A 56,553-nucleotide genomic window follows, 5' to 3' on the forward strand; every position below is an offset into this window, starting at 1 on the left:
ACGCGGCGTTGCTGCGTCAGGCTTTCGCCCATTGCGCAATATTCCCCACTGCTGCCTCCCGTAGGAGTCTGGACCGTGTCTCAGTTCCAGTGTGGCTGATCATCCTCTCAGACCAGCTAACCATCTTCGCCTTGGTAGGCCGTTACCCTACCAACTAGCTAATGGTCCGCAGGCCCATCTCCAAGCGATAGCTTGCAAGCAGAGGCTACCTTTGACCTCTGTTTCCGGAGAAACCGTGGTCTCATCCGGTATTAGCCCGTCTTTCGACAGGTTATCCCAGTCTTGGAGGCAGGTTACCTACGTGTTACTCACCCGTGCGCCACTTTACTCAGGACCGAAGTCCCTTTCTCGTTCGACTTGCATGTGTTAGGCACGCCGCCAGCGTTCGTTCTGAGCCAGGATCAAACTCTCCAGTTAAATCCTTCAACCCGCCTTTAGGCGGAGATTGACTGTGAGTACGATAGCTGCGCTCAAACGGCTTACGGAAACCCTAAACCGTCACTGCTTTTCAGGGCAGTTGCTACTATTTAGTTTTCAAAGACCGGAAAGGTTGCTCGAAACGAGCAAAATGTCTTTATAAGGAACGGCTTGACGTTTGTCAAGGCCGCTGGAAGCCCGCCCCTCGCCCGCCTAACAGGCGACTGTACTATGTCAAGAGACCGGACCCCCTTCGATTAAACGCGAAACAAAGTTTACCCACAATGGCTGAACTGTCAAGGAGGTCATTTCACGACCTGTGCGATCCGGTTCTTTCCCACCTCGACAATCTCGTGCCGATCGCTCTGGAATCGAAAATTGAAATCCCTGATGACCTGCCCGTCGACTTTCACCGCGCCCTGGGTGATCAGCCGGCGCGCTTCGCTTCCGGATTTGGCGAACTCGAGGTCGACGAGCAGCCGGCAGATCCACACCGGGTCGGGAGCGGTGAACTTCTTCCGGATCTCCCGCGGCCGCTCTTTCCTCTGGTAGCGCATGGCGAAATACTCGGCCGCTGCTTGCGCTGCCGCGGCACCGTGAAAGCGCCGCACCAGCTCTTCGGCGAGCGCCTTCTTGACCGCCATCGGATGCAGATCGCCGCGCTCGACCTTCTCTCGCAGAGCCTCGAGCTCGGCGAGCGGGGTGTCGCTCAAGAGCTCGTAGTAGCGCCACATGAGCGGGTCGGAGATCGACATGATCTTGCCGAACATCTCCTCCGGCGGCTCGCTGATCCCGATATAGTTGCCCAGCGACTTGCTCATTTTCTGGACTCCGTCGGTCCCTTCGAGCAGGGGCATGGTCAGCACGACCTGAGGCTCCTGGCCGTACTCTCTCTGCAGCTCTCGCCCGATCAGCAGATTGAAGCGCTGATCGGTTCCGCCCAGCTCCACATCGGCCTTCAGCACCACCGAGTCGTACCCCTGCATGAGCGGATAGAGAAACTCGTGAATGCCGATCGGCTGCTGCCGGAGGTAGCGCTGCTTGAAGTCTTCGCGCTCGAGCATGCGCGCCACGGTATACTTGGCGGCGAGCTCGATCACGCCGGCGGCGTCGAGCTTTTCCATCCACCGGTGATTGAACTCGATCACGGTTTTCGCCGGATCCAGGATCTTGAAGATCTGTTCCTCGTAGGTGCGGGCGTTTTTTTCGACCTCGGCCCGGGTAAGCTGTTTGCGCGTCTCGGATTTCCCGGACGGGTCGCCGATCATCCCGGTGAAGTCGCCGATGAGAAAGATCACCTCGTGACCCAGCTCCTGGAACTGCTTCATCTTCTGGATGAGCACGGTGTGACCGAGGTGCAGGTCGGGCGCGGTCGGATCGAAGCCGGCCTTCACCCGTAGCGGCCGGCCTTTCTTCAGCTTGGCCACGAGCTCGTCCTCGGGAATCACCTCGACCGCGCCGCGCTTGATGATCTCGAGCTGGGCCTCGACCGTGCGCGCGCTCACGACGACCCCTCCCAGCGCAGCTGCAGCCGCTGCACCGACCGCGCCTTGCCGCTCTCCTCGTCGACCTCGGCGATGATGCCCTGGAGCACGACGTTGTCGCGCGCGACCTCGAACCGCCGCGGGAGCTGGGTCAAGAACCCTTCAATCACGATTTCGCGCTCGATCCCGATGACGGAATCGAACGGCCCGCACATTCCCACATCGGTGATGTAGGCGGTACCGCCCGGAAGGATCCGCTCGTCGGCGGTCTGGACGTGGGTGTGTGTCCCGAAAACCACCGAAGCCCGGCCGTCGAGATACCAGCCGATCGCGTTTTTCTCCGACGTCGCCTCGGCATGAACGTCGACGACCACCACGCGCGAGTGCCCGCCGTGCTCGCGCAAGACGGCATCGACGCTGCGGAACGGATCGTCTACGTGCTGGGGCATGAAAACCCGGCCCTGGACGTTCACGACGAGAGCGCGCAGCCCCTTACCGTTGTCCCAGGCGCACCACCCCCTGCCGGGAGCGCCTGCGGGAAAATTGGCCGGCCGCAGCAGATTGGCGGTTTCCTCCAGGTACGGGAAGATCTCCTTCTTCTTCCAGATGTGGTTTCCGGACGTGAGCACGTGGGCTCCGGCGGCGAACAGCTCCTCGGCGCTCTTGACGTCGACCCCCATGCCGCCCGCCGCGTTTTCGGCGTTCGCGACGACCAGATCGATCGCCTCTTTTCGCGCCAGCTCTGGAACCATCCCACGAAACGCCCGGCGCGCCGCCCGGCCCACCACGTCTCCCAAGATCAAAATGCGCATGAATACCGTGCCCGCCGCTCCTGCTCGCGGCTCGCGATCGTCCTCGGATCCCTTCGAGCACGATTCACGAGCACGCACATGCTTTTCATCTCGCGTAGTCCACTGCCCGCACCTCGCGGATGACCGTCACCTTGATCTGGCCGGGATAGGTCATCTCGTTCTCGATTTTCTTGGCGATCTCCCGGGCCATCCGCGCCGCATCGTCGTCGGAAACCAGCTCGTGCTGCACCATGACCCGAATCTCCCGTCCGGCCTGGACCGCATAGGACTTTTCGACGCCCCGGAACGCGTTGACGATGCGCTCCAGTTCCTCCAGCCGCCGAACGTAGCTCTCCATCATCTCGCGGCGGGCGCCCGGTCGCGCCCCGGAAAGAGCATCGGCTGCGTCGACCAGCGGAGCGAGGATGGTTTCCGCCTTCACGTCTTCGTGGTGCGCCGCGATCGCGTTGACGATCTTCGGCGATTCCCCGTACTTGCGCGCGAGCTCCGCGCCGATGATGGCGTGCGAGCCTTCGACCTCATGGTCGACCGCCTTGCCGATGTCGTGGAGCAGCGCCGCTCGGCGCGCCTGCTTCTCGTTCAGCCCCAGCTCGGCGGCCATCATGCCACAGATGTAGGCGGCCTCGATCGAATGCAGCAGCACGTTCTGGGCATAGCTGTAGCGGTACTTCAGCCGGCCCAGAAGCTTGACCAGCTCGGGATGGATCCCGTGGACGCCGACGTCGAAGACCGCCTTCTGGCCCGCCTCCCGGATCGCCTCCTCCAGTTCCTGCTCCGACTTACGCACGACTTCCTCGATGCGGCCCGGATGGATGCGCCCGTCAGAGACCAGCTTTTCCAGCGAGAGCCGGGCGATTTCACGACGGATGGGGTTGTGGCCGGAGATCACGACGGTTTCCGGCGTGTCGTCCACGATCAGATCGATGCCGGTAGCCGCCTCGAGCGCCCTGATGTTGCGGCCCTCTCGGCCGATGATCTTTCCCTTGAGCTCGTCGTTCGGCAGCGGAAAAACCGTCACCGAACGCTCGGCGACGAAGTCTCCCGCCAACCTTTCGATCGCCAGCGCGATGATCTTCTGGCTCTTGCGCACCGCCTCGGCCTTGGCCTCCTCTTCGATGACGCGAATCCGCTTGGCCGACTCGTGCTTGGCCTCCTCGATCATTTCCTCCATGAGGCTTTTCTTGGCTTCCTCCCGGGTCAACCCAGCCACCTGCTCCAGCTGGCGTCGCGCCTCCTCGATACGACGGTCGCACTCTACGGCTTTTTCCTCGAGCGACTTTTCTTTCGACTTAAGAGCGGCCTCGCGACGGCCGATCTCGGTTTCCCGGCTGTCCAAGGCCTCCGCCCGCTTTTCCAGCCCCTCTTCCTTGCTCAACAACCTCTTTTCGAGCGCCTGAAGTTCTCTCCGGGTCTCTCGCACCTCCTTCTCGAAATCCATCTGCTCCTTGAGAACGCTGTCACGAGCCTGTATTTCCGCCTCTTTCTTGATCGCATTGGCGTCCTTCTTGGCTTCCTCGATGATGCGCGCCGCCGTCGTGCGCGCGAGCTCGACCTGCATCTGCCGCTGCCGTTTACGCAGCCAGGAGGCCGCCAGCACGGAAACGGCTCCCACGATCAGCCCTGCGATGCCGGACAACAAACCTGGGTCCAATAAAAACACCCCCTTTACTTTAGAGTGTCAGGAAAGAGAAAGCTGCTGGCGCCGATCGCGGCAGCAGATCAGTCTGCTTTCGGTGACGATAAAATCGACTCTCTGGTCCCACGTTTCCGTCGGGACCTCATCGACGATCTGGAACTCGTAAGCCAGCCCCACTACCGTGGCTTGCGAGCCCAAGGCCGCGAGAAAACGATCGTACCCCCCCTTTCCACGGCCGAGTCGGCCTCCTCGCACGTCGAACGCCACGCCCGGCACGAACACCACAAACCGGTCGGGAGCGGCGGTCAAGCGGACGCTGCCCGTCGGCTCGGGAACGCCACCCCATCCGACCGTCCACGGCTCGTCCGCCTCCACGCGAACGAATTCCAGGGTTCCCTCCCGAGCCGTTCTTGGATAGAAAACCTGTTTTCCCGTCGCCATGGCGTGTTCCCGAAGAGTATCGGTGGCAACCTCGTTCTGCACAGCACGATAGAGGGCGACGGCGGCACAATCCCGGTAGCGGGGCCACTGCACCGCGCGTTCTTGGATCTGCCGGCTCAGCCGGCAGCTTTCTGACGGGGAAAGAGAAGCACGCCGCGACAAGGCCACGGCGCGAAGCTCACGTTTCCTCTCTACCATCCAGCGTCCCCCTGACGGGACCACGGGGATAGGGCAGAGAGATGAAACAAGAGGGGGGAAGATGCAAACCTAAAAATCTGAACGGCGGGCGACCCGGGTGGGCGCTCTCGAGAGCTTTGCGCCGGCTTGTGAAACAGCCGGCGCCCAAACCGCCGTGCCTGTCGGTATCACTGCAAAATCCGCCGAAAACTCAACGACTTTTCGTTGCACGCCTACGTCGCGCAGGATTGCAATCACCCGGCAAATCAGATCTTTGATGAACGCTTCTCCCCAAGTCCTCATCTTTCTCCGCCACCCCGCTGACCCGGCGCCCCCGGCTGCCGGCCTGGCACGGCCGTCCCGGAAACGCCTTGAACCGATCAACCCTCCTCGGCCAGTGTTACTGAGACTCGTTTCGACAACTGATGGACCTTGTTCAGAACCTCGTCGTGCGCTTCTCTCAACCGATGGTACTCGTCCGCGATGTTCAGCGCGGCCAGCATGGCGAGATTGGACTTGGCGGCGGTTTTGGACGCCCGGGACAATTCCTGCATTTTGCTGTCCACGTACTCCGCCACCATCCGCATGTAATCCTCGTCCGCCTCGCTGCTGATGGTGAACTTCTGTCCCAGAATCTCGACTTCGAGCGCTCGCTTCATGGCAGGATCCGCGCCTCAATCCGAAAGGTCCAGAGCCTCGAACTGTCCGAGTATCTTGTCGAGCTTGTCTCTCATCTCGACCCGCTCACGCTCGTACTGACGCAGCTGGCCCCTCAGGTGATGCCATTCGCTTTCCTTTTGCTGGAGCTTTTTCTCGATCAGCTCCTTCTCCTTTTTCACCCTTTCGTGCTTCTCGATCAATCGATTGATCTTCGCTTCGAGCTGTTCGATGTTGTCGAGAGCCATAGCCCGCCCCGCCAAACTTCATGTTCGAGTTTAGTTTTCTCCCACTGGCTTGTCAAGGCAATAAACGACTGGAAACGCGGCAAAATTTCAACGCGCTCTCTCCGGGGAGCCCGTGAGCAAGCCGCGGATGTCCCGCAGCAGGGCCCGAGGGTCCGGCGAGGCCCCGACGTAGGCGACCCGCATCACGCCGCTTGCGTCCACCAGGCAGCTCAACGGCGTATGATCGACCAGGCCGCGCCCCCTGCGCCGTACCCGGACCCCGAAGTTTTTCCAGACCCGGCTCAAGCCGCCGGCATCGCCGGTCAGGAAGGCCCAGTTCGTCAGATCGGCGCCGTAGCGGCCGGCGTAGGCCCGAAGTGTCTGTGGAGAATCGATCTCGGGATCGGTAGTGATCGTGAGAAGCTGGACCGCGCCGCGCTCCGCCGGAGCAAGCTCGGTCTGCACCGCGCGCGCCGCAGCGGTGATGAGCGGGCAGACATCCGGGCAGCTCGTGTAGACGAAGGTGACCAGCACCACCTTGCCGTGCATTCGGCCGAAGGCGAAGCTGCGCCCGTGCTGGTCGGTCAGCACGAAGTCCTCGATCGGGATCCGGACCTCCCGGCGCTCGGCAGGGGCGGTCGCCGCGTGCGCCCGCGGCTCCCCGAGCCGCCACGCCGGAAACAAAAGAACCCCGGTCCAAAGGATGATCATCGCTTGGAGATGTCCGCTCATCAAGGTTGCTCCCTCTCGGACGGGGGCTCGGTGCCGAAAACGTACTCCCATGGCACGCTGCAGTGGGCAGCGACGAGCATGTCGAACCTCTCCCACCACCGCACCTCCCGCCCCTCGCGGCTTAAAAAGCGCACCATCTTGACCATGTCCGTGATCTCGGACTGCCTCAACGCGGGGCTGAAGGCCGGCATCGTGCCGCGCCCCTCGGCGATCGAGCGGCGAATCTCGAAGGGGCTCTTCCGCTCCACGGTCTCGCGAAAATCGGGCACGGGACGGGGAAGCGACGCCGCCAGAGGACCGTCGCCCCTCCCCAGGGGACCGTGGCAGTTGAGGCAGCGCTCCGCGTAGAGCGCGTCGATGCGCTCGTTGCGACCGCAGCCGAGGCACGACAGGCAAAAAACCGCCACCGCGACCAGGCGCAGAGAAGCTTCCCTCCCCATACAGCTCGCATAATAGCAGAGGCGGGGGGCGAGCTCGACCGCGGCCGCCCGACCTTTCCGGTTTGACGCGGTTTCGGCGTATGTGCTACCGACACACTCGGCCGGCATCGTTCAGGGCCGCCGCCGGGCAGGGAGAGGTCGGTCGAAGGTTCGCCGGGAAGGCCGTCGCGAAGAACGCCCCGAGCGCAGATAAAGCGACCGGGAACATGCCATACGGGCGCCTGGTCGGAGGACGAGTTCCCCGCCGATTCCCGCCGCAGACGCATGCGGCGCAGGTCTCCAGCCTTCATTTTGACGCGGCCATTTGCACGGGCTTGTGAGTCAGGTGGGTAACCGCATTGTCGGCATCGGGACCGGATGAAACCGAAAATCGTACTGTTGCAATCCGCGCTCGTCGCCTTCGTCTCGCTGGTCCGGCCCGAAACCGGCCACGGCGGGCGCCCCCTGGTCGTCGACGATGCGGCTCCCGTGGCGCCGGGTGGACTGGAGGTGGAGCTCGGCCTTTATCATGGCCGTCCGGACGGCGGCGGACGCGATCGCCGCTGGCCGACTGTCGCGGTCGCGTACGGGCTCGTCGAAGGCTTGGAAATTGGCCTCGGTCTTCAACGGGTAAGCCAGGATATGTCCGGGGCTTCGCCGGTCGACGGCTTCGAAGACCTTCGCCTCGCTGCCAAGTACAGAATCGCCGAAAGCCGGGGAAGGCTGCCGTCGATCGCCGCCGCCGTCGACGTTAAATTACCGACCGCCAGCCGGTCCCGCGGGCTCTCGTCGGGAAAAAGCGACCAAACGCTCCTGGCCATTGCGACGCAACCCTTTGGCGCCTTCGCCGTCCACGCCAATATCGGCTACACAATCGTCGGCAGGGTGCACGGAAAAACCTTGATGAACCGCATCCACGGCGGAGCCGCCGTCGAACATGCCCTCGATTCCCGCTGGTTGATCGTCGGGGAGATATTCGGTTTTTCGCGCCCCTCCAGCGCCACGCCGAACGAGGCGGAGTTTCAGGTCGGCGTCCGCTACGCTCTGCACCCGAGCTTGGTTCTGGACGCCGCGGCAGGACGAAGCCTCCGGCCGCGCGGGACCATGGCGCAGGCGACGTTCGGCCTTACGTGGACGTTCGACCTGTCGGGAAAGCGGGGACCGTGAGGGGTTCTGGGCCGCGCAATCGTGCCCGAGCAGTCGCGCAGAGACACGAAACCAAGCTCGATGCTGGCGACGAGGTCCGTTTTGTGGTTAAGTAAATCGACACGTGGAATAGCGGCATTCGCCGAAGGGGAGGAGGCCAACAGCATATGATGAAAGGGTTCGAAAGGAGGTCGATCGGTGGATGGCTGGCGGCCGTGGCGTTGGCCTTTTGCGTTACCGCCACTGCTCTCGGTGTTGCGCCTTCCGCCGCGGCGGCCGAGGACGGTCTCGATAAGAAAATCGTTCCGTTCGTTCCCACTCCTCAGGAGGTGGTCGACCGGATGATCGAGCTGGCGGGCGTCGGCAAGGGCGACGTGGTCTATGACCTGGGCTCCGGCGACGGGCGGATCGTGATCGCCGCGGCGAAAAAGGGAGCGCGCGCCGTCGGCTTCGACATCGATCCCGACCTGATCAAGGAATCGCGCGAGAACATCCGCAAGGCCGGTGTGCAAAAGCTCGCCGAGATCCGTCAGCAAGATATCCTGACCGTGGATGTGTCCGGCGCCTCCGTCGTCACGCTGTACCTGCTGCCGGACGTCAACCTCAAGCTCAAGCCGAAGCTCCTGAGCCAGCTCAAGCCCGGCTCGCGCGTGGTCTCGCACGCCTTCGACATGGGCGACTGGAAACCCGACAAGGTGGAGCGCATCGACGGTCGCACGATCTATCTGTGGACGATTCCAGCCAAGGGGCGTTGAGGAAAGCAATGAGCCTGCGGGCGGGGCTGCTCGCGCTGGCGGCGGCATTGCTGCTGTCGCTGCCGCCGGTCTGGCTCTCCGGCCAGGATCGCCGGAGCGGCGACGAGCCGGCGCGCATTCTCGACCGTTACCTGAGGGCGCTCTACGCGCGTGATTTCCGCCAGGCCTACCGCTTCATCGCTTCCGCCGACCGCAAGCTCAAGACCGAGCAGGCCTATGTCCGTGAGCGCGGCCCGTTCAGCGGCTTCGCCGCCGAGCTGGCCCGCCGGCTGGCCGCGCGGATCCGGCTCAAACCTGTCCGCGTCGAGCAGCGAGGGGATCGGCTCCTGTTCACCGCCGCGATGCAGCTTCCGGACGCCGGCGCGCTCGCTCCGCTCGTACTGGACTGGGACGAGGAGCGCTTGAACGCGCTGCCGCCGCACGAGCGAGGCAGGATCCTCGCCGCCATCGAGCAGCTGGAACGAAGCGGCGGCCTCAAGACGATCGAGGGCGAACAGGAGTTCGCCCTTGTCCGTGAAAGCGGCGGATGGCGCGTGTTTCTCGACTGGGCCTCGGGCGTCCGAGTCAGCTTCGCCGCCTCCACGCCCGGCGGCGGCGCCCTTGAAGCCGAGCCGCTCACGCCCGACACGCTCGCGCGCCCCGGCGAACCCTTTACAGTTTCCTACCGGGTGCGGAACCGCAGCAACCGCGACCTCTACGCCCGCATCGTCCACCGCATCGAGCCCGAGTCCCTGGCAGCGAATCTGGACATCCTCGAGTGCGCCCTTCTCCTTCCGGTCAGGCTCTCACCGGGAGAGACTCAGGAATACGCCAGCACCTACGTGATTCACGGCGACGTTCCGCAGGAGGCTCGCCAGCTCGAGATCCGCTATGAGTTCAACCTGGAGCGTTAGCCGGCGTCTTGGCCTTGTGCTCGCGCTCGCCGCCGCCCAATCTCTCGCCTCGCCCGCCGGCGCTCACGTTCCGATCGTGCCGAAAAAAGACGGGCCGGCCCGCAGGATCGTCCACGTACCGGTGCCGGATCTCGAGCTGGTCGATCAGGACGGCAAGCCTTTCCGATTCGCGTCGCTTCGCGGCAAGATCGTTGTGGTCTCCTTTATTTTCGCCACCTGCCCCGACGTCTGCCCGTTGCTGACCGCCAAGCTCGCGGGGATTCAGCGGGCGCTCGGCTCCTCTGGCGGCGACGCCGTTCGCCTGTTGAGCATCACCACCGACCCCGAGCGCGACACCCCCGAGCTGCTCAAGGCCTACGGGGCCAATTACCGCGCCGACTTCGAGCGCTGGCGCTTTCTCACCGGAAACCGCGCCCAGCTGGCGGCGACGTGGAAAGCGTTCGGCGTCACGGTTACCCGGTCCGCGGGCGGCCAGATTCGCCACACGGCGATCACCAGCCTGATCGACGAGCGCGGCATTCGCCGCGTCGACTACTACACGGACCGGTGGCGAGAGAAGGACGTTCTCGGCGATATCTCGTGGCTCCGGTCGCACCGCAGCCGGTGATGTTTCTACGGCGCCATCTCTGGCTTCTGCTCTTGTCGGTATGGCTGCAGACCGGTACCGCCTACGGCCAGCCCGTGCTCGAGGTTCGCGTCAAGGACCATCGCGACGCCATCGGCGACTTCGTCCGGCTGATGCTGTCGATCGAGCAGCTGCGGGTCAGCCCGAGGAGCGGAATCAGGCTGTGGCGCCAGGAATGGCGGGATCTTTCCCCGGTTCGGGAATCGCTGGACCTGACCCAATACGTCGGCAGGAGGAGCGCGGCGATTTTTCGCGGCGAGGTCGCCGCCGGAGCTTACGACGGCGTTCACCTCAAGGTCAAAACGGTCACCGGAGTGCTGAAGAACGGGCGGCCGGTTCCGGTAAAAAGTCTTCTCGGGCCGGTCAAGCTCGCTTTCGAGGCGCGCGACAAGAGCGAAACGGTGGTGATCCTCGATCTCACGGTGCTGGATATGTCGGACCACCCGCCGCGAGGCTACGAGCTCGGCCTGAAGGGCTACGAAGTCTACACAAACGGTAAATTAGTGGATAGAATTCCTCCCGCGTGAGTCTTCCGCCGGTGAACCTTTCCAGAACGCGCCTGCTGCTTCTGGCGCTTTGCGTTTTGACCCTCGGCGTCGCTTCGGGGACGGCGCTCTGGATCAAGCTCGGACCTCTCCCCGGCGCCGCCCGCTCCCGTTCGGCCCCCCTGGAGGGCCTGAACGACTACGGAGCAGTTCCCGACTTCCGGCTCACCGAGCGCAGCGGCCGAGCCGTCGGGCTCGGGGACCTTCGCGGCGCCGTTTGGGTTGCCGATTTCATCTATACAAGCTGCACCGATACCTGCCCCTTGCAGACCGCCCAGATGGCCAGGTTGCAGCGGGAGCTCAGGGATTTCCCGGGCGTCAGGCTGGTTTCCATTTCCGTCGACCCCGAAAAGGATAGTCCGGCGGTTCTCTCGGCCTACGCCGACCGCTACCGGGCCGACGCCAGCCGATGGTTGTTTCTCACCGGTGAGAGAAGCGAGATCGTCCGCCTCGTGCAGAACGGCTTTCGTCTGAGCGCCGTAGCCGCCGCGGACGACGGCGTCATTCTTCACAGTCCGCGCTTCGTCCTTGTGGACAGAGAGGCGCGAATTCGGGGATACTACGACAGCCGGGATCCCGAGGCCCTCAAACGCCTGCTGAACGATCTTGGCAGGCTGGCCGGGGCTTGAGCGAAAAAAGGAGCGACCCTATGGCGAAGACGGTGAGAAATGGAAAAGCGCGAAAACCCGTTTCTTCCGCCGGGGCGCAGCGCGGCCCGAACTGGCCGGTGTTCGTCCTGGCCCTCATCGGGATGGCCCTGACGTCGTATCTCACCTACGCCGCATGGCAGCGGACGCTCGTCGCCGGATGCACGCCGGGAAGCGCCTGCGACGTCGTGCTCAACAGCCGCTGGTCGAGGTTATTCGGCATGCCCGTCTCGTTCTGGGGGCTGCTCACCTACGGGGCCCTGGCGGCCGTTGCGTGGAACCGGCAGACCGCCGACCAGTGGAAAATCGCCTGGACCATCTCCCTGGCGGGTCTCGTCTACAGCATCTACCTCACGACCGTCGCGTTCTTCGTTCTCGACGCGGCCTGCCCGTACTGTCTCACCTCCCTGGGCCTGATGGCCGCAATCTTTGGCGTGGTGCTTTACCAGCGGCCCGCCGATCTCCCCGCCTTTTCCTGGGGCCCATGGATCGCCAAGACCGGCGGCGCCGGCTTGGCGCTCACCCTGGTCCTGCACCTGTTTCAAGCGGGTTACCTCGGAAAGGCCCCGGCTCCCGAAGATCCGTGGATCCGCGGGCTGGCCGACCACCTGAGGAGAACCAACGCGAAGTTCTACGGTGCCTACTGGTGCCCCCACTGTCAGGAGCAGAAGGCCGCTTTCGGCAGCTCGGCGGATCGACTGCCTTACATCGAGTGCAGCCCCGCCGGACGGCGCGGTCCTGTCGCGACGGCCTGCGTCCAGGCCGGGATCGAGAGCTATCCCACCTGGATCATCAATGGCCAGCGCTACCTCGGAACCCTGAGCCTGGACAACCTGGCGCGCTACAGTCAATACAGTTACAGCGCCGCCGACAGCGGAGCGAAGCCGTGAGCGGGGCGCTGCAGATACGCCTCGGGCTGGCGCTTTGCCTGGCCTTTGCTCTTCTCTCTCAAAGCGCTCGAGCCGAGCCTGGAAGGTACCCGGAGTTCGCAGGCCAGCCGCCCCCCGCAAGCGTCTCGTTCATTTCCGTCGAGGAGCTGGCCGAAGAAATTCATGCAGGGAAAAGGCCCCTCATCATCGACGTTCGCACTGCGGAGGAGTACCACGAGGCCCACATCCTCGGGGCGCTTTCGGCTCCGTTGAGCGAATTCCGGTTGTATCTGAGCAGCATCCCGCGCGACCGGTTGGTGGTCTTGTATTGAGCTTGCCCGCACCACCTGGCCAGTTTGGCCTACGGAATACTCTACGAGAACGGCTACCGCAACATGAAGGTCCTCGACGAGGGCATCGCCGGCTGGCATGAAAAGCGCTATCCGATGGAAGGGACCCGAATCCACTGAGGGCCGAGATGGCTAGCAAACCGGCCGTCGTGCTCTTGAGCGGCGGCGTGGATTCCGCCACGGCCGCCGCCATAGCGAAGCAGCAGGGCTTCGATCTGCACGCGCTCACCGTCGACTACGGCCAGCGCCACCGCAGAGAGCTGGAATCGGCTGCCCGGGTGGCCGCGTGGCTGGGCGCGCGAAGACACCTGGTGATCGATCTCGACCTGCGGGCCATCGGCGGCTCGGCGCTCACCGACCCCGCGATCGAGGTTCCGAAAGGGCGCCAGACGCAGGCCATGGCGGCCTCGATACCCGTAACCTACGTGCCCGCGCGCAATACGATTTTCCTGGCGCTGGCGCTGGCGCTGGCGGAAACGGTCGATTCCGAAGACATCTTCTTCGGCGCCAATCAGCTCGACTACAGCGGCTATCCGGATTGCCGCGAGGCTTTCATCCGCGCCTTCGAGGCGGCGGCGAACCTCGGCACGAGGGCCGGTGTGGAACGGGGAAAGCGCATCACCGTCCACACGCCGTTGATCGCGATGACCAAAGCGGAGATCATCAAAACCGGGCTCCGGCTCGGACTCGACTACGGGCAGACCTGGAGCTGCTACGATCCCGCGCCGGACCGCCCGTGCGGCGCCTGCGATAGCTGCCGGCTCCGGGCGAAAGGATTCGAAGAGGCCGGGCTCGTCGACCCCTTGCTCCATCGCTAGCATGCTTCCGGAACCCTTCACGCCGCAGTTTCTCGCGCAGCTCGAAACCCTGAGGCTTCGCACCCGGAAGGAATTTCTCGGATCGCACACCGGAAGCTACTCCTCTCCCCGGCGCGGCACGAGCCTCGAGTTTGCCGATTACCGTCGCTATGCGCCGGGCGACGACCTCCGTTATCTCGACTGGGGGATCTACGCGCGCAGCGACCGGCTCTACGTCAAGCTTTTTCGCGAGGAAGTGGATCTGTTCGCGTACCTGTTCGTGGACGCCAGCGGCTCGATGAGCTTCCCGTCCGTGGAGGAGAAATTCGCTCCCGCAGCCCATATCGCGCTGGCGCTCGCGTACGTGGTCCTCGCCAATCACGACCGCGTCAAGCTTCACCTGCTGCAGCAGGGCGGAGGCCCGACCACGCCCTTTTACAGAGGTCGCCGCCGACTGGCCGATTGCGCCGAGCTCACTCGTTCGGCTGCGCCCGCGGGGCCGCTCGATCTCGCTCACGCTCTCGGGGAGCATCTCCGGCGCATTCGCCGTCCGGGAAAGGCGATTCTCGTTTCCGATTTCCTCATGCCGACCGCCGAATACCAGCAGGGGCTCAACCTGCTCCGGGCGTTCAACCTGGACATCGCCGCAATCCAGGTTTTGACGCGGATGGAAGTCGACCCTCCCTTCGCCCGGGGCGGTCTCCGCTTGATCGACAGCGAGAGCCGGGGCGAGATCGCGCTGCAGTGGGACCCCGGCCAGCGCCGTAAGTACCAGGCCAAGCTGGCGCAGCACAACCTCGAGCTGCGCAGCTTCTGCCATCAAAGCGGCATTCACTACTCGCTCTACGTCACCGACCGCGACCTCGGCGACTTCGTCTTCGCGACGCTGCCGGCGATCGGACTTTTCAAATAGCATGGAATTTCTCAATCCCGGTGCGCTCCTCGGTTTCCTGGCGCTTCCCCTGCTCCTGGTTCCCTATCTGGTGCGCCGAAAACCGCAATCGTTCGTCTTTTCGAGCCTGCTGCTTTTCGAGGAAATCGACCCGCGTTCCCGCCCGCGGCCGTGGGGCCGGCTGCGGTTACCCCCTATATTCTTTTTGCAGTTGCTGCTCCTCGTCCTGCTGATCCTGGCGCTCGGGGAACCGGTGTCGACGGCGCGGCCGAGCAAGGTGGCGCTGGTATTCGACAACTCGGCGAGCATGCAGGCTCTGGAAGGGTCCCGAACCCGGTTCGCGCTCGCCCAGGAAAAGGCCCGGGAGCTTCTCTCGGCTGCCGGCGCGCCGGCGGCCGTGGACCTGTACCTGTGGCTGCCGCGCCTGGAGCGCTGGAACGAGCGCTCCCTGACTGCGGCCGAAGCGCGCCGGGAGATCGGTCGTCTCCAGCCGTACGATCTTCCCGACCTTCCCGTCGATCACACCGAGACCTTCGACCGCCTCGCGCGCGAGCATGGCTATGACAGGATCTATTTTTTCACCGACCATCCATCCAGAAGCCAATCCGGGATCACGCGGGTGGTAAGCGTGGGCGAGCCGAAACCCAACCTTGCCGTGACCTCTTTCAGGCTTGCGCGCGCGTCGTTGGGCTCCCCCTCGCTCGAAGCGACCGTGGAGCTCACGAACCTCTCCGGAAGAGAGGCGCGAGTTTCCCTCGCAATCAAGAGCGGCTCCTCCACCCTCGCGAGCCGGGAGCTCAGGGTCGAGGCGGGAAGAGCAGCGCAGGTCGGGTTCGAGGGCCTGCCGCATCGGCCCTACTATCAGGCCGAGATAGTCACGAGCGATGCGCTCCCCCTGGACAACTCCCGTTTTGCGGTCCCGCCGCGGGGCAAGGCGATGCGGGTGCTTGCGGTTTCGCCGCGTCCGCAGGCACTGGCAAGCCTGCGTTCTATACCCGGGCTGGAGCTCGAAATCGTACCTCCTGAGCGTTACTTGCAAACCCCGCGCTCCGATTTCGCCGTCGAGATCTTTCACTTTGCCACGCCGGCCGGACTGCCTGACAATCCTGCTCTGTTTGTCCTGCCTCCGGAACACAATCCGCTGGCCTCCCTCGGGCAACCGCTTGGGCGCGTGGTTGTCTCGACCTGGCGGGACCCCCATCCGCTCACCCGTTACGTCAACTTTGCGTTGTTCCGCCCACCCTACGCCCGCCACGTTCGGCCTCGAATGCCCGCGGTAGCGGTGATCGAGAGCCCGGAGGGCCCCCTCGCCGTTGCTGCCGAGGCCCGTACCCTTCGTTATCTGGTTCTCGGCTTCGATCCATTTCCTTATCTGGGCCGTGACAATCTTCCGGTGTCGATCTTCACGTTGAACTTTCTCGATTGGCTTGCCGGCAGCTCCGGCTCTCCACAGGTCACGACCGGAGAAGGGCTCGTCTTTACTCCAGTGGAACAAGGTGATCGTCTGGTCTTGCCCGCGGGAGGGGAAATCGCCCTGGCTCGAGGAAGCAGCCGGTTTCAAGGAACTTTTTACCAGGGCATCTATCGGCTCCAGCGTGGCCACCAAGCAGAACTGACTCCGGTCAACTTCGACAGCGTTACCGAGTCGGATCTGCGCACTGCCCAGCCCATCGCCGTGGGACAGCAGACTGGAGGAGGGACGAACCCCTCCGTGCTCCGCTCTCTCTGGCCGTACCTGGCGTTCTTCTCTTTCGTATTGCTGATCGTCGAATGGTTTGTGAGCCCCGCCGGTGGCGGGACGTATCCCCCGGTCTCAGGGTCGCGCCCCTCGCTGAGGCGGATTTTCGGGTCCGCATGATCGAACAACTCCTCAACATCGATTTCGCGCGGCCGACCTTTCTCTGGTTTCTGGCAGCTCTTCCGTTGCTCTGGCTTCGGCTCCGACAGCGCTCTCTGGCGGTGATCGTCCTTCGGAGCGTGGTGGTGACGCTTTTGGTCCTTACGCTCGCGGACCCGCAAATCTCCCGTCAGCAGACCAAGGAGACCCGGGAGGAACGCATGTTCGCCTTCGACGTCTCCGCAAGCATTCCCGCCGAGATGCGAACCTGGATGGCACGCGAGGCTGCGGCGCGATTCCCGCCACGCTCCGGCGATCGGGTCTTTCTCTTCGGCGGGATGCCGGTCGAGGCGGACGACTGGGCCGAGCGGCTGCAAGCCCGGAACAGCGCCGGAGAGCCCACCCAGCCCGATAAAACCAACCTCCAAAGGCTCTTCGAGACGATTGTTTCGCTTCGCACCGGGCCGCGCGACCTCTACCTGTTCACCGACGGCTGGGAAACCGAGGGCGACGTAAGGCGGCTTCTGCCCCGTGTCGCGGCCGCCGGAGTGAGGGTTTTTCCCATCGTTCCGGTGACCTCGTTGGCGGTCTCCAACGTCGCCGTCTCGAGACTCATCGCACCGAGCCACGGCGAGAGCGGCGATAATGTGAGCCTGAAAGTCGTTCTGGAGAACCAGGGCAACGGCAACGTCGAGGGAACGTTGACGCTCTCCAGGAACGACCACACGATCAAGACCGAAAGGATCCAGCTCGGACCCGGCAGCCGCCTTTTCCGTTACGAGGTCGCATTGCCGGAAGGAGGCGCCTTGGCGACCTTTCGCGCAACATTCACACCGAGCCGCGGCGGCTCCGACGCCATTGCTTCCGATAACCAGGCCCACGCGCTTGTTGCCGTCCGCTCCAAGGCAAAGGTCCTTTTGCTCAACGGCCGACCGGGAGGGGGGCGCTACCTGGAAGAGCTCCTCAAGCGCCAGGGTTTCGAGGTGCACTCCCGTTCGGCGACCCAAGCTCCTCCCTCCCCTGAGGGTTACAACGTCGTCATCTTCAACAACGTCGAGCGCGAGCGATTCCCGGCGTCTTATCTCGCGGCCGTGGAACGCCACGTGGCCTCAGGCAACTCCTTCGTGATGCTCGGGAGCGAGTGGAGCTTTGGTCCGGGTGGATACCGGGGTACCCCGGTCGAGACCATCCTGCCGGTGGAGCTGAAAGAGCCCAAAAAGGAAGAGCACAACCGGGCCGTGGTTCTCGTGATCGACAAATCCGGGAGCATGCGCGAGGACAACCGGATCCTTTTCGCCCAGGAAGCCGCCAAGGCGGTGGCCAATCAGCTCAAGGACAACGATCTCCTGGGCGTCATCGGCTTCGATGTTTCTCCTTTCGTGGTTGTTCCGGTCGATGCCGTGGGGCGGCTGAGGGGCCGCTTCGCCGCGCAGGTCGACCGGCTCAAGCCCGGAGGCCAGACCTACTTTTTCCCGGCCCTGGTCGAGGCGAAGCGGCAGCTCGAGAAGCTCAACGCCGGCCGGAAGCACGTCATTCTCCTGAGCGACGGCGAGACCCGCGGCAGCCAGGGAGAGCTGATTGACCTGGTGAGCGTGATGAAATCGGAAATGAAAATAACCGTTTCGGCCATCGCTATTGGTCCGGAAGCCGACATCCGCATCATGAAGCGGATCAGCCAGTATGGCGGCGGCCTGTTCCACCATACGGCCGATCCGTCGTCCCTCCCGCGCATCGCCCTGCAGCAACTCCAGGAAAAGGGAGACGAAGAGCCGCCGGCGGAGCGCGACTGGATGCCCGTCCAGGAAAAAGGGTCGGAAATCCTCGCCGGGTTCTCCGGGGCCTATCCGCCGATCCGGGGCCAGATCGAAACCGAGCTCAAGAAAGGAGCCAGCCTGGACCTTTCCACGCCGCGCAACGGCCGCAAGCTGCCCCTCATGGCCTCGTGGCGCTACGGAAAAGGAAAGTCGGTAGCCCTCACGATGGACATGGAAGGGCGTTGGAGCCGGAACTGGATCCCATGGGGGGGCTTGACCGGGTTCTGGGGAAAAATCCTGGGGTGGTTGCAGCCGCCGGTAGAAACGGTACCGCCCCATGAAGCCAGGATCAATGTGGTCCAAGACCGCGCCGTTCTGGACCTTTACGTCTATGACGAGGCCAGCCTCGAGAGCCGGTTCAGCTTCGTTGTCAACGGAAAAGGAGTGAGAACCGACGGAAGCCTCAAAAGAGTGGCTCCAGGCCACTACCAGACCCAACTGCCTCTGCGGTCACGGGGAGATTATCGCATAGATATCGCCGAGGAGCGCCGAGGCATGCGGCGGATCTATCCGCCGATCGGGTACACGCTGCCCTACGATCTCCTTCACGAATTGCCTAGAAATCAGCCGAACTTACCCTTGCTCACCGAGCTTGCCGAGGCCACAGGCGGAGAACTCAACCCCTCCAAAGCTCCCCGCCGCGCCGAGGCCGCCGTAATCCACAGCTACCAGCCGCTGCGCTCACCGCTGATTGCCGCCGTATTCGCGCTGTTTCTGCTCGAGGTCGCCGTCCGGCGGCTAATCTACGCCGAAAACTGAGCGTTTTTCACAATCCCGCAGCCTCAGCCCGACGGCCATTTTCCGTTTGACAGCCGGCGCGAAACGGTTTATTGAGGGTAAGGTTTTTTGCTCATGGGGCGGCTTAGAAATCTCTACAGAATTGCCGAAAGCCGAAGCGGCAATATTACATTAACGCGTTTTTTCAATACCTTAGCTTGGCTATCGGTTTTCGTTCTGGCGCTGACTTTCAAGCCCAAGGAAGCTGAAGCCGTAAGGCAGAAAACCATCCAGAAGCAACCCGCCAAAGCAAAAAGCGGCGCCCCGAGCCGATCGCGAAAGGCGCTGAAGGCGTCCCCCGCCCCCGAGGCTGCTCCCGAGCCGGACGAGCCCTTGGAGCCAAGAGAGCACGTCACCTATCGGACCCGGCCGGGCGAAAACCTGATAAATGTTCTAAATCGTTTCCAGCTCTCCAAGGGTGAAAAGCTTACCTGGACGCGCTCGATCAAACGCGACCTCTCGACCAGACCTCTTCCCCCCGGGCGTGAGATTCATTTCTTTTTCGGCAGGCGAAAGGCCCCCTCGCAGCGGTCGGGCAACCTCTCCCTGAAGGCGCTGGAGCTCGATTACGACGATGCCTGGACCTTTACCTGGGAGAAAGACCCTAAGGGAATTCTTTTCCAAAAACGGGAAAAACCTTACGATGTCGAGGTCCACACCGCTTCGGCCGTAATCGACTCGACGCTTTACGATTCCGGCCAGCGGGCAGGCATCCAGCCGGCTCTGCTCTCGCAGCTCGCCGACATCTTTGCCTGGGACGTCAACCTTGAACGTGACATTGGTTACGGTGACAGCTTCAAGATTGTTTACGAGAAGCGAAGCCGCCGCGGACAGGAGACCGCGCCGTCCTTGCGTATCCTCGCGGCTGAGCTCATCAATGCCGGGCGGAAGCTGACAGCCATCTATTTTGAGCGGCAGAAAGGAATCGGGGGATACTTCAACGAGGAGGGCAGGAGCCTCGCGCGCGCCTTTCTCCGCTTTCCCCTGGAGTTCACCAGCATCACCTCTCATTTCACCGGCTCCCGATTTCATCCGGTTCTCAGAATCAATGCTCCGCATACCGGCGTCGATTTCGCCGCGCGCCGGGGCACCCCGGTGAGGGCCGTGGGAGACGGGGTTGTTACGGCGGCCAAACGTAACGGAGCCTACGGCAAGCTGGTCGAGATCCGGCATGAATCGGCCTACACCACGAGGTATGCCCACCTGGATCGCTTCGCCTACGGCATCCGGGACGGCGTCACGGTGAGAAAAGGCGACATCATCGGCTATGTCGGCTCGACCGGCCGGAGCACGGGTCCCCATTTGCATTTCGAGCTCTACAAGGACGGCCAGTACGTCGATCCGCTGAGCGTCGACTTTCCGGCCGACGATGCGATCGAGCCGGCCCTCCAGCGTCGCTTCGAGCAGCACAAGCAGCTTCTCCTGGTACAGCTCCCGAGCGACACGCCCTCCTGATCACGACCCCGCATCGCGGGGGGTGCTGAAGAGCTGCATTGCGGCTTTCGCAACCGGTGTCTCTCTGCTATTCTGAAGTCGGTCCACGGTTGCGCACGTTCGCGGGGCGGTTGCCCGGTGCGGGCGGCCGGTCACATGCCCACGAAAGCTGTTATCATCAGCAGCGGGGACGAGCTCACCACCGGGAGAGTCGTCGACACGAATTCCGCAGTCATTGCGGAGCGTCTCACCGCCGACGGATTCCAGATCGCTGCGGTCATCAAGGTCGGCGATAGCCGCGAGCAGCTGCTCTGGGCTTTGCAGCAGGCCCGCGCCATGGCCGATGTCGTGATCGGGACCGGAGGTCTTGGGCCGACCGCAGACGACCTCACCGCAGCGGTGGTCGCGGAGTTTATCGGCCGCGGCCTCTGGCGCGACGAAACCGTCGTCGACCAGCTCAAAGCCCGATTTGCCGCGCGCGGGCTCCCCTGGACCGAAAACAACCTCAAACAGGCCCTGTTCCCCGAGGGAGCGACGGTCATACCGAACCCGGTCGGCACGGCTCCCGGATTTCGCGTCGACCTCGCCCCCGGAAAACCGCTCGTCTGGCTGCCCGGCGTGCCGCACGAGATGACCGTGATGCTGGAGCAGTCGGTCCTTCCGTGGCTCCGGGAGCGTAGCGGAGCGCCCGGCCGGATCGAAAGTTGCACGTTCAAGCTTTACGGGCTCACGGAGTCTCGTCTCGACGATCTCGTCTCTCCCTTGCCGCTGGGCGAGAAGGCGACCTTGTCGTTTCGGGCCCACTTTCCGGACCTGTCTTTGAGGCTTACCGTGCGCGACGGGGCCAACGGCTTTTTCGAGCAGCTGCGCGACCGCATCCGCGAGCTGTTGCGCGACTACATCTACGCCGAAGGCGATCTTACGCTCGAGGAGGTCGTTGGCGGCCTGTTGCTTCGCCGGCGGGACACCCTGGCTCTTGCCGAGTCGTGTACGGGAGGTTTGATCAGCCATCGGATCACGCGTGTAGCCGGGAGCTCGGCATATTTTCGAGGCTCCGTGGTCGCTTATGCCAATGAGGCCAAGCACCGCTTTCTGGGGGTTCGCGCGCCCACGCTGGAAAAGTTCGGGGCCGTGAGCCGCGAAACCGCGCTGGAGATGTCGCAGGGAGCCCGTGAACGGTTCGGAGCGACGACCGCTCTCGGCGTCACCGGCATCGCCGGGCCGACCGGCGGAAGCGCGGAGAAGCCCGTCGGCACCGTCTGGATCGCCTTGTCCCACGCCGGCGGAGACGAAGCCCGGTGCTTTCAATTTCACGGCGGACGAGAGCGGATCGTCCAGGCTGCCTCGCAGGCAGCGCTCAACTGGCTCCGACTGGCGCTGCAGGCGCAAGCGAAAGAGCGACCGTGATTCGTGCTTTCGTGGGCATCAGGCTTGACGGCCGGGTGGTCCGAGCTATTGCCGCTGCGATCGAGGAGCTCAAACCTAAGCTGCACGGGATCCGTTGGGTCGCTCCTGAAGCTTTCCACTTGACTTTGAAATTCCTCGGTCCTATCAGCGAGGAGAAGATCGAGCCGATCTCATCGGCGCTCGGCCGCTCGGCAAAGCTCTTTTCGCGCTTCACCATAAATGCTAAAGGTCTAGGGGTATTTCCCGAGACCGGACGGCCGCGAGTGCTCTGGGTCGGGCTCGAAGCTCGCGGATTGGAGGCACTGGCCTCGCGAGTGGAAAGCGAGCTGGAGCCGTTGGGCTTCGACCGGGAGAAGCGGTCCTTCACGCCCCACCTCACGGTGGGCCGCTGGCGCCGTCCGGAAGGCGGGTTGGCAGCGCTGCGAACCGAGCTGGAGCGCTGGCGCAGCCGCGAGTTCGGCGTATCGACGGTCGAGGACATCGTTCTCTTTCAGAGCGTGCTCACTCGCAGCGGCGCAGTTTACACCCCGATCAGGATTTTCGAACTCAACGGCGAGGTCGAGTGACGCGACCTCATGGAGGCAGCTCATGGACGTGAACAGGGAAAAAGCCATCGATCTCGCGGTCAGCCAGATCGAACGGCAGTTCGGCAAAGGCGCCATCATGAAGCTCGGGGAGGCCGGCGCCCTGAAAGACATTCCGGTCATCCCGACGGGCTCGCTCGGCCTCGATATCGCCCTCGGTATCGGCGGCGTGCCGCGGGGCCGCGTGGTGGAGATCTACGGTCCGGAATCCTCGGGAAAGACCACGCTCGCCCTCCATATCGTCGCCGAAGCCCAGAAGCAGGGAGGCATGGGCGCCTACATCGACGCCGAGCATGCCCTTGACCTGGGTTACGCCAAGAAGCTCGGCGTCAAGACCGACGATCTCCTCATCTCCCAGCCCGACCACGGAGAGCAGGCCTTGGAGATCGCCGAAACCCTCGTGCGCAGCGGGGCGATCGACGTTCTGGTCATCGACTCGGTCGCCGCGCTGGTGCCCAAGGCCGAGATCGAGGGGGAGATGGGCGACGCACACATGGGCCTGCAGGCCCGGCTGATGTCGCAGGCGTTGAGGAAATTGACCGCGACGATCTCGCGCTCGCAGACAGTCGTCGTGTTCATCAACCAGATCCGGATGAAGATCGGCGTCATGTTCGGCAACCCGGAAACCACCACGGGAGGAAACGCCCTGAAGTTCTACGCCTCGGTGCGAATGGACATTCGCCGGACCGGTGCGCTCAAGGACGGTGACAACATCGTCGGCGGTCGTGCCCGGGTCAAGATCGTCAAGAACAAGGTCGCGCCGCCGTTCAAGGAGGCCGAATTCGACATCCTGTACGGGACGGGGATCTCCCGCGACGGCGAGATCATCGATCTCGGCAGCGAGATGGGAATCGTGGAGAAAAGCGGCGCCTGGTATTCCTTCGGCGGAGAGCGGATCGCCCAGGGGCGCGAGGCGGCCAGGCAGTTTCTTCGTGAGCATCCGCAGATCGCCGCGCAAATCGCCGGGAAGATCATGGAAAAGGCGGGGCTGAAGCGGGGGACCGCCGAGTCTCCCTCGACCGGGGACAAGAAGGAAAAAGCCAAGCCGCGATAACTTCAACCCTGAAGCCACCGACATTCAAGCCAAGACCCGCCGATCAGGCGCTCGATTCGGCGCTGCGCTACCTTGGTCGTCGATCGCGCAGCGAATCCGAAGTTCGGGCCGAGCTCCTGCGGAAGGGGTTCCGCGGGCGCATCGTCGACGCCGTACTGGAAAAGCTTCGCTCGTTGAATTACCTTAATGACAGGGAATTCGCGAGGGAATGGGCCCGGGCCCGGGCCGAAAGCCGGGGGCTCGGCCGCGGGCGAATCGAGGAGGAGCTGAGGGCCAAAGGGATCGACCCCGAGCTGATCTCGGAGGTGATGCGGGAGGTGTTCGCGCAAGCGGACGAGCACAGCCGGGCGAGGTCGTTGCTGGAAAAACGCTTCAAGACCCTCGACACCGCCGATCCCGGGATCGTGCGGCGCGCCGCCGCCTTTCTCAAGCGGCGAGGATACAGCGACAGCGTGATCTCGGATCTGCTGTCGCGCGGGATCGAGGGTTGCTGAAATTCATGATCACTGGAAACGAGGTACGCAAGTCCTTCCTGAGCCATTTTGCCAGGCTCGGCCACACCATCGTCCCGAGCGCGTCGCTCGTGCCGGAAAAGGACCCGACGCTGCTGTTCACCAACGCCGGGATGGTGCAGTTCAAGAACGTTTTTCTCGGCCTTGAGAAGCTGCCTTACGTGCGCGCCGCCAATTCCCAGAAGTGCCTGCGGATCAGCGGCAAGCACAACGACCTCGAGGCCGTAGGGCGCGACACCTATCACCATACGTTCTTCGAGATGCTCGGGAACTGGTCGTTCGGCGACTATTACAAACCGGAGGCGATCGAGTGGGCATGGCAGCTGCTCACCCGCGAATGGGGACTCCCGGTGGACCGGCTCTGGGCGACCGTCTATCTCGAGGACGACGAAGCCGAGAGGCTGTGGTTGCGGATCAGCGGCCTTCCGCCAGAGCGCGTACGCCGTTTCGGCGAAAAGGACAACTTCTGGGAGATGGGCGAAACCGGCCCTTGCGGCCCCTGCAGCGAGATCCACCTCGACCGCGGACCGGAAGCTTGCGATCGAAAGGAGCGGGCGGGCCATGTCTGCCAGCTCAACGGCGACTGCGCCCGCTACATAGAGCTCTGGAATCTCGTCTTCATTCAGTACAACCGCGGCGAGGACGGGCGCCTTTCCGAGCTCCCCGCCAAGCACGTCGATACCGGGATGGGCCTCGAACGGATCACGGCGGTCCTGCAGCACGTGCTGTCGAACTACGACGTCGACTTCCTGCGTGAGCTGATCGCCGCGGCGGAGCGCGTGTCCGGAAGGCGCTACGGCGTCGACCCCGTCGCCGACGTCTCCTTCCGCGTCATCGCCGATCACACGCGCGCCGTGAGCTTCCTGGTCGCCGACGGCGTCCTGCCGAGCAACGAGGGACGAGGGTACGTCCTGCGGCGGCTGCTGCGCCGGGCCGCGCGGCACGGCCGGCTCATCGGGCTCGACGAGCCGTTTCTCTACCGGATCGTTCCGAGTCTCGTCGAGGTCATGGGCGAGGCCTACCCCGAGCTTCGCTCCGAGCAGGCCCGCATCCAGGAGGTGCTCCGCAGCGAGGAGGAGCGCTTTGCCGAGACGCTGGAGAAGGGGCTCGCCCTGCTCGACGAAGCGGTCGCGGCACTCAAACGGGACAACCGAAAGACGCTGCCGGGGGAGGTCGCGTTCCGGCTCTACGATACGTACGGCTTTCCGCTCGATCTTACCGAGGACATCCTGCGGGCCGAACAGATCGCCGTCGACCAGGCGGGCTTTCAGCGGCTTATGGAGGTGCAGCGGAGCCGGGCGCGGGAAGCCCGGGAGGCGCAGAACATCGACGCGCGCATCCAGCTCGACCGCCCGGTGAGATTCATCGGCTACGACCGTCTGGAAGCGGAATCGACCGTGCTCGCTCTCTACTCGGGAGGCCAGGGGAGGACTGAAGTCTCCGAGGGTGCAGAGGTCGACCTGCTCACGGCCGAAACTCCCTTCTACGGCGAGTCCGGCGGGCAGGTCGGCGATCGCGGCTACATCGAAACCGCGCGCGGCGACCGGATGGAAGTGCTCGACACACAGCATCCCACGCCCCTTCTCACCGTGCACCGGGGCCGGGTGCGAAAAGGCCGCTTCCAGGTGGGCGACGTCGTTCACCTGGTCGTCGATCCGAGGCACCGCCGACGCACGATGCTCAACCACTCGGCCACCCATATCCTGCACGCCGTGCTGCGGGAGGAGCTGGGATCGCACGTCCGTCAGGCCGGCTCTCTCGTCGCTCCCGACCGGTTGCGCTTCGACTTCAGCCACACCGGCCCGATCCCGCCGGAGAAGCTGCACGCCATCGAAGAGAAGGTGAACGAGCGGGTCCGCCAGGACGCCGAGGTGCGGATCGAGGAAACCAGCTATGAGGAGGCCGTGCGCGCCGGCGCTCTGGCGTTCTTTGGCGAGAAATACGGCGACGTGGTGCGCGTGGTCAGGATCGGCGATTTCTCCACCGAACTCTGCGGCGGCACCCATGTGCGGCACTCGGGAGAGATCGGCCTGTTCAAGCTCCAGGGCGAAGCCGGGGTTGCGGCCGGCGTGCGCCGGGTGGAGGCGTTGACCGGGGAAAGCGCGCTCGATCTCATCCGCCGCTACGAGGAGGGCCTGAGCGAGATCGGCCGGCTTCTGCGCTCTACCCCCGAGGAGGCGGTCGACCGGGTGCGAAAGCTGCTCGACCGGCAAAGGGAGCTGGAGAAGGAACTCGAGCGCCTGCGCGAGCAGACGAGCACGAATCGCATTCCGGATCTCATGGCCAAGAAGCAAACGGTGAACGGTGTCGGCATGCTGGTGGCGCGGGTCGACGGCGTCGACTCCAGGCAGCTCCGGGAACTGGCGGACCAGCTGAAGGAGCGAATCGGTTCAGGTGTTCTGGTGCTGGCTTCAGCCGGCGAGCACGGCGTCAACCTGGTGGCCTGCGTCACCCCGGATCTGGTGCGCAGGTATCACGCGGGAAGGATCGTCAAGGAGCTTGCCTCTATCGTCGGCGGAGGAGGCGGCGGCCGTCCCGACTTCGCTCAGGCCGGCGGCAAGGACCCGGACAAGATCCACGCTGCCCTGGAACGCGCCCAGGAGCTCATCCGGAGCACGACGTGAAGCGCCGCAAGGCCGTTCTGATCCGGTTTCCCGATGCTTCGCCCGGCGGACGGTACCCTGCGGGTTTTGACGGATGAAGATCACCACTGCCACGCTGACCGAAAGCACCTCCGGATTTTGCGACGTCGTCGACATCACCGGGAAAGTCACGCGGCTGATCGCGCGCGAGAAGCTGCGCTCGGGCGTGGCGACGCTGTTCGTATCGGGCTCGACCGCCGCTCTCACCACGATCGAGCACGAGCCTGGACTGGTCCGCGATCTCAAGGAGCTGGTGGAAAAGCTGATTCCCTCGAACAGGCGCTACCATCATGACGAGCGCTGGAACGACGACAACGGCTTCTCCCACTTGCGTGCGTCGCTTTTCGGGCCGTCACTGGCGATTCCGGTCGAAGACGGCCGTCCGGCGCTCGGAACCTGGCAGCAGATCGTGCTGCTGGACTTCGACAACCGACCGCGGACCCGACAGATCGTCGTTCAACTCATAGGAGAAGCGGAGTGATCGAGGAAAAGGAAACCGCCGTTTGCGGCGCGCACGCCGTCCAGACCCAGCAATTGGAGTTCCAGGATCCGCGCCTGTTCCGCGACCTGCTCGGACAGCACGACCAGCACGTCAAGATCATCCAGCACGCCCTCGGCGTCCACATCCGGGCGCGCGGCTCGGGTGTGGAAGTCTCCGGCGACTCGGTCCAGGTCGATCTTGCGACCCGGCTGATCAAGCAGCTTTACGGCCTGCTGGAAAAAGGCTACCCGGTTTACGCCAGCGACGTGGATTACGCGATCCGGATTCTCAGCGCCGACAGCCGCACCAGGCTGCAGGACATTTTTCTCGACACGATCTACATCTCGGCGCACAAGCGAACCATCACGCCCAAGAGCATCGCGCAGAAGGCCTACATCGACGCGATCCGTCGCTACGACATCGTCTTCGGTATCGGCCCGGCGGGAACCGGCAAGACCTATCTGGCCATGGCCATGGCAGTGGCCGAGCTGATGAAGAACAACTACGTGCGCATCATTCTCACCCGACCCGCCGTCGAGGCCGGCGAGAAGCTCGGGTTCCTGCCTGGCGACCTTGCGGAGAAGGTGAACCCTTATCTGCGGCCGCTGTACGACGCGCTCCACGACATGGTCGACTTTGACCGGGCGCACAAGCTCGTCGAGCGCGGCACCATTGAGGTGGCGCCCCTCGCCTTCATGCGGGGCAGAACGCTCAACGACTCGTTCGTGATTCTCGACGAGGCGCAGAACACCACGCCGGAGCAGATGAAGATGTTTCTCACCCGGCTCGGCTACGGCTCGAAGGCGGTCATCACCGGCGATGCGACCCAAATCGACCTCCCTGCGGGGAAGCCTTCCGGGCTGAAGGAAGCGGTGCGCATCCTCAAAGGGGTACACGGAATCCGGTTCGTGACGTTCACGGAAAAAGATGTGGCACGCCACCACCTGGTGCAGGAGATCATAGCGGCCTACGAGCGCGACGAGAGGCAGGCGGGCTCGGCGGAAAACCCGTCCCGCGAGCCCGTCAGCTGATCGCTTCCAGACGGACCTTCAACTGCAGGGGCTTGCCGTCGCGGATCACGCTCACCGAGACGGTATCGCCGACCTTGTACTTTTCCAGAGCCAGGAACAGATCGTTGGGCGACTCGATTTTCTTGCCGTCGAGGCCGACGATGATGTCGCCTAGGCGCACGCGGCCGGTGGCGTCCCTGCGCGTCGGCCGCATTCCCGCCCTGGCCGCCGGACCGCCCGGGATGACATCGACCACCAGAACTCCCCTGACCCCGAGCCGCTGAGCGATCGGCTCCTCGGCGATCTGAATCCCCAGTCCGGGGCGGATGACCTTGCCGTGCCGGATCAGCTCCGGCACGACCCGGTTCACCGTGTCAACCGGAATAGCGAAGCCGATCCCTGCCGAAGCCCCGGACGGGCTGTAAATGGCCGTATTGACCCCGATCAGTCGTCCTGCGCTGTCGAGCAGCGGCCCTCCGGAGTTGCCCGGGTTGATCGCGGCATCGGTCTGGATGACGCCTTGAATCGGCCGTCGCGTCACCGACTCGATCTCTCGCCCCAATGCGCTGATCACGCCCGTGGTGAGCGTCTGGTCGAGGCCGAAGGGATTGCCGATCGCGAAAACCTTCTGCCCGACCTGAAGGTCCTTGGAGGTGCCGATCGGAATGGCGGGAAGGCGGCTGGCCGGCGCGTCGATCTTGAGGACCGCCAGGTCGTTGTCGGGGGCGACGCCCACGAGCCTCGCTTTCCAGGTGGATTGATCCGCGAGCGTCACCTGAGCTGCGGCGGCATTCTGGATGACATGAAAGTTGGTGACGATGTTGCCGGTGTTGTCCCAGATGATGCCGGTGCCCGTTCCCTCCGGGATCTGGAGCAGGTTCAGGGAAAAAAGATCGCGCTGGACGGCGATGCTGGTGATGTGAACCACCGAAGGAGATGCCTGACGAAACAGCGCAATGGTTGCTTTCTCGTCGGCGCCGAGGTCGCCTCGCGGGGTGACCGCCCGGGGCTGGGCACGAGGGTCGTTGAGCGCCGCGCCCCCGACCAGCACCTCCCTCAACGCAAAAACCAAGAACAGAAAAACCAAAGCCGCTGGCACGGCCGCGTAAATCCAGGCGTGGCGGCTTGCCGCTCTCAGGGTTGGTCTGGACACGGTGTCACCTCGGGAAGTCCGATTCGTGCGGCAAGCTGTGCCGCGGTCCGGGCGCACAGGCGCACACAGGCGTCCGGCGATTTTCCTTCGATTTTTATACCACCTGGAGCGGGGATTGCCAGCCGTCCGGCGCGGGCTGCTGCGACGGGACCCGCTTGCAGGGTCGGTCCGCGGCGCGGACGGAAGCGCGCATCTTCTCGCTGCGCTCTTTCGCGCCAGCCGTCGCGAGGCCGATCGAGCGCTTCGGCCCTGTATCCCCAGCGGTCTCCCGACGCAGGCGCGGTGCCTACGCGATCTTTACCTCGATCCTTCGCGGCTTCGCTTCTTCCGCCTTGGGAAGGGTCAGGCTCAGGACGCCGTGCTTGAGGTCCGCGGCGATCTTGGTCTGGTCCACCTTTTCACTCAGCTCGAACTGTCGGAAGAAGCTCGCCAGCCGGTACTCGCGATAGATCGGATCGCCCGGAGCAATGTGCGACGGCTTGCCGCGGATGGTGAGTATGTTGTTCTCCACGCGCACCTCGAGATCGTCCTTGGACACGCCCGGAAGATCGGCCTTGACCACGAGCCCGTCGCCGGTTTCGTAGATGTCGACCGGCGGAGTCACGTACTGCTCCTGACTTCGCGTCTCCTCGCGAACGGTCGTCGTTCTCGGCTGACCGCGCGTCGCTACCGTTTTCTCCGCCATCGTAACGGTCCTCCGAATTTCGCCTTACGAGACCTTGACGTTGATTTGCTTGGGTTTCGATTTCTCCGCCTTCGGCAGCTTCACCAGCAAGAGGCCGTTCTTGTATTCGGCTTCGACCCCCGCCTCGTCCACCTCGACGGGCAAGTCGATGGTCCGCACGAACCGTCCGATCGCCCGCTCGCTTCTGTGAAACGCTTCCGGCCGCACGTCCTCGCCGATCCTGGATTTCTCGCCCGACAACGTGAGGCGATTTTGCAGCACCGTTACCTCGAGCGATCCGATGTCGATGCCGGGGGTGAGCGCCTCAACGTAGAGGTTGTCCTTGTCCTCCAGCAGATTGATCAACGGGTAGCGTCGCGGCGCCTTACCCGGAAGAAAAGCGACCGGATGCCACGATTCCTGCCCCAGGCCGAAGCCCTCGAAAGCCCGGTCGATTTCCCGCCGTAAAGCCTCGATTTCCTCGAAAGGATCCCATCGAGCCATCGATCTCTCTCCTTTCCAGCTCGCCCTCGGGAACGATCGAAGGCAAGTTAGCCATCGACTGGCCGCTGTCAAGTCGCTCCGGCCTGCAGGGCCGTGCCATTGACGGCACCGGGCGCGGTGCTTAGCTTTCCGGCAGGGCTTGCACGACGCCCCTGAAAGGAGAGAACGATGGAGCTGGTCAGATGGGAACCGTTCGAGAGGTTGAACCGCCTCGGCGACCTGCTGGATGAGGCTTTCGGCCTGGTCACCACCGGCTTCGCCGGCGATTGGAATCCTCCGGTGGATATCCTGGAAAGCAAGGACGCCTACCTGATCCAGGCGGACATTCCTGGAATGAAGCTCGAGGATCTCAACGTCGAGGTTCACGAGCGCTCGCTGATGCTCAGCGGCGAACGCAAGCGAGCTTCGGCCGAAGGCATCGAATATCATCACCTCGAGCGGCCTTCCGGCAAGTTCTCGCGGCGATTTTATCTGCCGGAGAACGCCCGAACGGACGCCATCCAGGCCACGTACCGGGATGGAGTGCTCGAAATCTGCGTGCCCAAGGTCGAGAAAGCCAGGCCGCGCCAGATCGAGGTCACCGTTCACTGAGAAAACCGTCGGCCGGGGGAAAGCGAGCCCCCCGGCCGCGTTCTTTTTCCCATCATCTTCCGCCTTCACTCCGCTCGAGCAAAAAACTCGGCCAAAAAAAAGGGTGCTCTCGCAGCGAGAGCACCCTTTTGTGCTTCGAAGCCGGCTTCGGCGCTCAGAACTCGTCGCCGTGCGGCATGTGCGGCGCCGCTTCCTTCTTCTTCTCGGGCTTCTCCGCGATCATCGCCTCGGTCGTGATCAACAGGCCCGCCACCGACGCGGCGTTCTGCAGCGCGGTGCGGACGACCTTGGTCGGATCGACTATCCCCGCTTTGACGAGGTCCTCGAACTCCTCGGTCGCGGCGTTGAAACCGAACGCTCCCTTACCGTTCTTCACCTTGTCGAGAACGACCGAGCCGTCGGCGCCGGCGTTGGTGGCGATCCAACGCAGCGGTTCCTCCAACGCCCTCTGAACGATGCGCACGCCGACACGCTCCTCTTCGGAGACCCGGAGATTCGCCAGGGCCGCCGAGGCGCGCACCAGAGCGACGCCGCCGCCCGGCACGATGCCTTCTTCGACCGCCGCGCGGGTTGCATGGAGCGCGTCCTCGACGCGGGCCTTCTTTTCCTTCATCTCGACCTCGGTCGCCGCGCCGACCTTCACCACGGCCACCCCGCCGGCAAGCTTCGCCAGGCGCTCCTGGAGCTTCTCGCGGTCATAATCCGAGGTGGTTTCCTCGATCTGCGCGCGGATCTGGTTGATCCGTCCCTCGATGGCGGATTTCTTCCCCGCCCCCTCGACGATCGTGGTGTTGTCCTTGTCGACAATCACCCGCTTGGCGCGGCCAAGATCCTTCAAGGTCACGTTCTCCAGCTTGATGCCCAGCTCCTCGGCGATCATCTTGCCGTCGGTCAGAATCGCGATGTCCTCCAGCATCGCCTTGCGACGATCGCCGAAGCCCGGCGCCTTGACGGCCACTACTTTCAGCGTGCCGCGGATCTTGTTGACCACCAGGGTTGCGAGCGCCTCGCCCTCGACATCCTCGGCGATGATCAGTAACGGCTTGCCGGTCTTGGCAACCGCTTCGAGCACGGGCAGCAGATCCTTCATGCTGGAAATTTTCTTTTCGTGGATCAAAAGGTAGGCGTCCTCGTAAACGCACTCCATTCGCTCGGCGTCCGTCACGAAGTACGGCGACAGGTAACCCCGGTCGAACCGCATTCCCTCGACCAGATCGAGGGTGGTCTCCAGCCCCTTCGCCTCCTCGACCGTGATCACGCCCTCCTTGCCGACTTTATCCATCGCCTCGGCGAGGATGTCTCCGATGGTCTTGTCGTTGTTCGCCGAGATGGTGCCGACCTGGGCGATTTCCTCCCGATCGCGCGTGGGCTTGGAAAGCGACTTGAGCTCCTCGACGACCTTCTCCACTGCCTTGTCGATCCCGCGCTTGATGCTCATCGGGTCGTGTCCGGCAGCGACCAGCTTGAGGCCCTCGCTGAAAATGGCGCGCGCCAGCACGGTCGCGGTGGTCGTGCCGTCGCCGGCGACGTCCGACGTCTTGCTCGCCACCTCCTTGACCATTTGCGCGCCCATGTTTTCGAACTTGTCTTCCAGCTGGATCTCTTTAGCTACGGTCACACCGTCCTTCGTCACGGTCGGTGCGCCCCATGACTTTTCCAGGACTACGTTCCGGCCCTTGGGCCCCAGAGTTACGGTGACCGCGTCGGCCAGAATGTTGACGCCGCGCAGCACCTTGCTTCGGGCTTCCTCGGCAAAACGGACCTCTTTTGCAGCCATCTTTCTCTTCCCTCCTTGATCGAATCCCTACTCGATGACGCCGAGGATGTCATCTTCCCGCATGATGAGATGCTCCTCGCCGTCCAGCTTGATTTCCGTTCCGGAGTACTTTCCGAAAAGAATCTTGTCTCCCGCCTTGACGCTCAAGGGGATGACCTTGCCGTCCTCGTGCCTCCCCGGCCCCACGGCCACGACTCGCCCTTCTTGGGGCTTTTCCTTGGCGGTATCCGGTATGATGATCCCGCCTTTCGTTTTCTCCTCCTCCTCGATGCGTTTGACGATCACCCTGTCATGCAGGGGGCGGATTTTCGTTGCCATAGCACCTCCTCAAAATAAAACGTAGATTTACCTAACCAGGAGACTGGTTTTTTAATCGTCAAATTTAAGCCGGGCTTGTTTTTCGTCAAGGGGGGGACGGCCGAAAAAGCCGTCATTTTACTGCTTCCCACCCGACCCTTGCGTTGGCCGGGCGAGGCTGCGGATATAGGCAATCAGGGCGCCGATCTCGTCTGGCCTGAGCTGGCCGCCCCAGGATGGCATAAACGAGGACCTCCCCACACCCGCTCCCCCTTTCTCGATGATGCTGCGCAGGTAGGCGTCCGATAACACCCCCATCGTCTTGCCGTCCGTGTGGTCGGCGGGCTTTACAGGCAGCGCCCGCGCGGCCACGCCGTCCCCCTTACCGTTCTCCCCGTGACACCCGGTACAGTAGGCGGCGTAGAGCTTCCGCCCTTCGGTCATGCTCTGCGGTATGGCAAGGGATGGGACGAGCCCCAGCCCGAGAACGATTCCTGCGCAACTCTTTCTCCACGTCACCCTCATTTCCTCGCGGCCCGGCGGGATTCGGTCCGTGTTTGTACCAGAAAACCCCGCGCAAGGATAGCACACCCGGCGAGTCTGTTCTCAGGGGGAAAACGGTGATAAGAACTCCCCAGTCGCACGACGCGCGGTAAGGGAGGGGGCATGCTCAAGATCTGGGGCAGAACCGATTCGTCCAACGTCCAGAAGGTACTCTGGTGCTGCGGTGAGCTCGGCCTCGAGTTCGAGCGGATCGATCTCGGCGGAAAATTCGGGGGAAACCGGGAGCGAAGCTACCTCGAGATGAACCCGAACGGGTTGGTACCGACCATCCGCGACGGGAATTTCGTCCTCTGGGAATCGAACAGTATCCTTCGCTACCTGGTCGAAAAGTACGGCCGGGGAAGGTTGCTCCCGGGAGGTCTCGAAGGTAGAGCCAACGCCAACCGGTGGATGGACTGGCAGCTCTCCACGTTCAATCCAGCGATGGTTCCCCTGTTCGTGGCCCTCATCCGCACGCCGGAAGAAAAACGCGACGCCAAAGGAATCACCACCGCCCTGGAAAGGACCGCCGCCGCCTGGAAGATCGTCGACGACCAGCTCGCGGCGAGCCCCTACCTGGCAGGCGACGAGTTCTCGATCGGGGATATTCCGCTCGGCGTCTGGGCGTACCGCTGGTTCAACCTGCCTGTCGAGCGTCCGGAATTCAGCCGCGTGCAAGACTGGTATCGCAGACTCTGCGAGCGTCCGCCCTATCGGACCCACATCATGATTCCGGTGACCTGACGGCGCGGAGCACCCGACCGCCCGACTACGGCCGGGACGTCGGGCCCTTCTCCCGCAACCTTCGCATCAAGTCGTCGAACGTTCCGTTCGCCAGAATCCGGCTGAACTGGGCCCGATAGTTCCCGATCAGGCTGATTTCCTCCACGACAACGTCGTAGATCTTCCACTGATCATCCACCCGATGCAGGCGGTAATTGACCGTCAGCGGCTCTCCCCGGCGCGGCACCACCCTGGTGGCGACCTCGGCTCTGTCGCGCTCGACCCGCTCGCCGAGGAACCTGATTTCTTCGTCCTTGTACGAGACGATCCGGCCGAGATAGGCGTTGCCGAGAAACTCGGCGAAGCTCGTGACGAACTCCTGCTGCCGCTCGCCCACCGCGTTCCAATGTTTTCCCAGGCTCTGGCGCGACATCTCGAAAAAGTCGAACCGCGGCATCAGCACCCGCCGCATCAGCTCGAGCCGCGCAACCGGGTTTTCTCCGGCGGAACCGTTTGCCGCCACGACGACCTGTTCGATGGTTTCGCGGACTTGCTCCGTCGGCGTTCGGGCGTCGGCCCGGGGGATCCATGCAAAAAAACAAAAAACCAGTGCCAGGGACAGCCTTGACCGTTTTGCCATAGCCCACCTCCCCGTCGGGCTCGGGAAAACGCAATGACCGGGCCATTGGAGCCCTTTATATAACTCATTGAAAAACAGAGAGATTACGTTGAACGATCTGCGTGAAGGCGGCGAAAATCGGCTAAATCAACGGAAAATGAACGCCGGGCCTGGGAAGGCTCGATCGGGCAGTACGGTCCCGGACCGCTATCGCACGAAGAAATTGAGCGACCCGCCGGCGTATTGAGCCAGAGGCGAGAAGTAGACACCGAGAACGACGGTCAGAACCGCGAGTGGAATGAGCAGGCTCAACCCGTTCGCAGCGACCGCAATCGCGGGATCGGAGGGGTCGGGCTCCTCGAGAAACATCACCTTGACGATCTTCGCGTAGTAGTAGAGCGAAACGACGCTGTTGAGGATTCCCACTACGGCCAGGATCACGAACGCGCCGCCTTCGCGCAAAACGGCCGCAAAGAGAAAGAACTTGCCGATGAAGCCGGCGAAAGGCGGGAGCCCGGTGAGCGAGAAGAGAAACACGGTCAGGCAGGCGGCGGGCACCACCGCGCCGCGCCACGCGAGCCCCCGGTAGCTCCCGATCTCCTCGCTGCCGGTCGCGTTCGCCATCATGGCAACCACGAGAAAGGCCCCGAGATTCATGATCAGATAAACGGCGATGTAAAAGAGAATCGCGCGCAGCCCCTCGTTGTTCAGAATCGCGAGCCCCATCAGCATGTAGCCCGCGTGCGCAATCCCCGAGTAGGCGAGCATGCGCTTGAGGTTGCTCTGGTTGAGCGCGCAGAGATTGCCGAGCGTCATCGTGACCATGCTGGCGAACAGCAGGACGTGAGGCCATTCGACGCCCGAGATGAACGCCCACTCGCCGGACGCGATCGGCCGCGACAGCACGGGAAAAAAGAAACGGATCAGGATCGCGATCCCGGCAGCGTTGGAGGCCACCGAGAGAAAGGCCGTGAACGGCGTAGGCGCCCCCTGATAGACGTCGGGAGACCACATGTGGAACGGCACGAAAACGATCTTGTAGCCGAAGCCAGCCAGGATGAAGACGAAGGCGATGTAGAGGGCGGTGCGGTTGAGATCCGCCTTGCTCGCGAGCGCCTGCTGGATCGCCGCGTAATCCAGGCTTCCCGCAATGCCGAAGATCCAGCTCATTCCGTAGATCATGACTCCCGAGGCGACGCCGCCGTAGATCAAGTACTTGAGCGCGGCTTCGCTGGAGCGTCGGTTGTGGGGGAGGAAGCCGGTGAGAACGTACGAAGCCAGGCTCACCAGCTCCAGAGAGAGATACGCCGTGAGGAGGTTACTCGCGGAGGCCATGAAGAACATCCCCAGCGTGCAGGTCAGCAGCAACGTGTAGTACTCGCCCTGCGGTACCCGGCGGATCTCGTCGCTTCCCATCGACATCCAGATGGTGGCGCTCGCGGCGACCAGCGACACGACCTTGAAGAACAGGCTGAACCGGTCGAGAACGATCATCCGGTGGAACAGCCAGCCCTGGGGCGCCCCATAGAGGTCGATGGCGGCGATCAACGCGCCCGCGCAGCCGAGAAGCGCGACGCTCGCGAGAAACCGCTTCTCGGCGGCGACCAGATCGATCACGACGATCAGCAATACCGCTCCCGTGAGAAGGATCTCCGGCCAGAAGAAGGCGAGACTTTGAAAATTGTTGAGGTCCATGGCCGCCGGGTCAGAGATGCGGAATGACGATCTGGTTGATCTGATCGAGCGACGCCCGCAACAGGTCCAGAACGACGCTCGGGTAAACGCCGACCAGGACCACGATCGCCCCCAGCGGCACCAGGGTGAACATCTCCCGGCCGTTGATTTCCGGAAGCGCACGGTATTTTTCGTTGGTCGGCCCCAGCCACACACGCTGGATCGTCCAGAGGAGGTATCCCGCCGTCAGGATGACGCCGCTGGCGGCGATGATCGCAAGCACGGGATACTTCTGCCAGGCGCCGAGAAGCACCAGCACCTCCGAGATGAACCCGGAAAGGCCCGGCAGCCCCATCGAGGCGAAGAAGGCGAGCGCGGTCACCCCGGTGTAGACCGGCATGACGGCGGCCAGCCCGCCGAATCCTTCGATCTCACGGTGGTGCGCCCGGTCGTAGATCACCCCGACCAGGAGGAACAGCATGCCGGTGATCGTTCCGTGGTTGAACATCTGCAGCACCGCGCCATTGATCCCCTGCGTCGTAAAGGTGGCCATGCCCAGCATCACGTAGCCCATGTGGCTCACGCTGGAATAGGCGACGAGCTTCTTGAGATCCTTCTGCGCCATCGCGCAGAGCGCGCCGTAGATGATGTTCCAGGCCCCGAGCGCCCCCAGGCACCAGAAAGCGAGATCGGCGGTCGCCGCTGGCAGCATCGGATAGTTTGTGCGCAGAATCCCGTACGTACCCATCTTGAGCAGGATCCCGGCGAGGATCACGGAAATCGCCGTGGGCGCCTCGACGTGGGCGTCCGGCAGCCAGGTATGGAAAGGAAACGCCGGGATCTTGATCGCAAAGCCGACGAACAATGCCATCCAGACCACGTGCTGGAATCCCCAGCGCAGCTCGTTGAACGGCCAGAGCGGCAGGACCTGGGTGCCGTAGCGGTTCGCCTGGGCCATCAGCACCGTCATGTCGAAGGTGTGCGGCTCGCTCGTGAAGTAGAGCGCCAGGATGGCGAGCAGCATCAAGCCGCTGCCGAGGAGCGTGTAAAGAAAGAACTTGATGGCGGCGTACTCGCGGCGGGGCCCGCCCCAGATGCCGATCAGGAAGTACATCGGCAGCAGCATGACCTCCCAGAAGATGAAAAACAGGAAGAAATCCAGGGCGACGAAGACGCCCATCATCCCCGCGTCGAGCAGCAGGAACAGCGCGAAATAGCCCTTGACGCCCCTGTCGATCCCCCAGGAGGCGAAAATGCAGAGAAAGCAGAGCAGCGCGGTCAGCAGCACCATCGAGATGCTCAGGCCGTCCACGCCGACGAAGTACTGGATGTTGTACGCGGGGATCCACGGTGCTTTCTCGACGAACTGAAAACCCGGATTAGCGGGATCGAAGTTCACGAACAGCCAGCAGGCCATCAGGAGGGGCGGAACGGTGAAGGCCGCGGAGACCCAGCGAATGAGGTTATGGCTCGCCGCCGGCAGCAGCAGCACGACGATCATGCCCGCCACCGGAATAAAGGTCATGTAGGTCAGCACGTGCTCCATCTTCCAAACTCTCCCGTTAGCCCTCAGCTCCAGTAGCGGAGCTTGACGACGATCGCTAGCACCACCGCGACCAGAATACCGTAGAGATAGCCGTTGATGTTTCCGGTCTGGACCCTGCGCAGGCGGTTGCCCGCCCAGTAGGAGGTATCGGCCACCCCGTTGACGATGCCGTCGATCACGTAGAGATCGAACAGGCCGTTCAGCCACGACAGCCACCGCGTGAGCGCCGCCGAGCCGTCGACGATGCCGTCGATCACGTACTGGTCGAAGAGCGCCAGCAAGCGCGCAAGCAGGAGGCTGCCGTTGACGAAGATCGCCTGGTAGATCTCATCGACGTAGTACTTGCGCTCGAAGAGCCGATAGAAAAACCCGCCCGCGAACGACGCGAAGCGGTCGGCCGAAAGCACCCCTCGATAGTAAATCAGGTAGGCGAGGAAGAATCCCCCCGCCGCCACCGCGACCGATACCGCCATCAGCAGCAGCTCCAGCTCGTGGGAGCCGTGCTCTGCCCCGTGGCCGCCCAGCACGGGCTCGAGCCACTCGGCAAAGCGGCTCCCGCCCAGCACGGCAGGCAGGCCGATCCACCCCGCCAGCAGCGCTCCCGCGGCCAGGACTACCAGCGGCGCCGTCATGATCGTCGGCGACTCGTGCAGGCGCTCGCGGGTGTGGTGATCGGCGCGGCATTCGCCGAAAAAGACCATGAAGAGCTGCCGGAACATGTAAAAGGAGGTCATGCCCGCGCCCGCTACCCCGAGCGCCCAGATCACCGGATGGTGGTTGGAAAAAGCCAGCCAGAGGATTTCGTCCTTGGAGAAGAACCCGGCGGTTCCCGGCATCCCCGCGATCGCCAGCACCGAAACGAAGAAGGTGGCGAAAGTCAACGGCATCGGCCCCTTGAGCCCGCCCATCTTGCGCATGTCCTGCTCGTGGTGCATGGCATGGATGACGCTGCCCGCCCCCAGAAACAGGCAGGCCTTGAAGAAGGCGTGCGTCATCAGGTGGAAGATGGCCGCCGCGTAGCCACCGACTCCGATTCCCATGAACATGTAGCCGAGCTGGCTCACGGTCGAGTACGCGAGCACCTTCTTGATGTCGTACTGCGTGAGCGCGATCGTCGCCGCCAGAAGCGCCGTCGCCGCTCCGACCCCGGCGATGACGTTCAGCGTCAACGGTGCCATCGAAAACAGGAAGTTCAGCCGGGCGGCCATGTAGACGCCCGCCGTGACCATGGTCGCGGCATGGATGAGGGCGCTCACGGGCGTCGGGCCGGCCATCGCGTCCGGCAGCCAGACGTAGAGCGGGATCTGAGCGGATTTGCCGGTGGCGCCGACGAACAGCAACAGCGTTGCGAGTGTCGCCGCGCTCACTCCCCAGATCTGCTGCCCCTGAAGCCCTTGGGCCCATCTGGCCATCTCGCGGAAAGTCAGCGTCCCGTGCCCCTGGGCGTCGAACGACCAGAAGAGAAGAAAGATCCCGAGAACAAAGCCGAAATCGCCGACGCGGTTGACGATGAAAGCCTTGTTGCCAGCGCGGGCGTTGTTCTGATCCTGGTACCAGAATCCGATCAGCGCATACGAGCAGAGGCCGACGCCCTCCCAGCCGACGAACATGAGCAGCATGTTGTCGCCGGTGACCAGCGTCAGCATGGCGGCCGTGAAAAGGTTGAGATAGGCGAAGAACCGCCAGAAGGCCTTGTCGTCGTGCATGTAGCCGACGGCGTAGATGTGGATCAGGCCGCCGATCCCGGTGACGATCAGGATCATCACCGCCGAAAGCGGGTCGACTGCGAAGGCGAGATCGACCTTGAGCGAACCGAGATCGATCCAGCGGTAGAGCCGGTCGATCAGGAAGCGATGCTCAGGGCTGAGACCCGCCAGCTCGAGGAAAGCGTAAACCGAAAGCGCGAAGGCCGCGACCACGGGCGCGCAGGCGAGGACGGCGATCGCCCCCTTGCCAGCCCGCTTCTGGATCGCAGCCCCCAAAAGGCCGTTGACGATCGCCCCGGCGAGGGGAAGCAGCACGATCCAGCGCAAGTAATCGGTCTGCAGTGGTTGATCCATCTGGTGCTTTCGTTTTCGGGGGCCGCGCGCCGCGCCGACCCGGCGCGCCGTTCCCGCGGGGGCCCCGGCCTTCCTACTCCTTCAGCGTTTGCGCCCCCTCGACGTCAATGGTGTGGAAGATCTGGAAGATCGCCAGCACGATCGCCAGTCCCACGGCCGCCTCGGCGGCGGCGAGCATGATGACGAAGATGCCGTAGATCTGGCCGTCGACGCCGCCGCTGCTGAACCGCGAGAACGCCACGTAGTTGACGTTGGCGCTGTTCAGGATCAGCTCGACGCCCATCAGAACGCTGATCGCGTTGCGGCGCGTGAGCACCGTGAACAGGCCGAGCACGAACAGGACCGCCCCGATGGCGAGATACGACGACAGCTCGTTGGGTCCGAATCCGGCGATCACGGTTTTTCCTTGATCTCCTTGCGCGCGATCACCACGGCCCCGATGAGCGCCGCGAGCAGGACCAGCGATGCCAGCTCGAATGGCAACAGGTAAGTCTCGAGAAAAAGATCGCCGATCTTTCCGGTGGTGGCCGCGTAGGCCGTCTCCTTGGCCTTCGCCCACGGCGTCTGTCCCGCGGTTCCGACGAGCAATCCGAGCAGAATCGCCACCAGAATCAGGGCCGGCACCCGCCCGGCCGCGCGGTTGGTGATTTGCACATCAGTGATGCGGTGGGTGAGCATGACGGCGAACAGGATCAGGATCAAGATGCCCCCCACGTAGATCAGCAGTTGAACGGCGGCCACGAAGTCCGCGCCGAGGAAAACATAAAGCCCCGCCACGCCCATGAAAGTGCCGAGCAGAGAGAAAGCCGAGTAGATGATGTTCCGGGAGAAGGCCACCATCACGGCTGACCCGATCGTAACCAGCGCGATGAAATAGAAGACCGCTGCGGAAATATCCATAAGCTTAAGTAGGTATTCGGGGTCGTTGAAAGCCGGAAGGCTTTCCGGGTCAATTACCGGAAGATCCGTTCCGGATCAAGCGTATTCGAAGACCTGGAGCCTGCTTCCTGGTAAGCCGCCTACCCCTCCTCTGCAGCCGCCCCTCCTTCCGGCGTGGCGAACTCGTCGAGATATTTCTGACCGATCTCGACCTTGGCCGCCAGCCGGGGATCGGTCTCCCCGCCCTTCTTGGGCTTGTACAGGGGTTGCATCTTGGGCGCGAAGTGACGCACCAGCCCGGCGGGGTTGTAGCTCGCGCCCTCGAACTCCTGCGAATGGCGGATCGCCCCGGTCGGACAAGCCTCGGAACAGAGGCCGCAGTACATGCATTTGCAAATATCGATGTCGAAATGGGTGAACTGCCGCTGCTTGGTCTCCTTGTTCATGTCGATCCCGATCGTGATGCAGGTGATCGGGCAGACCCGCTCGCACGCAAGGCAGCCGGTGCAGATGTCCAGATCGACCTCGAGGATCCCGCGATAGCGCCGCGGCAGGGTCTCCTGCACCGGCACCGGGATGCGGTCGGGATACTGGACCGTGATCGGCCGGCGCACGAGATGGGAGAAAGTGATCGTCATTCCCTCGAAGACCGTCCGGACCGTGTCCGTGATATCCCTCACGTAGGTGGCAAGGTTCATGATCGCTTCCTAAATGTAGGGCTTGAAATAGAGCTCCGGCTTGGCGTGGCGGATCTGGAACATCACGCGGAGGAAAAAAATCACCACGAGCGCGACTCCGAGGCCGAACATCGCGCCGCTGGCGATTTCCTGAACGTCGCGCGGCAGGAACATCCAGCCGATCGTCCCGAGCAGACAGACGAACGCCAGCGGGACCATGTACTTCCAGCACAGCGTCATCAGCTGATCGACGCGCACCCGCGGCAACGTGGCGCGCACCCACATCGCGACGAACACCCACAGGTAGGCCTTGACGAAGAACGCCAGGAACTGAAGCACCCCCAACAGCACGGGGTCGCCCGTGATCGGCGGCACCTGCCAGCCTCCCATGAACAGCGTCGTCGCCACCGCGCCGATCACGTACAGGTTGCCCCACTCGGCGAAAAAGAAGAACAGGAAACGCATGCCGCTGTATTCGGTCACGTAACCGGCGACCAGCTCCGACTCGGCTTCGGGAATGTCGAAGGGCGTACGGTTGCCCTCGGCGAGCGCCGCGGTGAAATAGAGGAAGAAAGCAGCGAAGGTGAAGGGGTTGTGGAACAGGAACCAGTCCCAGGGAGCCCACCCCTGCGCGCGGATGATCCCCTGCATGCTCATCGTGCCGGCCAGGAACACCACGGTGAGCACGGCCAGGCCGGCGGGAATCTCGTAGCTCACGATCTGCGCCGCCGAGCGCATCCCGCCGAGCAGCGACCATTTGTTGTTGGAGGACCAACCTGCCATGAGAATGCCCACGACGACCAGCGAGGTCACGGCCAGCACGTAGAGAATTCCGATGTTGAGGTCCGCGACGATCAGGCGGCTGCCGAACGGGATCACGACGAAGGTGCAGAGAAAGCCCATGAAGACCACATACGGCGCCAGGGCGAAAAGCTTCTTGTCCGCGGCCGCCGGAATCAGGTCCTCCTTGAGCAGGTTCTTGATGCCGTCGGCGAGCCACTGCAGGATTCCCTGGGGCCCCACGCGGTTCGGACCGACGCGGGACTGCATGCGCGCCCACACCCTCCGCTCGAGCCAGCTCGTCACGCCCGCCAGCGGCGCGACGAAAACCGAAAGCACGACCAGCGCGACGAGCACCATGGCGCCGGCGTAAACCAGCTCCTTGGGAACGCCGGCGAAATAGCCTTGTTGGATCAGTTGGTCGAGATAAGCTTGCATGCGCCGTTCTTCCCGCTCAGCGATCGATCTCCGGAGCGTCGACGTCGAGGCTGCCGATCAACGCGATCAGGTCGGCGACCATGATCCCCCGGCTGAGCTTGTCGATGATGCTCATGGCCGTAAAAGATCCCGTGCGGATCCGCACCCGATACGGGTACTCGCTGCCGTCGCTCACTACGTAAAACCCCATATCCCCCCGGGGAGCTTCGACCCGCGCGTAGCACTCGCCGGCCGGCGGTTTGAACTTCCGCGGCACCTTGGCGATCGCCGGCCCCTTCGGCAGCATCTTCAGGCACTGCCGCAGGATCTTGCAGCTCTCCTGCATCTCCCGAATCCGGACCCAGTAACGGTCGAAGCTGTCGCCCAGCTTGCCCACCGCGCCGCTTCCTACCGGAACTTCGAACTCGAGCTCCGGATAGATCGAATAGGGAATGTCGCGGCGGATGTCCCACCGGACTCCGGACCCCCGGAGGTTGGGACCGACCAGGTTGTAGGACAGGGCGTCTTCGCGGCTGATCACCGCCACGCCCGCGAGCCTCTCCCTGAAGATCTTGTTTTCCGACAGGAGCCGGTTGAACTCGTCGACGATCGGCTCGAAGTGATCGAGAAACCGGGCGATGCGCTCGCAGGTCTCCGGCAGGATGTCGTAGCCGACTCCGCCGATGCGGATGTAGTTGTACGTCAGGCGCGCGCCGCAAATCTCTTCCATCAGGTCGTTGATGGACTCGCGCTCGCGCAGGGCGTGGACGAAGGGAGTCATCGCGCCGATGTCCTGCCCGAACGTCCCCACCGAGATCAGATGGCTCGCGATGCGGTTGAGCTCGCAGGCGATCACCCGGCAGAACTCGCCGCGGCGCGCCACCTCCACCCCGCCGAGCCTCTCCGCTGCCATGCAAAAACCCTGGTTGGCGAACATCGCCGCCAGGTAGTCCGCCCGGTCGGTGTAGGGGACGTAGCCGTGCCAGGTCACCTTTTCGCCGATCTTCTCGATCGAGCGGTGCAGATAGCCCACGTCGGGGATCGCCTCCCCGATCACTTCACCGTCGGTCTTCACCACGAAACGAAGCACCCCGTGCGTGCTCGGGTGCTGCGGCCCGACGCTGAGCGTCATCTCTTCCGTGAACACGCCTTCCGTCTGAAGGGAGGGAACGTCGTTCATGAGCATCCTACCGCAAAAGCTTTTCGACCAGCGGTGCGCGCTGTGTGCTGATGCCGTCGTATTCTTCCTGCTCGACGTAGTCCTTGCGCAACGGGTGTCCCACCCAGTCCTCCGGCAACATGATGCGGCGCAGGTCGCTGTGGCCCACGAAAACGACGCCGAACAGATCGAAGACTTCGCGCTCGAACCAGTTGGCGACCTTCCAGACCTCCTCGACCGTGGCGATCTGCGGGTTGTCGCGGGGCAGATCGACCTTCAAGACGATCTGGTGGCGCTTCTCGTACGAAAAAAGATGATAGACCACCTGGATCTTTTCGGCCTTAGGCCAGTCGAGCGCGGTAAGATCCGACAGCACCTCGAATTTCAGATCGGGGTCGTCGCGGAGAAAACGGCACACCTCCACGATCGCCTCGGCAGCTACCGTGCAATAGGGTTCGTGCACCTCTCCCTTGAACTCGCCGACCTTTCCCGGGAATCGGCTTTCGAGGCGCGCGTAGATTTCCGGAGCTTCCATCCCGCCTAGGCTTCGAGCCGCTCCTGGGCGGCCGATGAGGGGCGCACCAGCCAGCGCTCGCGCATCATTTTGTCCTGGATCCGCAGCAGCCCCTCGGTCAGAGCTTCGGGCCGCGGCGGACAGCCCGGGACGTAAACATCGACTGGAATGATCTTGTCGACCCCCTTACAGACCGAGTAGGCGAGCTGGAACAGGCCGCCGCAGTTCGAGCAGCTCCCCATTGAAATCACGTACTTGGGGTCGGGCATCTGATCGTAAAGGAGCTTGGTCCGCTTGGCCATTTTGTAAGTGAGCGTGCCCGCGACGATCATCAGGTCCGACTGCCGCGGCGTGGCCCTTGGCACCGCGCCGAAGCGGTCCAGGTCGGCCCGCGGCCCGCCCGTCTGCATCAGCTCGATCGCGCAGCAGGCCAGCCCGAAGAGCATGTACCACTGCGAGGAGGCGCGACCCCAGTTGAGGATCTGATCGACCTTCGTCGTGAAAACCGTCTCGGGAAGAGTGTTGAGCAGCGGTTTCATCGAACCTCCCGGCTCTCAAAACCTACGCCTTGACCTTTTTCACCCACTCGAGGTCGCCCTTCGCCCAGGCATAAACCAGGCCGAGAAACAGGATCCCGACGAACACCAGGATCTCGACAAAGGCGAACAACCCGCGCCCGCTTTCCAGCATTCCCCGAAATACCGTGGCGACCGGGAAGATGAAGGCGATTTCAACCTCGAAGATGATAAAGATCAGGGCGACCAGATAGAAGCGGATGTTGAAGTTGACCCAGGCGCTCCCCATCGACGGCTCGCCGCACTCATAGGTGGAGAGCTTCCTCACCTGCGGATTGTATGGCCTCAGCAATCGGCCAATCAGCAGGTTCACCCCGACGAACGCGAGCGCCAGGATGGTAAACACCAACACGTTGGCGAAATCAAATAACATCGCAACTATCCGTAGTTACACGTTACGGTGGATGAAGCGAAGCTTTTCCACTATAGGCACAAAAATTTTCCGGAATCAACGGCCGAACCAGACCGGAGGCGCTCGCGCCCGCCCGTCGGCGGAAGGCGCCCCCGCGGCTTTCCAAGGCCGTTACGGCACGGTGTCCCCCCGATTGCCATCCGATCGGTCTTTGACTAGATTCGAACCTCGAAAAAAACGGCGCCCAGGCGCCCGCCCCGCGGCCTTCGAGCGGGACTGGCGCGGCTTTGCGGAGGGACCATGCGGATTGAAACCGAACGAAAGATGAGACGCTGGCGCGAGCAGCGCTGGCTCCTGGATCAGGTCATCCAGACGCGGGGGCTGGACTGGGATCAGGGGCGCACGGGAAAGATCCTCCGGAACTGCGGCCCCGCCGTGCACAGCGACCTTCAGGAAATCGCCCGCCGGATCCAGAAATTCACCGACATTCCGCGTGAGTTTTCCAAAGCCGCCGCTCGCCGCGAAGCGCTGGCCCGGGAGACCGAAACGGCGGGGCATCTGGTGGAGGCCCGCGAGCATTACTACATCGCGTCGGTCTTCTACACCAACGCCATGTGGGCGATCTACGAGGACCACAACCCCAAGCGCATCGCCTGGCAGGAACGAAAACGCGCCTGCTACGATAAGTTCATTCAGTACGCGGGCCGGCCGATCGAGCGGGTGGAGCTGCCGTACCAGGGGAACTTCGTCCAGGCGTTGCTGCATCTGCCTCCCGGCCGCAGCCAGGGAGAAAAAGTCCCTTGCGTCATGTACATCCCCGGGATGGACGGGGTCAAGGAAGACACCCCCATGAACAACGATCCGCTGCTGGAGCGGGGAATCGCGGTCTTCGCCGTCGACGGGCCCGGACAGGGCGAAACCCGCGAGCGTGGCATCAAATGCACCGCCTCGAACTACGAGGACGTCGGGCGGCTTGCGTGCGACTACCTCGTGCGCCGGCCGGAGATTGACGCCGGGCGCCTCGGCGTCCTGGGGTCGAGCATGGGCTCGTACTGGGCGCCGCGCGTGGTCGCCGCCGAGCCGAGATTCAAGGCGTGTGCGGTAAGCGGAGTGTGCATGGAGCCGGGGCAGTTCGCGATCTTCAACATGTCCTCGCCGACCTTCAAGCTCAATTACATGTACATGTCCGGCTACGACGACGAGGCGGCGTTCGACGAGTTCGCCAAAACCCTCACGCTCGAAGGCGTCGCCGCCAGGATCACCTGCCCCTACATGATCGTCGCCGGGGAAGACGACGAGCACTGCGATATGAAGTTCGTCTATCAGTTCATGGAAGAGCTCAAAAGCCCCAAGGTCCTGGTCGTTTACGAGGGCGAGAAGCACTCGATCCGAAACCCGCGCGCCCGAGTGCTGCTCATCAACTGGCTCGCCGACCGGCTGGCGGGGAAACCTTTCAAGTCGGAGAAGATTTACGTCGAGACCAGCGGCCGCGAGATCCATTCGGACTGGTAGCCGGAACCGACCTTCTTTTCGCGCGTGCTCGTTGTGGCACGGGCGGCAAACGGCCCTTCCATGCGAATCGGCTACGGAGAGCTGATCGGCGGCCTGAGCGGCGACATGTTCGCCGGCGCGCTGATCGACGCGGGTTTGTCCCTGCGCAAGCTCGATCGGGAGCTCCGAAAAATCCCGGGGCTTCGCTTCGAGCTCAGGGCCTCAACCCGGACCGTTCACGGCGTTCGGGCACGCCGCCTGAGCGTCACGCCGTCCGGAAAGCAGCCGCCGCGTTCCTGGCGGCAGATCAGGACGCTCATCGGCCGCAGCCGCCTTGCTCCCGAGTGCAAGGCCACCGCGCTAGAGATCTTCTCGCGGCTGGCGGCCGCGGAAGGGAAGATCCACGGCGTCCCTCCGGACCAGGTCCACTTTCACGAGATCGGGGCTGCAGATTCCATCGTCGACATCGTCGCCGCCGCCGTCGGCTGTCGCGAGCTCGGCTTGGGCGCTCTCCACTTCTCCAGCGTGCCGCTCGGGAGCGGCCTCGCCCGCTCGGCCCACGGCCCTTTGCCCGCCCCCGCGCCCGCGACGCTCGAGCTCCTGAAAGGAGTGCCGACCTACGGCGTTTCGGTTGCCGCCGAGACCGTGACCCCGACCGGCGCCGCGATCCTCAGGGTGCTCGGCCAATCCTTCGGCCGGCAACCCGGGATGACGATCGAGAAAATCGGCTATGGCGCCGGGCGGCAGGACTTCGCCGAGCGCCCGAATCTCTTTCGCCTTCTCGTGGGAGAGGGCGAGCCTCCCTGGACCGAAGAGGAAATGCTCGTGATCGAGACGAACATCGACGACATGAACCCGGAGTTCTACGACTACGTCTTCGATCGCCTCTTCGCTGCGGGAGCGCGCGACGTCTTTCTCTCTCCGCTCCAGATGAAGAAGAACCGCCCCGCCACACTGTTGCGCGTGCTCGCCGAGCCGTCGAAGCGGGAGGCGCTCGCACGGGTCCTTTTCCGGGAAACCTCCACGATCGGCCTGCGTTGCTACCTCGTAGGGCGCCTGGCGCTGCGTCGCTCGACGGCGAAGGTCAGGACCCGCTACGGCCCGGTGCGCGTGAAGATCGTCGACCAGCCCGACGGGGAAAAACGTGCGACGCCGGAGTACGACGATCTCAAACGCATCGCCGCTGCGAGGCACTTGCCGCTCAAGCTGCTCTACGACGAGGCGATGCGCGCCATCGAGAAATCCGGTGCCCTCGCTCCGGCCGGAGATCGCTGAAGCGGGGACTAATTCCCGACGTCCGGATAGCCCTTGAACTCGAGGCACGCTTCTACGGCCGCGCGCCAGCCGGCGAGGCTGCATCCCGGAGCCCGGTCGTAGCCGTGCCCGGGCCGGCGGGTGTCGTGGTTTACCGCGAGAGCGTTGAGCGGCGGCCAGCCGTTCTCGTGGCACCAGACGGCGATCTCCCGGAGCAGCTTTCCAACCGCCGGCTTCGCTCCCGGAAGGCGCGCGCGCTCGCAAAGCTCACCGTAGGTCAGCAGACAGGCGTCGAGACCCTCGCGTTTCCCTTCTCCCCGAGAGACGCTCTTTCGGTGCTCGAGCAGTACGCGGGCGATCGCTTCGGCTTCCGGGCTCATCTTTTCACCTGCCGCCGTCGCGTCCTGGCCGGTTGTTCTCGTACAGGGGCACCGGCTCCGCGTAAGCGCGGTGGAGGTCCGCCGTGCTCGGTCCCGCAGAACATCCCCGGGACCCGAACGAGCGTGCCGCGCCCGGCCGACTCGCACCTTAGTCCAGCACGCTCGCCAGCGCCTCGAAGCACAGTCGCTCCTCGAAGCGCCCGGCGAGCAGGGAATGTTCCACGTCCGTCTCCATGGGCTCGATCTCTCCCAGGCAAGGCACCGCCGTCAGGGTCGACAGCGCCTCGCGATTGGTTTCCGCCGCCAGCGACGCGTCCGCCGCGCTTCGGTTCAGCACGTACCCGAGCACGCGCAGCCCCTTGCAGCTCGCGTGCTCGAGCGTGAGCAGCAGATGATTGATCGCCCCCAGGCGATTGGCCGCGACCACGATCACGGGGAGCTCCAGCAGGGCGGCGAGATCGGCAAAGGTGTAGGCCGGAAGGAGCGGAACCATCAGGCCGCCCGCGCCCTCGACCAGCGTGACGTCGTGCGCCGCGCGGATCTCGCGGTAGGAGCGCACGATGCGGTCGATCTCGATCCGAACCCCGTCGCGCTCGGCGGCCAGGCTCGGCGCGAGCGGCTCGCGCAGCGCGTAGGGGCAGACGACCTCGAGCGGGAGCTCGCAGCCCGATGCCGCTTTGAGGCGAGCGGCATCGTCGGGCAGCAGGCTTCCATCGGCCCGGGCGCAGCCCGTCTCGGCCGGCTTCATCACGCCCACACGATAGCCGCGACCGCGAAGCGATGCGGCAAGGCCGCAGGCAAAGAACGTCTTGCCCACCCCTGTATCCGTTCCGGTGATGAAAATTCCCCGACCCATGGGCTCGATCGGTACTCCGGCCGACGCCGACCGCGCCGGCACCGCCGGCGCAAACCGGCTCTCCGGCCCCTGGCGCTTCAGCCCTCCGTCACTGCGCGGATGCAATCGTAAGCGACGTCGAGCAGCGTTTGCAGTTCTTCGGCGGAGATCGTCAGGGGCGGCATCAAGACGATCACGTCGCCCAGCGGACGGATGATGACGCTCCGCCTGCGCGCCTCGAGGATCACCCGATGTCCGATCCTCTTTTCAGGCGGGTAGCTCGCGCGTGCCTCCTTGTCGGCCGCCAGCTCGATGCCGGCCATCAGCCCCCATTGGCGCACGTCGCTCACGTGCTCGAGCGCGAGAAAATCGTCGGTCAGCCGCCGGCGCAGATAATCCACCCGCGGCGCCATGCGCTCGACGATACGGTCGCGTTCGAAGAGCTCCAGGTTGGCGATGGCGGCCGCGCACCCGAGCGGATTTCCGGTGTAGGTGTGGCCATGAAAGAAGGTTTTGTACTCGTGGTACTCGCCGAGAAACGCGGCGAAGATCTCCTCGGTGGCAAGCGTCGCCGCCAGCGGCAGGTAGCCGCCGGTAAGCCCCTTGGCAAGGCACAGGAGGTCGGGAGAGACCCCCGCGTGTTCGCTGGCGAACATTCGCCCGGTACGGCCGAAGCCCGTGGCAACCTCGTCGAGCACGAGCAGGATGCCGTGCTCCCGGCAGAGGTCGTGCAGCGCCCGGAGGTACTCGACGGGGTGGGCCCACATCCCGGCCGCGCCCTGCATCAACGGCTCCATCACGACGCCCGCGAGTGAATCTTTTTCCCGTGCGATCTTCTCCCGCGCCTCGGCGACGGCGGCGGCGAGCGCTTCGGCTTCGCTCATCCGCCGGTAATACCGGAAAATGTGGGGCGGCGTGAGGCGCACGACCGGAAAGAGCAGGCTCCGGTGAAAGCGGTGAAAGGTCTCCGAATATCCGAGGCTCATCGAGCCCACTGTATCCCCATGGTAGGACTCCGCCAGCGTGGCGAATCGGGTCCTCTGCAGCTCCCCTTTGAGCTGCCAGTACTGGACGGCCATTTTGAGGGCGATCTCGACTGCGGTGGCGCCGCTGTCGGAATAGAAAACCCGCTGCAGGCCCGGCGGCGCGATCTCCACGAGCTTTTGCGCGAGCTGGATGCCGGGGACGTGGCTCAATCCGAGAAACGTCGAGTGGGCGACGCGCTCGAGCTGTGTGCGGATCGCTTCGTCGATCTCCTTTTTCCTGTGGCCGTGAACGTTGCACCACAGCGAAGAGACGCCGTCCAGGTATTTCCGGCCGTGGATATCGACGAGGTAATGGCCGTCCGCCTGGCTGATAATGCAGGGCTCCTCCCCCATCCACTCCTGCATCTGGGTGAAGGGATGCCAGAGGTGGGCATGGTCCAGTTGCTTGAGGCGGTCCGAATAGAGTGTCATTTAGGATTCCCGAACTTGCTGGAAGACGTCCAGCGCCTGCCGAATCTGCTCCGGAGTGTGCGTTGCCATGACGGTGACCCGCAGGCGCGCGGTGCCGGGCGGCACCGTCGGCGGCCGGATCCCCTGAGCGAAAACCCCCCGTTGCAGCAGCCGCTCCGAAAGCCTCATGCACGCTCCCGCGTCGCCGACGATCACGGGGAAAATCTGACTCTCGCTTCGGCCGAGCGAGAAGCCCAGCGCCTGGAGTCCCGCGCGCAGCGCCTCGCAGTTTTGCCGCAGGGCCTGGCGGCGCTCGGGCTCTCTTGCGACCAGGTCGATGGCCGCGATACCCATCGCCATCACCGCGGGCGGCAGAGCCGTGGTAAAGATGAAGCTTCGGCAGCGGTTGACCAGCAGTTCGCGCAACTCGCGGCTCCCGGCGACGTAAGCGCCGAAGCCCCCCAGCGCTTTGCCCAACGTTCCCATCTGCACGGCCACGCGCTCCCCGAGGCCGAGCTTTCGAACCAGGCCAGCCCCGTCCGGCTCGTACACGCCGGTTGCGTGCGCCTCGTCGACCATCACCGCCGCGCCGTAGCGCTCGGCCAGATCGACGATGCCCTCGAGCGGCGCCTCGTCGCCGTCCATGCTGAACAGCGACTCGGTGACGATCAGCTTCCGCCCGCCGGGCCCGCAGGCCCGCAGCCCGTCCTCGAGCTGGTTCAAATCGCAGTGCCCGTAAACGACGGTTCGGGCGCGCGACAGGCGGCAGCCGTCGATGATGCTCGCGTGGTTCAGCGCGTCGCTGAAGATCGTGTCCCCTTCGCCGGCGAGCGTCGAGACGATCCCGGTGTTGGCCTGGAAGCCCGAATTGAACACCAGGGCCGCCTCCGTCCCCTTCAGGTGGGCGATCCTCCGCTCCAGCTCCTCGTGCAGCTCCATGTTCCCCGAGATGAGCCGGGAGGCGCCCGCGCCGCAGCCGTAGCGGTCGATCGCTTGCTTGGCGGCTTCCCGCAGCGCGGGATGGCCGGCCAACCCGAGGTAGTTGTTCGAGCAGAAGTTGAGCGCCCGACGACCGTCCACGGTCAGTACCGTATCCTGCTCCCCCTCGACCAGGCGGAGCCGGCGGTACTGCCCGGCGCGGGCGAGCCGGTCCAGTTCGTCTTGAATGAAATCGAGCGTCACGTCGACGTTGGGAAATTTTAATAATATACGGAGGCAAGGCCCGCAATACGGCCGTGCGTCACTCCTCGAAGCGGCGGTACTCCCTTTCCCTGCGCTTCGGCGTCCCGACGCCACTACGCTACCAGCTTTCGCAAAGGTGTGCTATTTGAGTGCGAGCCGCCGTTCTTTTCGTTTGCGACCCGGCGTTTTTGCGACCCGGCGTTTTCGACGGGAGCAGGAATACTCAGCAGGCAATGAACCCCATCGGTCCGCTGATTCTCACGGCGTCCGACGTTCGGTGGCCTCACACTGTCGAGCGGAGACTGAATGTCGCCGCTCCCTCCCGGCTCTGGGCGGTCGGCGATACCGAAATCCTCTCGCTGCGGAAGGTCGGGCTGTTTTGTTCCGAGCGCTGTCCCGATGAGGCGGCGCTTGCCGCCCGAAAAGCCCTGCAAAGACTTGACGCGGACAGCCGGGTGGTCGTCAGCGGCTTTCAATCCCCCGTCGAAAAGGATTGCCTGCGAATTCTTCTCGAAGCCGGACGGCCGGCGATCGTTTGTCCCGCCCGCTCGCTGCAAAAGGTGCGGCTCCCGGACGACTGGCTGCGGGCCCTGGAGGCGGGCCGGCTCCTCCTCCTTTCCCGTTTTGAAAAGACGCGCCGCGCGGACAAAGAGACCGCGCGCCGGCGAAACGAGCTGGTTGCCGCGCTTTCCGACGAGATACTGATCATCCATGCCGAGCCCGGCGGACAGGTCGAGCGCATCTCGGCCCTGGCGGAGCGCTGGCGCGTTCCGAGGCTCGAGCTGGGCTCCGCCCGTTGAGGCGAGCGGATAACGGGGCGTCTTCATCGCAGAATCGGAAGACCTCTGTTAGAATCGAGCGACGGCCAGCCGCGACCGGTCAAGATCACGCGAGGGCGAAAGATCCATGGCCAAGCCCAAGATCATTTACACCTGCCAGAGCTGCGGCCATCAGTCGCCGAAGTGGCTCGGGAAATGTCCCGACTGCAACCAGTGGAACAGCCTGGTCGAGGAGCGGCAGGAGCGGGCCGCGCATCCGCGCGGCGAGCTCAGCCTCGGGAGCCGGGAGGATCCATCGCCGATCCACGAGATCGATATGGAGGAGAGCGGCCGCACGCTGACCGGTATCGGAGAGCTGGACCGCGTTCTGGGAGGCGGGCTGGTCCCCGGCTCGGTGATTCTGATCGGCGGCGATCCCGGCATCGGCAAATCCACGCTCCTCCTCCAGGCCTTTGCCGCCGTGAGCCGCCAGGGGCTCACCTGCCTCTACGTTTCGGGCGAGGAGTCGCGCCAGCAGATCAAGATGCGCGCGGAGCGGCTCGGCATCGCCGCGCCCAATCTGCTCATCCTGAGCGAGACGTCTCTGGAGCGGATCCTCGATCAGGTGAAGCGCGTCAAGCCCGACGTCCTTGTCGTCGACTCGATCCAGACGATCTTCACCTCCTCGATCCCATCGGCTCCGGGAAGCATCGCTCAGGTGCGGGAAAGCTCGGGCTCGATCATCGTGGTCGCCAAGAAGACCGGGCTGACCACCTTCTTGATTGGCCACGTCACCAAGGACGGCGCCATCGCCGGTCCCCGGGTCCTCGAGCATATGGTCGACACCGTGCTCTACTTCGAAGGAGACCGCGGCCACAGCTTTCGCATCCTGCGCGCCGTCAAGAACCGTTTCGGCTCGACCAACGAGATCGGTGTCTTCGAGATGAAGGAAGAAGGGCTCAAAGAGGTCGCCAACCCCTCCGAGATCTTTCTCATGGAGCGACCGCTCGAAGTGCCGGGGTCGGCGGTGGTCTGCAGCATGGAGGGGACCCGGCCGATCCTGGTCGAGTTGCAGGCGCTGGTCAGCCGCTCGTTTCTCGCCGTGCCCCGGCGCACCACGATCGGAGTCGATCACAACCGCGTCGCGCTGCTGGTCGCCGTGCTGGAGAAAAAGATGGGGGCCAAGCTCTTCGATCAGGACATCTTCGTCAACGTCGCTGGCGGCGTTCAGATCGATGAGCCGGCCGTGGACCTCGGCATCGTCGCCGCGGTGGCTTCGAGCTACCGCGAGACCGTGATCGACCCCAAGACCGTTTTCTTCGGCGAGGTGGGGCTCGCGGGCGAAGTGCGCGCCGTCACCCAGGTCGAGGCCCGGGTCAGAGAAGCCGGCAAGCTCGGCTTCGAGCGCTGCATCCTGCCCTCCAGCAACGCTTCCCAGCTCAAGCACATCTCCCGGCCGAAGCTCACGGGCGTAGGCTCGCTCCGGGACTGCTGGAAAATCCTCTTCTAGCCGTCGCGGTCGACCTCTCGGCCTCTTGTATTGCGGCGCCGGTGGCGACGATACCGTGCTTTCCCTTTCACGCGGCCCTGGGGAAGACCACGACGGGCTCATCAAGAAGGTGGATTCCAAGGCCCGATCTGAAGGCGTGTGGTTTTGACGGCCCTAACCGTCCCGGCTGCCACATGGGCCGAGCTTTGGCCAAAGTGCCGGCGCTGCTTCTTGAATCGGGGGCTGCCAAACGAGTGCCGCTGCCAGCGTGGTTAGCTCCGGCCGATGGGCTCCTCGGTCCTGCCGGTCGGGTATAACGGGGCTATACGGATCGGTATATTGCGTCCATACAGCGCCATGATTTCCTTTGACAACTTGCAGAGAACACAGGAGAATCTGCCCATCCGACAGCGACTTGGACAGCGAAATATACTGGTCGGTATAGTCAATAGTTAGACGCGCCTGAGCCACGCGCATGCATGATCGCCGAATGAGGTAGACCTTGGCGAAGCGAAAGAACAACGCGCAGACAGGCGACACCACCGGCGCCACCGTCGGCTACGATGCCGAACTGTGGAAGATGGCCGATGCCCTCCGAGACTCGATGGACGCCGCCGATTACAAGCACGTGGTCCTCGGCCTGATCTTCCTGAAATACATTTCCGATGCGTTCGAAGAGCAGCACAAAAAGCTCGAAGCCGAACGCGCACAGGGCGCTGACCCCGAGGACCCGGACAAATACCGCGCCCTGAGCATCTTTTGGGGGCCGCCGGAAGCGCGGTGGGCACATCTAAAGGCACAGGCCCGCCAGGCCGACGAGAACTGTGATGGTGACGAAGAACGAGATCCTCACCAGCCTCGACCCGGACGACTTCATCCTCGTGCTGGTGGAGCTCTTTGACGGGGACCAGCACTGGGTTCGTCACCTGCGCCGGCCGTTCCAGCGCGAGGGACTTCGGGGGTCACGAGCGTCAACTACGACTTCGCCGAATTGCTCGCTCGGGCGGACGCGCCGCGATGAGCCCGCGGCCCGGCGGCGCGGCGATCTGCTTGCTTTAACTTGCAAGGAATGATTATCATACCGGCGTGGAATCGGCCGCTGGGTCCGCTCCTCTCCCCCGGGCAGCCGCCCGGGCACTCTCGGACGCGCTACGGGTCTCACCCGTGGTCGTGCTGCTCGGTGCGCGCCAGACCGGCAAGACCACGCTGGTTCGCTCGCACCCCGAACTCGCCGCACGGCCGTACCTCACGCTCGACGATCTTGCGCTCCGGCTTCAGGCCGAGGCCGACCCCGAGGCGGTGGTGGCACGAGCGCCGGCGCTCGTGCTCGACGAGGTCCAGCGAGCGAAAGACCTGCTCATCGCCGTCAAGCGGGCCGTGGACCGCGACCGTCCGCGCCGGCTCGGCCGCTTCATACTCACCGGTTCGGCGAACCTGCTCATGCTGCGGCGGATCGGCGAGACCCTGGCGGGTCGTGCGAGCTACGTCACGCTGTGGCCACTTACGGTCGGTGAGCTCTCCGGCTCCGGCCGCACCGGCCTCTGGCGCGAGCTGCTCGGTACCCGCTTCGCAAAGTGGCGTGAAATCCTTGCGTGCGCCCGTGCCGCGGCGCACGACTGGCGGGAAGCCGTGCGCCGCGGCGGCTTCCCGGTGCCGGCGCACGAGCTCGCGGACTCGGGGCAGCGCGCGCACTGGTTCGCAGGCTACGTCCAGACGTACCTCGAACGGGACCTTCCGGAGCTGCGCGCGGTGGAGAACTTGGCGGACTTTCGCCGGCTTGCGCAGGCGGCCTGCCAGCGTACCGGCTCGCTCCTCAACCAGGCCGAGCTTGGCCGCGACGTGGGCCTGAGCCAGCCGCAGGTACACCGCTTCTTGAACGTGCTCGAAGCGAGCTACCTCGCGGTGCGGCTTCCGGCCTTCGCGGTCAACCGCACGAAGCGCCTCATCAAGGCGCCGAAGCTCTACTGGTACGACACGGCGCTCGCGCTGCACCTGTCGGGCGAGACCGAGCCGCGCGGCGCACACCTCGAAAATCTCGTGCTCCTCGATCTGTTCGCCTGGCGCGAGCTCCAGACCCCGCGGCCCGAGGTGCTCTACTGGCGCACGGCCGACGGCGCCGAGGTTGACTTCGTCATCGAGACCCCTGGCCGG

Annotated in this window: 57 protein-coding genes, 1 rRNA gene and 1 pseudogene (1 of these 59 only partly in view); 28 read left to right on the forward strand and 31 right to left on the reverse strand. The window is 63.9% G+C overall.

Annotated features, from left to right (window positions below):
- The 9 genes from VNN77_02330 to VNN77_02370 form a co-directional block, all read right to left on the reverse strand.
- Positions 1–417: ribosomal RNA gene (locus tag VNN77_02330) — 16S ribosomal RNA — on the reverse strand; the annotation flags it as partial.
- Positions 418–722: 305 nt separating this feature from the next.
- Positions 723–1,922: a tyrosine--tRNA ligase gene (gene tyrS / locus VNN77_02335; GenBank protein HXG50227.1), complete on the reverse strand. Its 1,200-nt coding sequence runs from the start codon at positions 1,920–1,922 to the stop codon at positions 723–725.
- Positions 1,919–2,713, reverse strand: coding sequence for a TIGR00282 family metallophosphoesterase (locus tag VNN77_02340; protein ID HXG50228.1), 795 nt, complete (start codon positions 2,711–2,713; stop codon positions 1,919–1,921). Before VNN77_02340 ends, tyrS begins: the two co-directional genes overlap by 4 nt.
- Positions 2,714–2,798: 85 nt before the next feature.
- On the reverse strand, positions 2,799–4,349 hold the full coding sequence (gene rny, locus VNN77_02345; protein ID HXG50229.1) for a ribonuclease Y: 1,551 nt from the start codon (positions 4,347–4,349) through the stop codon (positions 2,799–2,801).
- Between the two features lie 42 nt (positions 4,350–4,391).
- On the reverse strand, positions 4,392–4,988 hold the full coding sequence (locus tag VNN77_02350; protein HXG50230.1) for a 5-formyltetrahydrofolate cyclo-ligase: 597 nt from the start codon (positions 4,986–4,988) through the stop codon (positions 4,392–4,394).
- Positions 4,989–5,347: 359 nt separating this feature from the next.
- Entirely contained in the window at positions 5,348–5,626 is a 279-nt protein-coding gene (locus VNN77_02355; protein HXG50231.1) for a cell division protein ZapA, read from the reverse strand.
- A 15-nt stretch (positions 5,627–5,641) separates the two neighbouring features.
- Positions 5,642–5,872 carry a cell division protein ZapB gene (zapB, locus tag VNN77_02360; GenBank protein HXG50232.1) on the reverse strand — a complete coding sequence of 77 codons (231 nt, stop codon included), beginning with the start codon at positions 5,870–5,872 and terminating at the stop codon, positions 5,642–5,644.
- An 87-nt stretch (positions 5,873–5,959) separates the two neighbouring features.
- Positions 5,960–6,583, reverse strand: coding sequence for an SCO family protein (locus VNN77_02365; GenBank protein HXG50233.1), 624 nt, complete (start codon positions 6,581–6,583; stop codon positions 5,960–5,962).
- Positions 6,583–7,023, reverse strand: coding sequence for a cytochrome c (locus tag VNN77_02370; GenBank protein HXG50234.1), 441 nt, complete (start codon positions 7,021–7,023; stop codon positions 6,583–6,585). Before VNN77_02370 ends, VNN77_02365 begins: the two co-directional genes overlap by 1 nt.
- Positions 7,024–7,380: 357 nt before the next feature.
- Here VNN77_02370 and VNN77_02375 point away from each other — a divergent pair, with 357 nt between their 5' ends.
- The 20 genes from VNN77_02375 to VNN77_02470 all read left to right on the forward strand — a co-directional run bounded on the left by VNN77_02375 (position 7,381) and on the right by VNN77_02470 (position 28,094).
- Complete coding sequence (locus VNN77_02375) at positions 7,381–8,169, forward strand: transporter (GenBank protein HXG50235.1); 789 nt, start codon at positions 7,381–7,383, stop codon at positions 8,167–8,169.
- A gap of 146 nt (positions 8,170–8,315) precedes the next feature.
- A complete protein-coding gene (locus tag VNN77_02380; protein HXG50236.1) occupies positions 8,316–8,903 on the forward strand; it encodes a methyltransferase domain-containing protein in 588 nt (195 codons plus the stop codon).
- A gap of 8 nt (positions 8,904–8,911) precedes the next feature.
- Entirely contained in the window at positions 8,912–9,796 is an 885-nt protein-coding gene (locus VNN77_02385) for a cytochrome c oxidase assembly protein (GenBank protein ID HXG50237.1), read from the forward strand.
- Entirely contained in the window at positions 9,774–10,403 is a 630-nt protein-coding gene (locus VNN77_02390) for an SCO family protein (protein HXG50238.1), read from the forward strand. The genes VNN77_02385 and VNN77_02390 overlap by 23 nt, the downstream gene beginning before the upstream one ends.
- A complete protein-coding gene (locus VNN77_02395) occupies positions 10,376–10,948 on the forward strand; it encodes a DUF4382 domain-containing protein (GenBank protein HXG50239.1) in 573 nt (190 codons plus the stop codon). The genes VNN77_02390 and VNN77_02395 overlap by 28 nt, the downstream gene beginning before the upstream one ends.
- A gap of 11 nt (positions 10,949–10,959) precedes the next feature.
- Entirely contained in the window at positions 10,960–11,595 is a 636-nt protein-coding gene (locus tag VNN77_02400; protein HXG50240.1) for an SCO family protein, read from the forward strand.
- 20 nt (positions 11,596–11,615) lie between these two features.
- Positions 11,616–12,503: a vitamin K epoxide reductase family protein gene (locus VNN77_02405; protein ID HXG50241.1), complete on the forward strand. Its 888-nt coding sequence runs from the start codon at positions 11,616–11,618 to the stop codon at positions 12,501–12,503.
- Positions 12,500–12,814, forward strand: a complete 315-nt coding sequence (locus VNN77_02410; protein HXG50242.1) for a rhodanese-like domain-containing protein — start codon at positions 12,500–12,502, stop codon at positions 12,812–12,814. Before VNN77_02405 ends, VNN77_02410 begins: the two co-directional genes overlap by 4 nt.
- A gap of 146 nt (positions 12,815–12,960) precedes the next feature.
- The gene (gene queC, locus VNN77_02415; GenBank protein ID HXG50243.1) at positions 12,961–13,650 is read left to right on the forward strand and encodes a 7-cyano-7-deazaguanine synthase QueC; all 690 of its coding nucleotides are present in this window, start codon (positions 12,961–12,963) and stop codon (positions 13,648–13,650) included.
- 1 nt (position 13,651) lies between these two features.
- Complete coding sequence (locus VNN77_02420) at positions 13,652–14,542, forward strand: DUF58 domain-containing protein (GenBank protein HXG50244.1); 891 nt, start codon at positions 13,652–13,654, stop codon at positions 14,540–14,542.
- A 1-nt stretch (position 14,543) separates the two neighbouring features.
- On the forward strand, positions 14,544–16,379 hold the full coding sequence (locus VNN77_02425) for a BatA domain-containing protein (GenBank protein HXG50245.1): 1,836 nt from the start codon (positions 14,544–14,546) through the stop codon (positions 16,377–16,379).
- A complete protein-coding gene (locus VNN77_02430) occupies positions 16,376–18,931 on the forward strand; it encodes a VWA domain-containing protein (GenBank protein HXG50246.1) in 2,556 nt (851 codons plus the stop codon). Before VNN77_02425 ends, VNN77_02430 begins: the two co-directional genes overlap by 4 nt.
- 351 nt (positions 18,932–19,282) lie before the next feature.
- Complete coding sequence (locus tag VNN77_02435) at positions 19,283–20,404, forward strand: peptidoglycan DD-metalloendopeptidase family protein (GenBank protein HXG50247.1); 1,122 nt, start codon at positions 19,283–19,285, stop codon at positions 20,402–20,404.
- Between the two features lie 135 nt (positions 20,405–20,539).
- The gene (locus VNN77_02440) at positions 20,540–21,790 is read left to right on the forward strand and encodes a competence/damage-inducible protein A (protein ID HXG50248.1); all 1,251 of its coding nucleotides are present in this window, start codon (positions 20,540–20,542) and stop codon (positions 21,788–21,790) included.
- Positions 21,787–22,356 carry an RNA 2',3'-cyclic phosphodiesterase gene (thpR, locus tag VNN77_02445; GenBank protein ID HXG50249.1) on the forward strand — a complete coding sequence of 190 codons (570 nt, stop codon included), beginning with the start codon at positions 21,787–21,789 and terminating at the stop codon, positions 22,354–22,356. The genes VNN77_02440 and thpR overlap by 4 nt, the downstream gene beginning before the upstream one ends.
- A gap of 22 nt (positions 22,357–22,378) precedes the next feature.
- On the forward strand, positions 22,379–23,428 hold the full coding sequence (gene recA / locus VNN77_02450; GenBank protein HXG50250.1) for a recombinase RecA: 1,050 nt from the start codon (positions 22,379–22,381) through the stop codon (positions 23,426–23,428).
- A 116-nt stretch (positions 23,429–23,544) separates the two neighbouring features.
- Positions 23,545–23,922 (forward strand): regulatory protein RecX, encoded by a 378-nt coding sequence (locus VNN77_02455; protein HXG50251.1) that lies wholly within the window; start codon positions 23,545–23,547, stop codon positions 23,920–23,922.
- A gap of 8 nt (positions 23,923–23,930) precedes the next feature.
- A complete protein-coding gene (gene alaS / locus VNN77_02460; GenBank protein ID HXG50252.1) occupies positions 23,931–26,564 on the forward strand; it encodes an alanine--tRNA ligase in 2,634 nt (877 codons plus the stop codon).
- Positions 26,565–26,637: 73 nt separating this feature from the next.
- The gene (locus VNN77_02465; GenBank protein HXG50253.1) at positions 26,638–27,063 is read left to right on the forward strand and encodes a secondary thiamine-phosphate synthase enzyme YjbQ; all 426 of its coding nucleotides are present in this window, start codon (positions 26,638–26,640) and stop codon (positions 27,061–27,063) included.
- Positions 27,063–28,094, forward strand: a complete 1,032-nt coding sequence (locus tag VNN77_02470; GenBank protein HXG50254.1) for a PhoH family protein — start codon at positions 27,063–27,065, stop codon at positions 28,092–28,094. The genes VNN77_02465 and VNN77_02470 overlap by 1 nt, the downstream gene beginning before the upstream one ends.
- On the opposite strand, the gene VNN77_02475 is transcribed toward VNN77_02470, so the two are convergent.
- From VNN77_02475 to VNN77_02485, 3 genes are all read right to left on the reverse strand, one after another.
- Positions 28,087–29,145, reverse strand: coding sequence for a trypsin-like peptidase domain-containing protein (locus VNN77_02475; GenBank protein ID HXG50255.1), 1,059 nt, complete (start codon positions 29,143–29,145; stop codon positions 28,087–28,089). The genes VNN77_02470 and VNN77_02475 overlap by 8 nt on opposite strands.
- Positions 29,146–29,512: 367 nt before the next feature.
- Entirely contained in the window at positions 29,513–29,911 is a 399-nt protein-coding gene (locus tag VNN77_02480) for an Hsp20/alpha crystallin family protein (protein HXG50256.1), read from the reverse strand.
- Between the two features lie 24 nt (positions 29,912–29,935).
- Complete coding sequence (locus VNN77_02485; GenBank protein ID HXG50257.1) at positions 29,936–30,394, reverse strand: Hsp20/alpha crystallin family protein; 459 nt, start codon at positions 30,392–30,394, stop codon at positions 29,936–29,938.
- Positions 30,395–30,562: 168 nt separating this feature from the next.
- Between VNN77_02485 and VNN77_02490 the strand changes: the two genes are divergently transcribed.
- Positions 30,563–30,985 (forward strand): Hsp20/alpha crystallin family protein, encoded by a 423-nt coding sequence (locus tag VNN77_02490; protein ID HXG50258.1) that lies wholly within the window; start codon positions 30,563–30,565, stop codon positions 30,983–30,985.
- 154 nt (positions 30,986–31,139) lie between these two features.
- On the opposite strand, the gene groL is transcribed toward VNN77_02490, so the two are convergent.
- The 3 genes from groL to VNN77_02505 all read right to left on the reverse strand — a co-directional run bounded on the left by groL (position 31,140) and on the right by VNN77_02505 (position 33,578).
- Complete coding sequence (gene groL, locus VNN77_02495; protein ID HXG50259.1) at positions 31,140–32,762, reverse strand: chaperonin GroEL; 1,623 nt, start codon at positions 32,760–32,762, stop codon at positions 31,140–31,142.
- Between the two features lie 27 nt (positions 32,763–32,789).
- Positions 32,790–33,080, reverse strand: a complete 291-nt coding sequence (gene groES, locus VNN77_02500; GenBank protein HXG50260.1) for a co-chaperone GroES — start codon at positions 33,078–33,080, stop codon at positions 32,790–32,792.
- Positions 33,081–33,197: 117 nt separating this feature from the next.
- Complete coding sequence (locus tag VNN77_02505) at positions 33,198–33,578, reverse strand: cytochrome c (protein HXG50261.1); 381 nt, start codon at positions 33,576–33,578, stop codon at positions 33,198–33,200.
- 147 nt (positions 33,579–33,725) lie between these two features.
- On the opposite strand from VNN77_02505, the gene VNN77_02510 reads away from it, so the two are divergent.
- Positions 33,726–34,346: a glutathione S-transferase family protein gene (locus tag VNN77_02510; GenBank protein HXG50262.1), complete on the forward strand. Its 621-nt coding sequence runs from the start codon at positions 33,726–33,728 to the stop codon at positions 34,344–34,346.
- Positions 34,347–34,371: 25 nt separating this feature from the next.
- Here VNN77_02510 and VNN77_02515 read toward each other — a convergent pair whose 3' ends face one another.
- The 12 genes from VNN77_02515 to VNN77_02570 all read right to left on the reverse strand — a co-directional run bounded on the left by VNN77_02515 (position 34,372) and on the right by VNN77_02570 (position 45,607).
- Positions 34,372–34,965, reverse strand: a complete 594-nt coding sequence (locus VNN77_02515; GenBank protein ID HXG50263.1) for an ABC transporter substrate-binding protein — start codon at positions 34,963–34,965, stop codon at positions 34,372–34,374.
- A 186-nt stretch (positions 34,966–35,151) separates the two neighbouring features.
- Entirely contained in the window at positions 35,152–36,639 is a 1,488-nt protein-coding gene (locus VNN77_02520; protein HXG50264.1) for an NADH-quinone oxidoreductase subunit N, read from the reverse strand.
- A gap of 10 nt (positions 36,640–36,649) precedes the next feature.
- Positions 36,650–38,164, reverse strand: coding sequence for an NADH-quinone oxidoreductase subunit M (locus VNN77_02525; GenBank protein ID HXG50265.1), 1,515 nt, complete (start codon positions 38,162–38,164; stop codon positions 36,650–36,652).
- Positions 38,165–38,187: 23 nt separating this feature from the next.
- Entirely contained in the window at positions 38,188–40,224 is a 2,037-nt protein-coding gene (gene nuoL, locus VNN77_02530) for an NADH-quinone oxidoreductase subunit L (protein HXG50266.1), read from the reverse strand.
- A 73-nt stretch (positions 40,225–40,297) separates the two neighbouring features.
- A complete protein-coding gene (gene nuoK, locus VNN77_02535) occupies positions 40,298–40,618 on the reverse strand; it encodes an NADH-quinone oxidoreductase subunit NuoK (GenBank protein HXG50267.1) in 321 nt (106 codons plus the stop codon).
- Complete coding sequence (locus tag VNN77_02540; GenBank protein ID HXG50268.1) at positions 40,618–41,124, reverse strand: NADH-quinone oxidoreductase subunit J; 507 nt, start codon at positions 41,122–41,124, stop codon at positions 40,618–40,620. The genes nuoK and VNN77_02540 overlap by 1 nt, the downstream gene beginning before the upstream one ends.
- A 119-nt stretch (positions 41,125–41,243) precedes the next feature.
- Entirely contained in the window at positions 41,244–41,801 is a 558-nt protein-coding gene (locus VNN77_02545) for an NADH-quinone oxidoreductase subunit I (GenBank protein ID HXG50269.1), read from the reverse strand.
- A gap of 9 nt (positions 41,802–41,810) precedes the next feature.
- Positions 41,811–42,998: an NADH-quinone oxidoreductase subunit NuoH gene (nuoH, locus tag VNN77_02550; protein ID HXG50270.1), complete on the reverse strand. Its 1,188-nt coding sequence runs from the start codon at positions 42,996–42,998 to the stop codon at positions 41,811–41,813.
- 16 nt (positions 42,999–43,014) lie between these two features.
- Positions 43,015–44,157 (reverse strand): NADH-quinone oxidoreductase subunit D, encoded by a 1,143-nt coding sequence (locus VNN77_02555; GenBank protein HXG50271.1) that lies wholly within the window; start codon positions 44,155–44,157, stop codon positions 43,015–43,017.
- Between the two features lie 7 nt (positions 44,158–44,164).
- Complete coding sequence (locus VNN77_02560; GenBank protein ID HXG50272.1) at positions 44,165–44,671, reverse strand: NADH-quinone oxidoreductase subunit C; 507 nt, start codon at positions 44,669–44,671, stop codon at positions 44,165–44,167.
- Between the two features lie 5 nt (positions 44,672–44,676).
- Positions 44,677–45,189 carry an NADH-quinone oxidoreductase subunit NuoB gene (gene nuoB / locus VNN77_02565; protein ID HXG50273.1) on the reverse strand — a complete coding sequence of 171 codons (513 nt, stop codon included), beginning with the start codon at positions 45,187–45,189 and terminating at the stop codon, positions 44,677–44,679.
- A gap of 22 nt (positions 45,190–45,211) precedes the next feature.
- A complete protein-coding gene (locus tag VNN77_02570; GenBank protein ID HXG50274.1) occupies positions 45,212–45,607 on the reverse strand; it encodes an NADH-quinone oxidoreductase subunit A in 396 nt (131 codons plus the stop codon).
- Between the two features lie 270 nt (positions 45,608–45,877).
- Between VNN77_02570 and VNN77_02575 the strand changes: the two genes are divergently transcribed.
- Positions 45,878–47,089, forward strand: a complete 1,212-nt coding sequence (locus VNN77_02575) for an alpha/beta fold hydrolase (protein HXG50275.1) — start codon at positions 45,878–45,880, stop codon at positions 47,087–47,089.
- Positions 47,090–47,149: 60 nt separating this feature from the next.
- Positions 47,150–48,343, forward strand: a complete 1,194-nt coding sequence (larC, locus tag VNN77_02580; GenBank protein HXG50276.1) for a nickel pincer cofactor biosynthesis protein LarC — start codon at positions 47,150–47,152, stop codon at positions 48,341–48,343.
- Positions 48,344–48,351: 8 nt separating this feature from the next.
- On the opposite strand, the gene VNN77_02585 is transcribed toward larC, so the two are convergent.
- The 4 genes from VNN77_02585 to bioF form a co-directional block, all read right to left on the reverse strand.
- The gene (locus VNN77_02585) at positions 48,352–48,702 is read right to left on the reverse strand and encodes a hypothetical protein (protein ID HXG50277.1); all 351 of its coding nucleotides are present in this window, start codon (positions 48,700–48,702) and stop codon (positions 48,352–48,354) included.
- Positions 48,703–48,850: 148 nt separating this feature from the next.
- Positions 48,851–49,558, reverse strand: a complete 708-nt coding sequence (bioD, locus tag VNN77_02590; GenBank protein HXG50278.1) for a dethiobiotin synthase — start codon at positions 49,556–49,558, stop codon at positions 48,851–48,853.
- Between the two features lie 77 nt (positions 49,559–49,635).
- On the reverse strand, positions 49,636–50,994 hold the full coding sequence (gene bioA, locus VNN77_02595; protein HXG50279.1) for an adenosylmethionine--8-amino-7-oxononanoate transaminase: 1,359 nt from the start codon (positions 50,992–50,994) through the stop codon (positions 49,636–49,638).
- Positions 50,995–52,155, reverse strand: a complete 1,161-nt coding sequence (bioF, locus tag VNN77_02600; GenBank protein ID HXG50280.1) for an 8-amino-7-oxononanoate synthase — start codon at positions 52,153–52,155, stop codon at positions 50,995–50,997.
- 233 nt (positions 52,156–52,388) lie between these two features.
- Between bioF and VNN77_02605 the strand changes: the two genes are divergently transcribed.
- From VNN77_02605 to VNN77_02620, 4 genes and pseudogenes are all read left to right on the forward strand, one after another.
- The gene (locus VNN77_02605; GenBank protein HXG50281.1) at positions 52,389–52,955 is read left to right on the forward strand and encodes a DNA-processing protein DprA; all 567 of its coding nucleotides are present in this window, start codon (positions 52,389–52,391) and stop codon (positions 52,953–52,955) included.
- A 106-nt stretch (positions 52,956–53,061) separates the two neighbouring features.
- Positions 53,062–54,423: a DNA repair protein RadA gene (gene radA / locus VNN77_02610; GenBank protein ID HXG50282.1), complete on the forward strand. Its 1,362-nt coding sequence runs from the start codon at positions 53,062–53,064 to the stop codon at positions 54,421–54,423.
- Positions 54,424–54,904: 481 nt separating this feature from the next.
- Positions 54,905–55,210, forward strand: a pseudogene (locus VNN77_02615) (type I restriction-modification system subunit M N-terminal domain-containing protein).
- 356 nt (positions 55,211–55,566) lie between these two features.
- Positions 55,567–56,553 carry the 5' portion of an ATP-binding protein gene (locus VNN77_02620; protein HXG50283.1) on the forward strand. Its footprint extends 180 nt past the window's final position, so the window shows 987 of its 1,167 coding nt (coding positions 1–987); it begins with the start codon at positions 55,567–55,569; its stop codon lies beyond the right edge, outside the window.

Source organism: Candidatus Zixiibacteriota bacterium (assembly GCA_035574315.1).
GTDB lineage: Bacteria > Desulfobacterota > Binatia > UBA9968 > UBA9968 > DATLYW01.

What these genes read in the sequence shown, in the direction of transcription:
- VNN77_02340 (HXG50228.1), bottom strand. Translation starts at nt 2,713, where the DNA reads ATGCGCATTTTGATCTTGGGAGACGTGGTGGGCCGGGCGGCGCGCCGG.
- VNN77_02350 (HXG50230.1), bottom strand. Translation starts at nt 4,988, where the DNA reads ATGGTAGAGAGGAAACGTGAGCTTCGCGCCGTGGCCTTGTCGCGGCGT.
- VNN77_02355 (HXG50231.1), bottom strand. Translation starts at nt 5,626, where the DNA reads ATGAAGCGAGCGCTCGAAGTCGAGATTCTGGGACAGAAGTTCACCATC.
- zapB (HXG50232.1), bottom strand. Translation starts at nt 5,872, where the DNA reads ATGGCTCTCGACAACATCGAACAGCTCGAAGCGAAGATCAATCGATTG.
- VNN77_02365 (HXG50233.1), bottom strand. Translation starts at nt 6,583, where the DNA reads ATGAGCGGACATCTCCAAGCGATGATCATCCTTTGGACCGGGGTTCTT.
- VNN77_02370 (HXG50234.1), bottom strand. Translation starts at nt 7,023, where the DNA reads ATGGGGAGGGAAGCTTCTCTGCGCCTGGTCGCGGTGGCGGTTTTTTGC.
- VNN77_02375 (HXG50235.1), top strand. Translation starts at nt 7,381, where the DNA reads ATGAAACCGAAAATCGTACTGTTGCAATCCGCGCTCGTCGCCTTCGTC.
- VNN77_02380 (HXG50236.1), top strand. Translation starts at nt 8,316, where the DNA reads ATGATGAAAGGGTTCGAAAGGAGGTCGATCGGTGGATGGCTGGCGGCC.
- VNN77_02385 (HXG50237.1), top strand. Translation starts at nt 8,912, where the DNA reads ATGAGCCTGCGGGCGGGGCTGCTCGCGCTGGCGGCGGCATTGCTGCTG.
- VNN77_02390 (HXG50238.1), top strand. Translation starts at nt 9,774, where the DNA reads ATGAGTTCAACCTGGAGCGTTAGCCGGCGTCTTGGCCTTGTGCTCGCG.
- VNN77_02405 (HXG50241.1), top strand. Translation starts at nt 11,616, where the DNA reads ATGGCGAAGACGGTGAGAAATGGAAAAGCGCGAAAACCCGTTTCTTCC.
- queC (HXG50243.1), top strand. Translation starts at nt 12,961, where the DNA reads ATGGCTAGCAAACCGGCCGTCGTGCTCTTGAGCGGCGGCGTGGATTCC.
- VNN77_02420 (HXG50244.1), top strand. Translation starts at nt 13,652, where the DNA reads ATGCTTCCGGAACCCTTCACGCCGCAGTTTCTCGCGCAGCTCGAAACC.
- VNN77_02425 (HXG50245.1), top strand. Translation starts at nt 14,544, where the DNA reads ATGGAATTTCTCAATCCCGGTGCGCTCCTCGGTTTCCTGGCGCTTCCC.
- VNN77_02430 (HXG50246.1), top strand. Translation starts at nt 16,376, where the DNA reads ATGATCGAACAACTCCTCAACATCGATTTCGCGCGGCCGACCTTTCTC.
- VNN77_02440 (HXG50248.1), top strand. Translation starts at nt 20,540, where the DNA reads ATGCCCACGAAAGCTGTTATCATCAGCAGCGGGGACGAGCTCACCACC.
- recA (HXG50250.1), top strand. Translation starts at nt 22,379, where the DNA reads ATGGACGTGAACAGGGAAAAAGCCATCGATCTCGCGGTCAGCCAGATC.
- VNN77_02465 (HXG50253.1), top strand. Translation starts at nt 26,638, where the DNA reads ATGAAGATCACCACTGCCACGCTGACCGAAAGCACCTCCGGATTTTGC.
- VNN77_02480 (HXG50256.1), bottom strand. Translation starts at nt 29,911, where the DNA reads ATGGCGGAGAAAACGGTAGCGACGCGCGGTCAGCCGAGAACGACGACC.
- VNN77_02485 (HXG50257.1), bottom strand. Translation starts at nt 30,394, where the DNA reads ATGGCTCGATGGGATCCTTTCGAGGAAATCGAGGCTTTACGGCGGGAA.
- VNN77_02490 (HXG50258.1), top strand. Translation starts at nt 30,563, where the DNA reads ATGGAGCTGGTCAGATGGGAACCGTTCGAGAGGTTGAACCGCCTCGGC.
- groL (HXG50259.1), bottom strand. Translation starts at nt 32,762, where the DNA reads ATGGCTGCAAAAGAGGTCCGTTTTGCCGAGGAAGCCCGAAGCAAGGTG.
- groES (HXG50260.1), bottom strand. Translation starts at nt 33,080, where the DNA reads ATGGCAACGAAAATCCGCCCCCTGCATGACAGGGTGATCGTCAAACGC.
- VNN77_02510 (HXG50262.1), top strand. Translation starts at nt 33,726, where the DNA reads ATGCTCAAGATCTGGGGCAGAACCGATTCGTCCAACGTCCAGAAGGTA.
- VNN77_02515 (HXG50263.1), bottom strand. Translation starts at nt 34,965, where the DNA reads ATGGCAAAACGGTCAAGGCTGTCCCTGGCACTGGTTTTTTGTTTTTTT.
- VNN77_02520 (HXG50264.1), bottom strand. Translation starts at nt 36,639, where the DNA reads ATGGACCTCAACAATTTTCAAAGTCTCGCCTTCTTCTGGCCGGAGATC.
- VNN77_02525 (HXG50265.1), bottom strand. Translation starts at nt 38,164, where the DNA reads ATGGAGCACGTGCTGACCTACATGACCTTTATTCCGGTGGCGGGCATG.
- nuoL (HXG50266.1), bottom strand. Translation starts at nt 40,224, where the DNA reads ATGGATCAACCACTGCAGACCGATTACTTGCGCTGGATCGTGCTGCTT.
- VNN77_02540 (HXG50268.1), bottom strand. Translation starts at nt 41,124, where the DNA reads ATGGATATTTCCGCAGCGGTCTTCTATTTCATCGCGCTGGTTACGATC.
- VNN77_02545 (HXG50269.1), bottom strand. Translation starts at nt 41,801, where the DNA reads ATGAACCTTGCCACCTACGTGAGGGATATCACGGACACGGTCCGGACG.
- nuoH (HXG50270.1), bottom strand. Translation starts at nt 42,998, where the DNA reads ATGCAAGCTTATCTCGACCAACTGATCCAACAAGGCTATTTCGCCGGC.
- VNN77_02555 (HXG50271.1), bottom strand. Translation starts at nt 44,157, where the DNA reads ATGAACGACGTTCCCTCCCTTCAGACGGAAGGCGTGTTCACGGAAGAG.
- VNN77_02560 (HXG50272.1), bottom strand. Translation starts at nt 44,671, where the DNA reads ATGGAAGCTCCGGAAATCTACGCGCGCCTCGAAAGCCGATTCCCGGGA.
- nuoB (HXG50273.1), bottom strand. Translation starts at nt 45,189, where the DNA reads ATGAAACCGCTGCTCAACACTCTTCCCGAGACGGTTTTCACGACGAAG.
- VNN77_02575 (HXG50275.1), top strand. Translation starts at nt 45,878, where the DNA reads ATGCGGATTGAAACCGAACGAAAGATGAGACGCTGGCGCGAGCAGCGC.
- larC (HXG50276.1), top strand. Translation starts at nt 47,150, where the DNA reads ATGCGAATCGGCTACGGAGAGCTGATCGGCGGCCTGAGCGGCGACATG.
- VNN77_02585 (HXG50277.1), bottom strand. Translation starts at nt 48,702, where the DNA reads ATGAGCCCGGAAGCCGAAGCGATCGCCCGCGTACTGCTCGAGCACCGA.
- bioD (HXG50278.1), bottom strand. Translation starts at nt 49,558, where the DNA reads ATGGGTCGGGGAATTTTCATCACCGGAACGGATACAGGGGTGGGCAAG.
- bioA (HXG50279.1), bottom strand. Translation starts at nt 50,994, where the DNA reads ATGACACTCTATTCGGACCGCCTCAAGCAACTGGACCATGCCCACCTC.
- VNN77_02605 (HXG50281.1), top strand. Translation starts at nt 52,389, where the DNA reads ATGAACCCCATCGGTCCGCTGATTCTCACGGCGTCCGACGTTCGGTGG.
- radA (HXG50282.1), top strand. Translation starts at nt 53,062, where the DNA reads ATGGCCAAGCCCAAGATCATTTACACCTGCCAGAGCTGCGGCCATCAG.